This window comes from Campylobacter sp. 1569 (assembly GCF_024723675.1).
GTDB lineage: Bacteria > Campylobacterota > Campylobacteria > Campylobacterales > Campylobacteraceae > Campylobacter_D > Campylobacter_D jejuni_C.
Map to the genome: position 1 here is coordinate 1 of NZ_JANQDB010000006.1, position 55,637 is coordinate 55,637.

The window sequence follows — 55,637 nt, forward strand, 5'->3', positions numbered from 1 at the left end:
CGAAGGAGTCTTCTGATGAGTTTCCTTGTCTAACAACCAAAGATTTTATACTTTCTATACACAAAGAATTAGTCATAGCTATGGCATTTTCGTAAATTTCATAGAAATTTGACATTAAAAGCAAATCATAGGTTTTTACAAAAAAGTGAATTTTTTCTTGCTCAAAAAAACGATAAAAAGTTAAAAAGTTAATATCTTCATATAAATAGATATGAAGTCTTTTATCTTGTAAATCTTGGCTAAAATCATTTAAATGCAAAGCAATGTATATAAGTTCTATTTCAGGTTCTATAACACAAATACAATCTTTAAGTGGATTTTTCAATAATTCAAAAATTAACATACCATTGCCAATTCCAAAAAAGATTAAAAAAGGATGTCTTTTGTAATTTTGCTCATAAAAAGATAAATTATCTAAAGCATTTTGTATGCAAAATTGTTTTGTCTTGTGATCATAAATATCGTAGTTTTTTTCAAAAAGTTCAAATCTTTCGTTAGATTTTACTTGTAAGATTTTATCAGCTAAGCTTGTATTGATTTCTTTTAAGACTTGTAAATTTTTAGAAAAATTAAGTTCAAGTAACATTATAATTCCTTATTTATATTTTTTTAAGCAAAAGCACAAATCATTCCAAAAAATACTGCTCCTTTAGTGCTGTGCCAAACTTTATATCACAATTTGCTTTTTTACCAAGTATGATAGGTAAAAATTTAGGATGCAAACCAAGGCTTGGTCTTACACTTTTTACATTTTCTAGTGTAAAAATTTCACCTTTTTTGATGTCTTTGCTAGCATATAAGCTTCTTGCAAAATGGCGGTTTTTTAAGGTTTTTTCATTTATTGTTAAGCTAGCTTTACCTAGTGCTTGCTCGCTTAAGCGCACCATAGAGCACATTTGTTTAAACTCTTCATAATCAAGACTAAATTTAGCATCAGCACTATTTAAAGTTTTATCTAATATAAAATGTTTTTCTATAACTCTTGCGCCAAGAGCTACGGCTAAAGTAGGTGCTAAAAATCCCTCGCTATGATCACTTAAACCTACAATAGTATTAAATTTTTCTTGTAAAGTTTTTATGACATTTAGATTTAAATCACAAATTTGTGAGGGATAAGCTGAAGTGCATTTTAGCAAAATCAAATTTGGATTGTTTTCTTCTTGAAAAATTTTAGCAATCATTTCAAGTTCTTCTTCATAGGCTATGCCTGTAGAAACTAAAGTAGGTTTATTTTCTTTTGCTACATAACGCACAAAATCATAATCATTTACTTCAAAAGAAGCAATTTTATAAGCTGGTGGATTAAATTGTCTTAAAAAATTTACATCTTCTTTAGAAAAAGGACTAGAAAAGCAAATTAAACCTTCGTTTTTGGCGCATTCAAAAAGCTTCTCATGCCATTCATAAGGTGTTTTAGCTTCTTCATATAGTTCATATAGTTTGCGTCCATGCCATAAACCACCTTCAATAATAAAATCTTTTTTATTAGAATTTAGTGTTAGGCTATCTGGGGTGTAGGTTTGAATTTTTATAGCATCAGCTCCTGCTTGTTTGGCTGCTTGTATAGTTTTTAAAGCTACTTCAAGGCTATTTGCATGATTAGCTGAAAGCTCGGCAATGATAAAAACTTTTTCATTTATATTAAAATTTTTTATAAACATCAAAGGCCTTTTTTAATTTAAATAAAAATTTACTATATTTTATATTTTAATTATTAATTATGATTAAAGGTTTATGTTAGTAAAATAAATTTATTATAAGTTTCTAAGGAAAAAGCTATGACTAAAACACTTGAATATTCAATTTATCATTTTTGTGAGCATATTTTAAAACTTAAAATTGCACCAACAAGTGTAATTAGAGGTGAGCTTTATGGGGCTTCTATACCTTTATATTTTAAAGATGAAGAATATAGTTTTTATTTGTTCTTCCAAAAAAAAGCTTTAAATGAAATTGCATTATTTTTATTACATGAAGAATTAAAAGAAGACGGTTTGGCAGATTTGGTAAAAGAAGTGGCTAATCAAATCATAGGTTATGCTAAAAAACTACTTAATGATACTAATGGTAAAGATGAGTATCGTTTGGGTGTTCCTGAATATTTAGGACGTATTGATGGGTTTTCAAAAATCAAGCTCAAAGAAAAATTTACCTATGAGATGAAAAATGCTCGTTTTAGAATAGGTTATAAAAAATTATGATAGAAGATCATTTAGGGTTATTGCAATCTTATGAAGATATTTTAGATATTAGCGTTGACTTTGTTAGTGAACTTGGTACGACTAATATGAGTGTAAAAGATCTTTTAAAATTAGAAGTAGGTTCTGTGATAGATCTTGAAAAGCCAGCAGGTGAAAGTGTGGAACTTTACTTAAACAAAAGAATTTTTGGTAAGGGCGAGGTAATGGTGTATGAGAAAAACCTTGCTATAAGGATTAATGAGATTTTAGATTCAAAATCAGTGTTGCAGTATTTTAAAAAAGAATTGCAATGAAATTTATTTGGATTTTGCTACTTGCTTTGCCTCTTTTTGGGGCAAAAATTCTTGATTATAATATCTATCCAAGAGAAGATAGGGTAGATATCACTTTTTCATTTGATGTTCCTTATAAAGAAGGTATTAGTCAAAAGAGAAAAGGCGATATTATTATTTTTACATTAAATGCCCAAAGTGCTAAAGAAGAGAACAAGACGTTAAATTCTAATATTGTTAAAAAAATAAAAATTTTTTCAGAAGATAAAAAAACTTTCATAGCTTTAAGTATCGGTGATAAAATACAAATTAATGCAGATGCAATTGGCGAATATGGATTAAGATTACGCGCGCAAAAAGAGGGTGTAAATTTAACTACCAAAAAAAGCTTAGATGAAAAAAACGAGGAAATAAAAATGCAAGAGTATGATTTTACAAATTATATTTTAGTTGTAAGTGTTTTGGTGCTTTTGCTTGTTGGACTTTGGTTTTTAAAAATATATTTAAGACAAAAACATCCTTTGGATAGAAATTTTAATTTAATCTTTCAAAGACCACTTGATAGACACAATCAACTTGTAGTTTTTGAGTATGCTTTGAAGCGTTATACTATGATCATAGGAAATTCTAATGTAGTATTAGAAACAAGTGAAGCTTTGATAAAAGACGAAGAGCAAAATAAAACACCGCAAAAGCCAAAAGAGAAAGACTTTGATTCTTATTTTGAAGAAAACAAACAAAGATTACAAAATTTACTTTTAAAACAAAACAATTAATTTTTTTGATTAAAAGCTAAAATGATAAGTTTTGGTTTTGAAATCTTTTTAATCTCTTCTTTTGAAAAATAAATTTGCTTTTTATCTGAGTAAATATACAAAGTGTGATTTTTTAGCATAAAATCAAGATTTATATCGGTATCTTTTGCAAGTTTCTTTGCCAATGCTAGAATAAAATTAAGCCAAGATAATATATGATTGTTTGGTAATAATTCTTTAATATGTTCAATAACTAAAGGATTAATGCTTTTTCCATTAGCCTTTAAAAGTGTAGATATGAGTAAAATTTCCTTGTGTGAAAAGCCAAAATGCAAGCCATTTAAAGCCATATAAGCACTATGCTCATTAGCAAAATAAAAATTAACTCTTTCTCCAATATGTGCTAGTTTTGCTGCATTTAAAAGATCTTTTTTGAAACTAATATCAACTTTATGAATAGGTAAAAGTGTATCAAATAATTTATTTGCAAAATACGCACTTTTATCATTATAATCTATATTAAAACGATCTTGTAAAGATTTTAAACTTGGATTAAAATTAGGTGGAAATTTAGCATTAAATTTTGAAAAATCAATAGTGTCGTTTTTTATCTTGGCGTATTTTTGAAAAAGATTGGACAAAAACACACCCTCTCTTACACCCACTGCTGAGGTGATAATGTTTTTAGCTTTTAGTTTTTTTGCTAAGGCTAGAAAGATCACACAACCTTCTTTTATGGTGTCAAAACGATCTTTTTTGATATTAAAATCAACTAAATTTTTAGCATTTTGAATTTTTTCTATATGATTTTTTTCTTCTTCAAAATCATATATAAAGTTATGGATCATTTTGAAAGGATAGGAATTTTTTTTCATTATAGAATTTGACAATGCTCTTAAACTTCCACCTATAGCAATGATATTTTCATTTTGAAAATGCTTTGGGATTTGTGTTAGTGTTTCTTGTATAAACTGATTTAATGCGTTAAATTTTTTAGTATCATAAAAAATTTCTTTTAATCTTACTGTGCCAAGATCAAGTGAAATGCAATCCACAATTTTACCTTCTTTAATCAAGCAAAGTTCAGTTGATCCGCCACCTATATCTATAGTGGTTGCATTTTGAATATTTGATAGTAAATTTAACGCAGCGAGACCACCTAGAAATGATTCTGTTTTTCCATTAATGCATTTTATATTTAAACCTACATTTTTTGATATTCTAGTAATAAATTCTTTTGCATTAGGTGCATCTCTTAGCGCAGAAGTTCCAACAGCAATAATTTTTCTACATTTTTCTTTTAAAGCTTTTTCTTTAAAGTAGGATAAAGCTTTTTCAGCTTTAAGCATGGCTTCTTCTTGAAGAATTTTATTATTGTTATAAGCATTTTCTCCAAGTCTTACTTTCTTTTTGTGTTCACTGCAAATAAAAAAACCATATCTTGATGTTCTTTCAAAAATCACCATACGAACAGAGTTAGAACCAAGATCAATTACTGCTGTTTTTTTAGCCATCAAATATCTTTATTTTTATGTTTTAAGCGAAGTTCGTCAATGCTTTCTACATTGTCAGGATCAGGTATGATACAATCTACTGGACAAGCTACTATACAAGCTGGCTCTGAAAATTCATTCACACATTCAGTGCAAAGATCAGGATCTATAACATAAATTGGATCATTATCATAAATTGCTTCATCCGGACATTCTTCTCTGCATGCATCACAGGATATACATTCTCTAGTGATTAATAGTGACATATTTTTCCTTTTATTGAGTAATAAAGCTAACTTTATACTATATAAAAACTTATATGTAATTTAAAGTAATAAAGAAAAATAAAATCTAATTTTTAGAATGAATTAATCATTCTAAAAATTTTTTAGTTAGTTTTTTTAGGAAAACAAAAGCGATATCCCCTACGACGTACAGTCTCTATAGTGGAGATATTAAGCGGTTTATCCATTTTCTGTCTTATTTGATTGATTGCAACTTCTATAACATTTGGAGTTACAAGTTCAGGTTCTTCCCAAATAGCATCTAAAAGTTGTTCTTTTGATACGATTTGATCAGAATGTCTAGCTAAATGAGTTAAAACTTCAAAAGGCTTTCCTTTTAATTCTATATCTTTTCCTTGGTAAGTGATTTTTTCTTCATCAGGATCAATCACCAAATCATCAATTTTAATCACATTAGTTCCACCAAATCTAAGTCTAGCTTCAATTCTTGCCATTAAAATTTCAAAGTCTAAAGGTTTTTTTATATAATCATCTGCTCCAGCTTTTAAAGCTTTGATTTCATTTTCTTTGTCTGCTTTTGCGCATATTGCTACTATAGCAGTTCGCGGGGATTTTTGTTTGATAGCATTGATCAAATCACTTGCATCATTATTACCAATAATCCAATTTGATAATACTAAATCATAATGTCTAATACCTATAAAATACTCAGCGTCTTTAAAATTTTCTGAAGTATCACTTTGGTAGCCAAACTCGTTTAAAGTGTTTGATAAAGTTTTATTAAGTGATGCTTCATCTTCTACAACTAAAATACGCATTTTATTCCTTTGAAGATAGTTTTAGTGCAAAAGTATAACACAAATTAAGCAAATATTCAAAATTCTTTAAAAAAATTTTAATATTTTTTACTTAGACTGGCTCCAACGCATGCATTTTTGATAATATCAGGTTTATAGCAAGTGATATTTATAAATTTAAGCTTTTTATTATGTTTTTTAATATCTTTGCATATGTATTTTAGAGATTTTTCTATAGTTTTAAATTTTTTCTTTTTATAAATTTTTTCTATTCTAGTACATAATTTTGCATAATCTAAAAATTTCTTACTTTTAGCTTCTAATTCTATTAAGACTTTTTGCTCTTGAATTCTTTCAAAATCTAAAAGTCCTATAATGCATTTAAATTCCAAGTTAACTTTTATATGACTTTGCATTCTTGTTTTCCAATTAGTCTTAAAATATTTGGTATATGCTTATAAACTACTATAAAAGCAATGATAAATATCGGTGCATGCGTATTGATTACAGGCATATCATAATGAAATACAAAAGAAGTTATAATTAAAACAACCAAGGCTCCAAGCGAAGCTAAGCTTGAAATTTTAAACACTTTTCCTATAACAAACCAAGCTAAAATTGCAGACATGATTTCAAAAGGTAAAAATACTGCTAAAACTCCAGCTCCAGTAGCTACTCCCTTACCACCTTCAAATTTTAAATAAGGAGAAAAGCAGTGTCCAAATACTGCTAAAACAGCCATAGTCCATAAGATATTTTCATCATAAGCTAAAAATTTTGCCACTAATATAGGTATAATTCCTTTTAGTGCATCTAAAATAATAGTCGCAACAGCAAGTGTTTTGGCAAGTTTAGGGTCGCTTTCTTTTACCACTCTTAAAACATTAGTAGCACCTATGCTTTTACTACCTGCATTTTTAATATTTGTTTTGGCAAAAATTTGAGCTAGTAAAAGCCCAAATGGTATAGCACCTATGAGATAAGCTAAAAGATAGATTATTAAATTTTCCATTTATTTTTTTATCCTGATTTTATAAAACTTTATAAAATGATAGCAAAAAACCCTGAAATAAATATTTAAGATATATCTTATCCTATAATAATTTTTATTGTCAAATAGAAATTTTTTATTTTGTTTAAAGAAAATTATAGATATATTTTCAATAAGTTTATTTTAAATAGGCTTTATTTTATCTTATTTAGGAGTGGATAATGAAAAAAATTTCATTATTAGTTGCATCATCATTATTAGTTGCATCAACTGCTTTTGCTAATGATAAAGCTTTGCTTGATGAAGCAAAAGCTGCAGGTTTAGCGCCTTTACCAAAGGATCAAGCAGGCGTTGAAAAATTGTTAAAAGAAATGGATGTTAAGGCTAGTAAATTCTCTAAAGAAAAAGCTAATCTTGGTAAGAAATTATATTTTGAACCAAGACTTTCTAAAAGTGGCTTGATTTCTTGTAATACCTGTCATAATTTAGGTATGGGCGGTACCGATGGTATAGCAGCTGCTGTAGGACATAAATGGACAGCTAATCCTCATCATTTAAATTCTCCAACAGTTTATAACTCAGTTTTAAATTCGACTCAATTTTGGGATGGTAGAGCAGGTACTTTAGCAGATCAAGCAAAAGGGCCAATCGAAGCAGAGCCTGAAATGGCAACACCTGCTAAATTAGCAGTAGAAAAAATAGCTTCCATGCCAGAATATGTAAAAGAATTTAAAAAAGTGTATGGTAGTAGTGGAGTAACTTTTGATAATATTGCAGATGCTATTGCCACATTTGAAAGAACGCTTTTAACTCCATCTAAATTTGATAAATTCTTAGAAGGTGATACAAAAGCATTGAGTAAAAAAGAAAAAGAAGGTCTAAAAACTTTCATTGATAAAGGTTGTACAGCTTGTCATACAGGAGTAAATTTAGGTGGTAGCATGCAAGCTTTCCAAGTAGCAGCTAAATACAAATTTGCAAATGTAGGGGATTTTAAAGGTGATGCAAATGGTTTGGTTAAAACTCCAACCTTAAGAAATATTGCTGAAACGGCTCCATATTTCCACAATGGTGCTATTTGGTCTTTGCAAGAAGCAATCAAAGAAATGGGTAGTGTACAACTTGGTATAGAAATTTCTGATAAAGAAGCAGCTTCTATAGAAACTTTCTTACATGCTCTAACAGGTAAAAAGCCTAATATTACTTACCCTCAACTTCCAAAAGCAACTGAAAAAACTCCAAAGCCAGAGCTTTAATTTAAATCTTAAGACGCTTTTTTGCGTCTTAAGCTTACTTTATATAAAATCAAGATATAATTACTGCTTTTAGCCATTAAAGCTTTCTAAATTTATGTTTATGCATAATGCTTTATGGTGCTACCAAAATATTTTAAGAAAGGATAGCTGTATGTATGCTATTATAAAACACAGTGGAAAACAATACAGAGTAAGCCAAGGTGATGAGCTTAAACTAGATCGTTTTGAAGCTGAAACAAAATCAAGCGTAGAAGTAAGTGAAGTTCTTGCTGTATGCGATAAAGAATTAAAGGTAGGTGCGCCGTTTGTTGCGGGTGCAAAAGTTGTTTTAGAAGTGATTGCTCATGGAAAAGACAAAAAAGTTGTGATTTACAAAAAAAGACGTAGAAAAGACTCAAAGTTAAAACGCGGTTTTAGAAGACAATTTACTCGCGTTAGAGTAGTAGATATTAAAGCTTAAGGAGTAAAGAATGGCACACAAGAAAGGTCAAGGTTCAACTCAGAATAATCGTGATTCTATAGGTCGTCGTCTAGGTGTTAAAAAATTTGGTGGAGAATTTGTTCGTGCTGGTAACATCATCATTCGCCAAAGAGGAACAGCAACTCATGCGGGTAATAATGTAGGCATAGGAAAAGATCATACAATTTTTGCTTTAATTGATGGTTTTGTAAAATTTGAAAGAAAAGATAAAAATAGAAAAAAAGTTTCTGTTTACCCTGCATAATTTTAAGGCTACTTTGTAGCCTTTTTCTTCTTTTTAATCTTAATATATTAAAAAAAATATAATATCATTTTAAAAAATTTATACTTTGGTGATTGTATGTTTATAGATAATGTAAAATTAGTTTTAAGTTCAGGTAATGGTGGTAAAGGTGCTGTGAGTTTTCGCCGTGAAAAACATGTTCCACTTGGTGGACCTGATGGTGGTGATGGTGGAAATGGCGGTGATGTATATTTTATATGTGATAACAATACTCATACGCTAGCACACTTTAAAGGTAAAAAAGAACTTAAAGCACAAAATGGCCAGCCGGGTCTAGGTCGTAATAAAAATGGCAAAAGAGGGGAGAGTTTAGAATTAGTTGTCCCTCAAGGCACTCAAGTAATTGACGCACAAAGTGGGGAAGTTTTACTTGATATGCTAGTAGAAGGCCAAAAAGAACTCTTTTTAAAAGGCGGTAAAGGTGGTCTTGGCAATACTCATTTTAAAAACTCTACTAATCAACGCCCAGATTATGCTCAACCAGGTGTAGCAGGAAAAACCTTAAGCGTGCGCTTAGAATTAAAACTCATAGCAGATGTTGGACTTGTAGGCTTTCCAAATGTAGGAAAATCCACTCTTATAAGTGTAGTGTCTAATGCAAGACCTGAAATAGCTAATTATGAATTTACCACTTTAACTCCAAAACTTGGTATGGTTGAAGTAGATGATTATAATTCTTTTGTGATGGCAGATATCCCAGGTATTATAGAAGGTGCAAGTGATGGTAGAGGTTTGGGGCTTGAGTTTTTAAGACACATAGAAAGAACTTCTTTTTTACTTTTTGTGCTTGATCCATTAAGAGAAATGAGTTTAAAAGAGCAATTTTGTATTTTAAGAAAAGAATTGGAAAAATTTTCAAGCAAGCTTTATGCAAGAAATTTTGGCTTAATGCTTTCAAAAAGTGATAGTGTAAATTTAGGCGAAGAATTTGCACAAAAAATGGAAGATGATTATAATGAGCTAAAAGCTTATTTGCAAAGTCAAAATAATCCACAAAGTTTTTTTGTTAAAGTATCAAGCCTTGAAAAAATAGGTTTAAAAGAGCTTAAATTTATGCTTTTAGAAGAAGTTAAAAAAATTAGAAGTCAAAATAATTTTTGATGGGTAAAAATTTAACTATAGATTTTATTCAAGAATATATCAAGTCTAGTTTTAAAGGCTTGGTGTATAAATTTACTTATAAAGAACATAGCTTTTTTTATAATCCCGATAGGGTTTTAAAAAACGGAGTTTATTTTTGCACTATTAAAGAAAATGATGGCATAAATGATAAAGCTTCGAATTTAAATAGAGAAGGTGTGTTTCGTCTAAGTTGCTCTCTTTGTGATCAAGATTACCAAAATCTTTTTGGTCAAAAACCTAAAAAGGCTTTAAAGGGTGAGGTTGTTAGTTTAAATTATGATTTTTCTATGCTTGATTTTATCATGCCTCATCCAATTTATGCTTATATGGGATATATTTGTATTAATAATCCATCAAGAAAAAATTTTGAAATTTTTAAAGATTATCTTGATCTTTCATATCAAAAAGCTATAAAAACTTATAAAAAAAGGATAGTAGCATCATGAAAAATATCATTTTTATGGGAACTCCCTCTTATGCAACTTGTATTTTAAAAGAGCTTGTCGATAAAGGATTTAATATCCAAGCTTTATTTACTCAACCTGATAAACCTGTGGGTAGAAAACAAATTTTAACCCCAAGTGATACTAAAAAATTTGTTTTAGAAAATAATTTAAATATAGAAATTTTTACTCCAAAAAGCTTAAAAGATGAAAATATAATCAATGGAATAAAAAGCTTGAAACCTGATTTTATAGTTGTTGCTGCTTATGGGAAGATTTTACCAAAAGAAATTTTAGATATTGCTCCTTGTATCAATTTGCATGCCTCCTTGCTTCCTAAATATCGTGGTGCTTCACCTATACAAAGTGCTATTTTAAATGGGGATAAAATAAGCGGGGTTTGCACTATGCTTATGGAAGAAGGGCTTGATAGTGGTGCAATTTTAGAAAGCATAGAATGTGATATCGCAGGTAAAAATTCAGCTGAGGTTTTTACTATGCTTTCCAATTTAGCAGCTAAGCTTACTATTTCTACGCTTTTGAATTTTGAAAAAATTGTCCCAAAAAAGCAAGATGAAAGTTTGGTTACACATTGTAAAAAAATTAAAAAAGAAGATGGGTTGATTGCTTTAGATAATGCAAGTGAAATTTATCAAAAATTTCTAGCTTTTACACCTTGGCCCGGAGTTTTTTTAGAAAATGGTTTGAAATTTTTAGATATAGAATTAGTTGATAGTGAAAAAACTCAAAAATCAGGTGTGATTTTACAAATAGAAAAGGAAAGCTTTTTGCTTTCATGTGCAAAAGGTATTTTAAGGATTAAAACTTTACAAGAAAGTGGAAAAAAAGCTTTAGATGCTAAGACTTATTTAAATGGAAAAAGGTTAAAACTTGGAGATAGTTTATTTTGATGAGCTTGAATCAACTCAAGTTTATTTAAGTGAAAAAATTCGTAGTGGAGAGATTACTAGCAATACAGCCATTTGTGCTTTTATCCAAAGTGCCGGTATAGGTAGTAGGGATAATACTTGGCAAAGTAAGCAAGGAAATTTACATGTATCTTTTTGTATAAAAACTCAAGAATTAGCACAAGATCTTCCTTTAGCTTCTGCTAGTATATATTTTGCATTTTTAATGAAAGAAGTATTGCAAAGACAAAATTCAAAAGTATGGATTAAATGGCCTAATGATTTTTACATAGAAGATAAAAAAATAGGCGGATTGATGAGTTCTAAAATCAATGATTTTTTGGTTGTAGGAATGGGGGTTAATCTTAAATATGCTCCATTTAATGCTGAAATTTTAGACATAGAAGTGGATATAACAAAACTTTTAAATGAGTATTTTTCTTATGTAGGTGAGAAAATTTTATGGAAGAATATTTTTAGCAAGTATATGCTAGAATTTGAAAAATCAAGAAATTTTTTTATACATAATGAAGGTAAGATTTTATCTTTAAAAGATGCTTTGTTGTATAAAGATGGTTCTATATTGTTAGATAATAAAAGGATATATAGTTTAAGATGAGTGAGATAATAACTATTGCAAATCAAAAAGGTGGGGTAGGTAAAACTACTACGGCTATCAATCTAGCGGCTTCTTTAGCAGTAGCTGAAAAAAAGGTTCTTTTGATAGATATTGACCCACAAGCTAATGCTACAACAGGACTTGGTTTTAATAGAAGTAATTATGAGTATAATATTTACCATGTTTTTATAGGCAGGAAAAAACTTTCTGAAATCATTTTAAAAACTGAACTTCCACAATTATACTTAGCCCCATCGAATATTTCTTTGGTTGGAATTGAGCAAGAAGTAGTAAAAGAAAGTGGAGAATATAGAACGATTTTAAGGGAAAAAATCAAAGAAATTGCTAAAGATTATGATTTTATCATCATTGACTCACCTCCTGCACTTGGAAGTATTACAGTAAATGCTTTTGCAGCAAGTGATAGTGTTATTATTCCTATACAATGTGAGTTTTATGCGCTTGAAGGTGTTGCGATGGTTTTAAACACTATTAAATTTGTGAAAAAAACTATCAATCCAAAATTAAAAATAAAAGGCTTTTTACCAACTATGTATAGCTCACAAAATAATCTTTCAAAAGATACTGTAGAGGATTTAAAGAAAAATTTTAAACAAAAACTATTTAGAACAGGTGATAATGAAGATGATTTCATTATCATACCAAGAAATGTAAAACTTGCTGAAAGCCCAAGTTATGGAAAACCTATTATACTTTATGATATAAAATCCCCAGGCTCAGTGGCGTATCAAAATTTAGCATATTCTATATTAGGATAAAAAATGGCAAAAAAAAGTGCATTAGGAAGAGGTTTAAGTAGTATTTTGGCTGATATTGATGAGGTTTATGAAAAAGAACTAGGTTCCAATGAAGGCAGAATAGAAGAAATTGATATAGATCTAATTAGTCCAAACCCTTATCAACCAAGAAAAAATTTTGATGAACAAGCTTTAGAAGAACTTGCAGGTTCTATTAAAGAGTATGGTTTGATTCAGCCTGTTGTGGTTTTTAAAAAAGATGAATTTGATTATATTTTAATAGCGGGTGAGAGAAGATTTAGAGCATGTAAGCTTTTAGAAAAAGAACAGATTAAAGCTGTAGTTTTAAATGTAGATGATATAAAATTACGTGAACTTGCTTTGATAGAAAATATCCAAAGAGAAAATTTAAATCCCATAGAATTAGCACATTCTTATAAAGAATTACTAGAAATTCATGATATCACTCAAGAAAAACTAGCAGATCTTATTCATAAATCAAGACCACAGATTGCTAATACTTTAAGACTTTTAAATTTAAATGAGCAAACACAACATTTTATTATAGAAGGTAAAATTTCACAAGGACATGCAAAAGTTTTAGTAGGACTTGAAAAAGAAGAAGAAAAAATGATAGTTGATACCATCATAGGTCAAAAACTTAATGTAAGAGATACAGAAAAGTTAATTAAAAATTTTAAAAAAACAAACCAATTGGAAAAAAATATAAATTCAAATAAACAATATCAATCTATAATAAATTTAAAAGAAAAAATTGAATCTTTAGGTTTGAAAGTAAATATAAAAGATTTAAAAATTACTATTAATTTTGCAAACGAAAGTGAAGTTAGAGAATTTCTAAAGGTATTCAATTAAATATGCTTTTAGGTATGTTTTGCTATAATTTCGCGTTAATTTAGATTTATTTAGGAGTATTAATGTTTAATGATGTACATTTTTCCATCATGATAGCCACTGGTGTCATTTTTTTGCTTATGATAGCAATTTTAAATTCTATACTCTATAAACCTTTGATTAAATTTATGGATTCTAGGGATTTAACCATAAAAAATGACGAAGAAAAAATGAAAAAAAATTCTGATGATGTTTCAAATGTAGAAAGTGAGTTGGAAAAAATTCATATTCAAACAAGAGATGAAATTAACCAAATTAAAGTAAAAGCAATAGAAGAAGCTAAATTAAAACAAGAAAAAGAATTATCAACAAAAAAAAGAGAATTGGAAGATCAAATGCTTGTTTTTCTTAAAAGTCTAAGAGAAAAAGAAAAAGAATTAAAAGAAGAAATGCGTTTAAAAATGCCAGAATTTAAACAAAGCTTTAAAAATAGCTTGAGTAAAATTTAAGGAAAGTTAATGTTGAAAAAAATTATATTATTATCAGTACTTCCATTTTTTGCTTTTGCAGCAGGCAATGGAAGTGGTGAATACGATATTATTCCAAGAGCAGTCAATTTTGTTTTATTTGCTGCTATTTTGTATTATTTTATTGCAACTCCTTTAAAAAATTTTTATAATGGAAGAATTGTAAAAATTGCTTCTAAAATGAATGAAATTCAAGAAAAGCTTATTGCGAGTAAAAATCATAAATTAGAAATGATGAAAAAACTAGACTTAGCTAAACAAGAAGCAATCAATGCGGTAGCTCTTGCAAAAAAAGAAGCGGAGATTATCACAGATAAAATAGAAGCTGAAACGAAAATGGAAATCAAGGCTTTAGAAAAAACTTACGAAGAACATAAAGAATATGAAATAAGAAGAATGGAAAAAGAAGTTGTACAAGCGGTTTTAGAAGAAATTTTCGATGATCAAAATTTACAACTTCAGCAAAAAGAAATTCTAAATATCATGATGAAAAAGGTGTCTTGATGGAAAGTGTGATTGCAAAAACCTATGCAAAGGCGATATTAGAAAGAAATGATTTTGAAGATTTTTATTCTAATTTATTAGAGTTAAGTTCGGCTTTTACATCTAATAAATTTATAGATGTTTTAAATTCTTATGAGATAAAACAAGGAAAAAAACTAGAATTTGTACTTTCCTTATTGGATAATCCAAGTGATGCTTTTAAGAACTTTATAAATTTAATTGTAGATAATAAAAGAGAGATGCTAATCCCAGAAATTACTAAAGAATTGAGCGAACAAAAAGCATTAAAAGAGAACACATTCTTGGGACAAGTTTATTCAAAAGAACAATTAAGTGAAGAAGAAATTAGAAATTTAGAAGAAAAACTTAGTACTAAGTTTAATGCAAAAATTAGATTAGATAGTAAAATAAGTGATAATGAAAGTGTGAAAATTAGCTTAGATGGTCTTGGATATGAAATTTCATTTTCAATGCAAAGCTTAAAAGCTAAGATGAGTGAATATATATTAAAAGCAATTTAAGGAGATTTGATGAAATTTAAAGCAGATGAAATTAGTTCTATTATAAAAGAAAGAATTGAAAAATTTGACTTTAATCTTGAAATAGAAGAAACTGGTAAAATTATTTCAGTTGCTGATGGTGTTGCTAAAGTTTATGGTCTTAAAAATGCCATGGCTGGAGAGATGGTTGAATTTGAAAATGGCGAAAAGGGAATGGTACTTAATCTTGAAGAATCAAGCGTAGGTATTGTTGTTTTAGGAAAAGGTCTTGGTCTTAAAGAAGGAAGCTCGGTTAAGAGACTAAAAAAACTTCTAAAGGTTCCAGTAGGCGATGCGTTGATAGGACGTGTTGTAAATGCTTTGGGTGAGCCAATTGATGCTAAAGGTGTGATTGAAGCAAGTGAATATCGTTTTGTGGAAGAAAAAGCAAAAGGTATTATGGCTAGAAAAAGTGTTCATGAGCCATTACACACAGGTATTAAAGCAATTGATGCTTTAGTTCCAATTGGTAGAGGACAAAGAGAGCTAATTATCGGTGATAGACAAACAGGTAAAACAACTGTTGCAATTGATACTATCATTAGTCAAAAAGGCAAAGATGTTATTTGTATCTATGTGGCCATTGGTCAAAAACAAAGCACAGTTGCTCAAGTAGTTAAAAAGCTTGAAGAGTATGGTGCAATGGATTATAGTATAGTAGTAAATGCAGGTGCTTCTGATCCTGCTGCATTGCAATATCTTGCTCCATATACTGGTGTAACTATGGGTGAGTATTTTAGAGATAACTCAAGACATGCATTGATTGTTTATGATGATTTAAGTAAACATGCTGTTGCATATCGCGAGATGTCTTTGATTTTACGCCGTCCTCCAGGTCGTGAAGCTTATCCAGGAGATGTATTTTATTTACATTCAAGATTACTCGAAAGAGCAAGTAAGTTAAGTGATGAACTTGGTGCAGGAAGCTTAACAGCATTGCCTATTATTGAAACTCAAGCAGGCGATGTTTCAGCTTATATTCCAACCAATGTTATTTCAATTACTGATGGCCAAATTTTCTTGGAAACAGATTTATTTAACTCAGGTATTCGTCCTGCGATTAATGTTGGTTTGTCTGTATCTCGCGTTGGTGGTGCTGCACAAATTAAAGCAACAAAACAAGTTTCAGGTACATTAAGACTTGATTTAGCTCAATATAGAGAGTTGCAAGCTTTTGCGCAATTTGCAAGTGACTTAGATGAAGCAAGTAGAAAACAACTTGAACGTGGACAGAGAATGGTTGAAGTTTTAAAGCAACCTCCATATTCTCCACTTTCAGCTGAAAATCAAGTGGTGATGATTTATGCGGGAACTAAAGGGTATTTAGATGATATAGCAGTTTCAAAAATTGGAGAATTTGAAGCAGCTTTGTATCCATTTATTGAAGCTAAATATCCAGAAATTTTTGAGCAAATTAGAACCAAAAAGGCTTTAGATAAAGATTTAGAGGAAAAATTAGCTAAAGCATTGAGTGAGTTTAAAGCAAACCATATATAAGGTTTTTAAATGTCTAATTTAAAAGAAATTAAAAGAAAAATAAAAAGTGTTCATAATACACAAAAGACAACCAATGCTATGAAACTTGTCTCTACTGCCAAATTAAGAAAGGCAGAAGAGGCAGCTAAAAAATCAAAGGTTTTTGCTCAAAAAATCGATGAAGTTTTGTCAGAAATTGCATTCAAGATTAATCAATATGAAGGACTTGATGACAAACTTCCGTTTTTTAGAAAAAAAGATAATATAGAAAAAATGGATATTATTTTTGTCACAGCTGATAAGGGTTTATGTGGTGGTTTTAACATTAAAACCATTAAAACGGTAAATGAAATGCTTGAAGATTGTAAAGCAAAAAAAATCAAAGTAAGACTAAGAGCTATTGGTAAAACAGGTATAGAGTATTTTAACTTCCAAAATATTGAGATTTTAGAAAAGTATTTAGATACAAGCTCTAGCCCTGATTATGAAAAAGCATGTGCTATTATTCAGAGTGCAGTAGATGATTTTGCAAATAAAATAACAGATAAGGTTGTAATCATTCATAATGGCTATAAAAATATGATTTCTCAGGAAATTCGTATTAATAATTTATTGCCTGTGGATGCTATTGCAAGCAAGGAAGAGCAGGAATCTCAATCGTTAATGGATTTAGAGCCAGAAGATGAAGAAATCTTGAATGATTTGTTAAAAACTTATTTTGAATATAATATGTATTTTTCTTTGGTTGATTCTTTGGCAGCTGAACATAGTGCAAGAATGCAAGCTATGGATAATGCAACAAATAATGCAAAAGCAAGAGTTAAACAACTTAATTTAGCTTATAATAAAGCAAGACAAGAATCTATTACCACCGAATTGATAGAGATTATCAGCGGTGTTGAGTCAATGAAATAAATTTAGGAGTGATGATGCAAGGTTTTATTTCTCAAGTTTTAGGACCAGTGGTTGATGTTGAATTTAAAGAATATCTTCCGCAAATTAATGAAGCTATTATTGTTAATTATGAATTAGAAGGAAAAGAGTGTAAGCTAGTTCTTGAAGTAGCTGCACATTTGGGTGATAATAAAGTAAGAACTATTGCTATGGATATGACTGATGGTCTTGTTAGAGGTTTAGCAGTAGAAGCAACTGGTAATCCAATTAGTGTTCCAGTAGGCGAAAAAGTTCTTGGAAGAATTTTTAATGTAACAGGTGATTTAATTGATGAGGGTGAAGAGATTAATTTTGATAAACATTGGTCAATTCATAGAGATCCTCCTCCATTTGAAGAGCAAAGCACAAAAAGTGAAATTTTTGAAACAGGTATTAAGGTAGTTGATTTATTAGCTCCTTATGCTAAAGGTGGTAAAGTTGGTCTTTTTGGTGGTGCAGGTGTTGGTAAAACCGTTATTATTATGGAATTAATTCACAATGTTGCATTTAAACACAGTGGATATTCAGTTTTCGCAGGTGTTGGTGAAAGAACTCGTGAGGGTAATGACCTTTATAATGAAATGAAAGAAAGTAACGTTTTAGATAAAGTTGCATTGTGCTATGGTCAAATGAATGAACCACCAGGGGCAAGAAATCGTATTGCTTTAACAGGTCTTACTATGGCTGAGTATTTTAGAGACGAAATGGGACTTGATGTTTTAATGTTTATTGATAATATCTTTAGATTCTCTCAATCAGGTTCAGAAATGTCAGCACTTTTAGGAAGAATTCCTTCAGCTGTTGGTTATCAGCCAACTTTGGCTAGTGAAATGGGTAAATTCCAAGAAAGAATTACTTCAACTAAAAAAGGTTCTATTACTTCAGTTCAGGCAGTTTATGTACCAGCAGATGACTTAACAGACCCTGCTCCCGCGACTGTTTTTGCACACTTAGATGCAACTACGGTTTTAAATAGATCAATTGCTGAAAAAGGTATTTATCCAGCTGTTGATCCGCTTGATTCTACTTCAAGAATGCTTGATCCACAAATTATAGGTGAAGAGCATTATAAAGTAGCGCGTGGCGTGCAATCAGTACTTCAAAAATACAAAGATTTGCAAGATATTATTGCTATTTTAGGTATGGATGAGTTAAGTGAAGAAGATAAATTAATTGTTGAAAGAGCAAGAAAAATTGAAAAATTCCTATCTCAACCATTCTTCGTTGCTGAAGTATTTACAGGAAGTCCTGGTAAATACATTAGTTTAGAAGATACGATAGCAGGCTTTAAAGGTATTTTAGAAGGAAAATACGACCATTTACCAGAAAATGCTTTCTATATGGTAGGTGGAATTGATGAAGTTATTGAAAAAGCAGAAAAACTTAAGGCTTAATAATGGATAATTTAATACATATAGAGGTGGTAACACCTCTTGGTATGATTTACAATGATAATGTAAAATCTATTGTTCTTCCTGGAAGTGAAGGTGAATTTGGTGTTTTAAAAGGACATGCATCTTTAATCTCTTCTTTAAAGGCAGGAATTATAGACATAGAAAAATCAGATTCAACTCATGAGTTAGTTGCTATTGATTCAGGCCATGCAAAGGTATCTGAAACTAAAGTAAGTGTTTTAGCAAAAGGTGCTGTTTGGGTTGGTGGAAATAGTGATAGTGAAATAGCAAAAAGATTGGAAGAAGCAAAAGATTTGATTAAATCTATGAGTAGTGATAGTGTTGCTTTGGCTTCTACTTTTGCTAAGATGGATAATAACGTAAGGCAAAAATAGTGGATTTTCAAGCAATTTTTCATTTTTTTGAAAATACAAGTTTAATCACTTATATCGTATTAGCTTGGCTTTCAGTGTATTTTATACTTAGTTTTAGTATTTTATTTTCAAGATTAATACTTATTAATAAATGGACTCAAAACGAAAGTCAAGCTTTGGAAGCTTTAATGAGAGGGGAAAAAGATTTAAGTCAAAGTGCGTCAATTTTGAAAAAGTGCATGGAAATTGATGAAACTAAAATGAATATTTATAAAAATTCTGTAGAAAAAAAAGCTACAATAGGATTAACTTGGCTTAGCATCATAGCTTCAACTTCTCCTTTTATAGGACTTTTTGGTACCGTGATTTCTATTCTTGAAACTTTTGGTGGCTTAGAAATGCAAAATTCCTTAAGTATTATTGCTCCTAAAATTAGTGAAGCTTTGGTGGCTACTGGATGTGGGATTTTAGTTGCGATTCCTGCATATAGCTTTCATTTGATTATCAAGCGCAAAGCTTATGAGTTGATTAATATCTTAGATAGCGAGATTAAAGTATTGATAAGTTCTGCAAAGGTCTAATTTATGTTTATGGAAGAAAAACCTGAGTTAAATATTACACCTTTAGTGGATATTATGCTTGTATTGCTTGCTATTTTAATGGTGACTGCACCAAGTATTACATATGAGGAAAAGGTGCAGCTTCCTCAAGGTTCACAAAAAACTTCAAGTGCTCCAAATATTAAAAGTTTAATTATAACAATTAACGCAAAGAAAGAAATTTTTATAGGAAAAGATAAATTTAATTTTGTAAGTTTTGCAGATAATATGAATGCTTTAAAACTTCAGTATAATACCCAAGAAACAGTTTTCATTAGAGCGGATAAAAATTTAAAATATGATGATGTAATGAGTGTTTTAAGAACAATGAAACATTTAGGTTTCCAAAAAGTTGCTTTGCAAACTGAGTAGAAAATGGAAGAAAATTCTATACACAATTTTAAATCCTTTATTTATGCAACTTTAGTTTATTTTTTTGTTGTTTTCTTAGTTTTTTTTAAATTAATTGAATATAAACCAAAAGCTATCGAATATACTGATGATCCTAATAGTTTTATTAATGTAGAGCTTGGTGATAGTATAAATCAAAATCAAATTAATATGATGCAAGAATTGCAAAAAGAAAATTTGCAAAGTTTGTTTGAAGAAAATCTTTTGCAAAAATACACCACAAACAAAAGCGTCAATACGCAAAATATAGAACAACAGGCAAGTGTTTTTAATGAGTTATTTGGAAAAATAGAAGATTATCAAGAAGAAAAAACTACAAAAGTGCAATCTTCTATGCCATCAAAAAAACCTACTTTTACCCAAAGAGAAAAAATCAATGATTTTTCCAAGCAACTTAATGAAAATTTGCAAATTAATCAGGAATTAGGACAATCTGTTATAGAGCAAAAAATAGGTGTTTATGATCAGTTTTTAGGTGCTGTTAGAAAATACCTTGAAGATAGATGGAGAATTTATAATCCTAGCGGTAATTTAAGTATAGAAGTAGAATTTGTAATTGATAACAATGGTTATTTTTATTTGCTAAGTGCCACTAGTGCGCATAGTGATAATTTTGATAAAAAGGCAAAAGAATTTTTGCAAAATTTAGAGGGAAAATATATAACTTTACCTCCAAATGGTAAAATAAGAAAAATCAAAATGCAACTTAGTGATATAATTGAGTTTAAAATGGAGAAACAATGAAAAAAATACTAGTATTTTTATTTTTTTGTTCAGTATTATTTGGACAAGATGCAACAATATCTGTTGTAAATAAAGGTATGCAATTGCCTAAAATTTATATTAAAGACCAGTCTAAACTAAATGATTTAGATCTTAAAAAAAGTTTTTACAACATGCTTGTTAATGATGTAAAAGTGAGTTCAAATTTTGAGATAACTCAAGATGAAAAACAAGGTGATTATATTTTTTCTTATATATTAAATAAAAATGGCAAACTTTTAGATATTGATGTTGAAATTTTAGCCGCAAATGAAACTAAAACAAGATTTTATGAGCAAATTCTTTCTATTGAAGAGTATCCATTTTTAGCACATAGAAGTATTGCTCAAATGAATAGAAAATTAGGCTTTGCACCAGTTGATTGGATGGATCATAAAATTTTAATAGCTAGAACTCAAGGTAATAAGCAAAGTGATATTTTGTTAGCAGATTATACTTTAACTTATCAAAAAGTGTTAATTTCAAAAGGCTTAAATTTATTTCCTAAATGGGCAAATAAAGAACAAAATGCATTTTATTTTACTGCTTATGAAGATGAAATTCCAACGCTTTACAAGTATAACATGAAAAATAAAAATATTACAAAAATCATTGCTAGCAAAGGTATGATGGTTGCTTCTGATGTGAGTGATGATGGTAAAAAAATTTTACTAACCATGGCACCAAAAGATCAACCTGATGTATATTTATATGATGTAGATTCAAAAAATTTGACACAAATTACAAACTATATGGGTATTGATGTAAATGGTAATTTTGTAGATGATGAGAAAAAAATTGTATTTGTATCTGATCGTTTGGGTTATCCAAATATTTTTATGCAAAATTTAGAGTCCAATTTAACAGAACAAGTTGTTTTTCATGGTAAAAACAATTCTTCAGTTTCTACTTATAAACATTATATGGTTTATTCTAGTAGAGAAGCAAATCAAAGTGGAGTTTTTAATCTTTATTTAATGTCAACTCAAAGTGATTATATAAGACAACTTACTGCAAATGGTAAAAATCTTTTTCCAAGATTTTCTAGCGATGGAGAAAGTGTTGTATTTATTAAATATTTAGGTTCGCAAAGTGCATTGGGTGTTATTAGAATTAATGCAAATAAAGCCTTTCACTATGGTTTAAAAGTAGGTAAAATTCAATCAATTGATTGGTAAAATATCAAAATAGCATTTTTTTTGTTATAATTAAATATGATTTTTAAATAAATAAAAAAGGGGAAAAGCAATGAAAAAAATCATTTTTGCTTCAATTACTGCGTTTGCTGTTATTGTAAGTGGTTGTGCTACAAAAAATACTAGTGTAAGTAGCTCAAGTAGTGTAGATGGTTCAAAAGGTAGTGGTGGTTCTGATAGATTTGAAAATCTTGAATCTTTAAATTCTGTAGCAAATGTATATTTTGATTTTGATAAATTTAATGTTAGAAAAGATATGCAAAAAGTTATTGCAAATAATGCTGAAATTTTCAATAAAGAAGCTGCGAATGCTGCAATCGTAGTTGAAGGAAACTGCGATGAGTGGGGAACTGATGAGTATAATCAAGCTTTAGGTTTGAAAAGAGCTAAAGCAGTAAAAGAATCTTTAGTAGCTCAAGGTGTTAGCGCAGATAGAATTAGCGTAAAAAGCTATGGAGAAACTAATCCTGTATGTACTGAAAGAACTAAAGCTTGCGATGCTCAAAATCGTCGTGCAGAATTTAAAATTGCAAAATAAAGCTTTAAATAAATGAAATTAAACTTATTATCAGTAGCTCTTTTAGGAGCTACTTTCTTACACGCTGAAATTTCAGCATTTGATGCAGGAAAAGTAGATACAAAAACACCTTATGGTTTAACTCAAAATGAAAAGTTGCAATATGAAAATCAAGAACGCTTGAAAGCTTTAAATGAATATTATACAAATTTGACAAGTAAAATAAATACAGCTGTAGAAAACATAGAAGGCTTACAAAGTGTAACTGAGGGTTTAAATGCTCAGTATTCAAAAGCTAACACAAAATTACTTTCACTGGAAGAAAACTATCAAAATTTTGATGCAAATATTACCCAAGAAATTCAAAATTTAAGAGCTTATGTTGAAGAAAATAGACAAATTCAAGAAAAAAATCACCAAGAAATTCAAAAGGTTTTAGGTGAAATTACAACTTTAATCAATAAGATCAATGATGATTATATCTCAAAAGAAGATATGAATCAAACTATAACTTTTTTTCAATCTGAAATAGCTAGAGTGCAAAATCAGGCAAAAGTTATTTCTGCTGTCCCTATTGTAAAGGATGATAATAAAACACAAGAAGTCATTCAGGATGTAAATGAAACTCAAGAAGAAGTGACTGAAAAAAAAGATGATAGTTGGAAAAAATTACAATCTAGTGAAATTTTGAAAAAGGCAATTGATGAAACCAATAAAAATCAATTTGAAGATGCAAAAGAAAAATTTGAACATCTAATTAGTATTCATTATAAACCTGCTAGATCTACTTTTTGGCTTGGGGAGATAAGATATAAACAGCAAGATTATGTAGGTGCTTTGGGATTTTATAAAAAAAGTTCTGCCATAAGCACTAAAGGTGATTATGTACCAAAATTGCTTTATCACACAGCTATTAGCTTAGATAAGGTTGGAGATCCAAAAAGTGCAAATAAATTTTATAAGGCTTTAAAAACGGCTTATCCTGATAGTCCTGAGGCAAAAGTTTCACCAGATAGAAAATAACAAAGGAGATAAAATGGCTATAGAAAAAAATAGTGTAGTTTCAATGTTTTATGAGTTAAAAGATGCAAATACTAATGAAGTTTTAGAATCAAATATTTATGCTGAACCTATTTCTTTTATTTTGGGTAAGGGTCAAATTTTAGAAGGATTAGAAGAAGAAATTCAAAAGCTTAATGCCCCATGTAATGCTGATATTGTGATAAAAAAAGAAAATGCTTTGGGTGAATATGACGCAAATGCTTTGCAAACTTTACCAAAAGAGCAGTTTGCAGGGATTGATTTACAAGTTGGTATGGAGCTTTTTGGCGAAGGTGAAGATGGCAATACCGTAAGAGTAATTGTTAGAGAAATTACTGAAAATGAAGTTACTATTGATTACAATCATGCTTATGCAGGAAAAGACTTGTTGTTTTCAATCAATATCGTAGATGTTAGAGCTGCAAGTGAAGATGAAATTTTAACAGGAATTATTGCAGGTAGTAGAAGTTGTGGATGTGGTGGTGGAGGACATCATCACGATCATCACGGACATGGTGGTGGCGGATGTTGTGGAGGCCACGGACATGGCGGCGGTGGTTGCTGCGGTGGTCATTAATGAATAGCGCATTTATTTTCCCAGGTCAAGGCTCTCAAAGTGTTGGCATGGGTTTGAGTTTTTATGATAATTCTAAAAAAGCAAAAGAATTACTAGACAATGCTAGCGATTTTTGTAAAATTGATTTTAAAAATTTGCTTTTTAAGGAAAATGAAAATTTAAATAAAAGCGAATTTACGCAAATGGCCATAGTATTAAACTCGCTAATGGCCTATGAAGCCTTAAAAGAGCAAGTTAATATAGAAGCTAAGTATAGCTTGGGTCATTCATTAGGAGAATTTAGCGCTTTAGCAACCCAAGATGCATTTGACTTTTTAGATGTAATAGCACTTGTTAATAAACGCGGTCAGTTTATGCAAGAAGATTGCTCTAAAATCGAAGCTGGTATGATGGTGATTTTAGGACTTGAAGATAAAGTGGTAGAAGAACTTTGTCAAAAGGCATTAAGTGAACAAAAAAGTATTTTTGCGGCTAATTATAATTGTGATGGGCAAATTGTAGTAGCAGGTTTAAAGCCTGATTTGGCTTCTTATGAGAGTGAGTTTAAAAATGCAGGAGCTAAAAGAGCTATGCTTTTGAACATGAGTGTTGCAAGCCATTGTCCATTATTAAAAAATGCATCTTTGAAACTTACAAAAGAATTAGAACCTATTTTAAAAGAGAGTTTTAAAAGCGTAGTATCAAATGTTAATGCAAAAGTGTATAATGATAAAAATCAAGCTCTAACGCTTTTAAGCGAGCAACTCATCAAGCCTGTTCTTTATAAACAAAGCATTAAAGCAATAGATGAAGAAGTGGATTTTTATATAGAATTTGGTGCAAGTGTGTTAAAGGGTTTAAATAAAAAAATCACTCAAAAAGAAACTTATACTTTAAGTAAAATAGAAGACATTGATGAAATTTTAAAGGTAATTAAATGAAAATAGCTATTTTAGGAGCTATGCCTGAAGAGGTTACTCCTTTACTAGAAACATTAAAAGAGTATCAAACAATCGAATATGCAAATAATACTTATTATCTTGCAAAATATAAAAATCATGAATTAATTATCGCTTATTCTAAGATAGGGAAGGTAAATTCTACTCTTAGTGCGGCTATTATGATAGAAAAATTTAAAGCTGAGCTTTTACTCTTTACAGGTGTAGCAGGAGCTTTTAATCCTAGTTTAGAGATAGGGGATTTAATCTATGCTACAAAATTAGCTCAATATGATTTAGATATCACAGCTTTTGGGCATCCGCTTGGCTATGTTCCTGGCAATGAAATTTTTATAAAAACAGATGATAGGCTAAATAATCTTGCCATAGAAGCTGCTAAAGAACTTGGTGTTAAATTACAATCAGGTATTATCGCTACGGGTGATGAGTTCATTTGCGATGAAAATAAAAAAGCAAAAATTAGAGAAATTTTTAATGCAGATGCTTGTGAAATGGAAGGAGCTAGTGTAGCTTTGGTGTGTGATGCTTTAAAAATTCCATGTTTGATTTTAAGATCAATGAGTGATAAAGCAGGTGAAAAGGCTGAATTTGACTTTGATGAATTTGTGGAAAAATCAGCTAAAATTTCAGCTAATTTTGTCTTAAAAATTTGTGAGAAATTATGATAAATCTTAGTAAAAGACTAATCAGAGAAGTTGCAAAAGCAAACGCTAAATTTTCCTTAATAGGAGATAATGATAAGGTTTTATTAGGACTTAGTGGCGGGAAAGATTCTCTTGCTTTAGCCCATCTTTTAAAGCGTATGCAAGCACATGCACCTTTTAAATTTGAACTTAAAGCAGTAACTTTAAGCTATGGTATGGGTGAAGATTATACCAAACTTCATAATCACTGCAAAGAACATGGTATTGACCATGAAGTGATTGATTCTAATATTTATGAAATTTCAGGTGATACTATTAGAAAAAATTCAAGCTTTTGTAGCTATTTTTCAAGAATGAGACGCGGAGCTTTATATACTTATGCTTTGGAAAATGGTTTTAATAAACTAGCTATAGCTCATCATTTAGACGATGCAGTGGAAAGTTTTTTTATGAATTTTATTTATAATGGTGCTCTTAGAAGTTTAGCTCCAAAATATAAAAGTAAAAGAGGTGTAGAGGTTATTCGACCTTTGATTTTTGTAAGAGAAAGACAACTAAGAGAAAATGCTATTAATAATGAATTAGAAGTTATTGGTAATGAATTTTGTCCTGGTATGAAATTAAGTGAAAAAAATGTAAAATTTCCTCATGCTAGAGAAGAAGCTAAACAGCTTTTAGCAAATTTAGAAAAAGAAAATCCAAAATTATTTACAAGCTTAAAAACTGCATTTGAAAATATCCACACGGATAGTTTTTTCATGGTTAAGGATAATGACTAAACTTTTGGTTGTTGTTGATTATCAAAATGATTTTATCGATGGTAGCTTAGGTTTTGAAAAAGCTACCAAGATAAAAGATAATATTCTTACTCTTTTAAAAAATCATCAAGGTGATATCGTTTTTACTTTTGATACGCATGATGAGAATTATTTAAAAACCCAAGAAGGAAAAAATTTACCTATTTATCATTGCATTAAAGATACTTTGGGTTGGCAAATGCCAAGTGATTTTGATATGTATTTAAAAAATGCAAAAAAAATCTTTTATAAGAATGCTTTTGGTAGTTTAGAATTGGCTAATTTTTTAAAACAAAATCATTATGAAAGTATAGAATTTTGTGGTTTGGTTTCGCATATTTGTGTATTTAGTAATATTATTTTAGCTCAAAGCGCTAGTATCAACTCAAAAATCATATTGTATAAAAATGCAACAGCAAGCTTTAGTAAGTCTTTGGAAAATAGTGCTTATGAAATTTTGCAAGCTTATGGCGTAGAACTTTTATAAAATGCAAGGTTTTATCTTACACACTCAGAGTGTAAAAGATGAGGACTTAATCGTTTATCTTTTAAGTGCTAAAAAAGTTATTAAAAGTTATAGATTTTATGGAATGAGACATTCTAATATTTTAAGTGGATATAAGATTGATTTTGAGCTTGAGGAAAGTTCAAGGTTTTTACCACGTTTAAAAGATGTTTTGCATATTGGTTTTTCTTGGATTTTAGATAGAGAGAGAATGTTTTTTTGGCAAGAATTTATCAGACTTTTTTATTGGCATTTAAAAGATGTTGAGGAAATTGATAGTTTTTATTTTGAGCTTTTAGAAGATTGTGCTAAACGTTTTGAAAAACAAGATTGCAAGCGTGTTATAGTAGATGCTTATTTAAAAATTTTAAATTTTGAAGGACGTTTACATAAAAGCTTTGTATGTTTTTATTGCGATGAGTATATACAAAAAAACGTTGTATTAGTAAGAGCTTTTTTACCTGCACATAAAAAATGTGCTTTTGGTTATGAGTTTAAAGCTGAAGATCTTGCAAAGTTTTATGAAAATTTTAATTCATCGCATTTTAGCGATGAATATATTGATAATTTATATAAAATCATTAAAGAGGGTTTTTAAGGGTAATATCATACATCATAATAGCCTCTTGTCTTAATTTTGCGATGATATTTGCACTATCAATATGTGTATTTTTTATAATAGCTTCCTTGCTATTTTTAATATCTTCCAGTAAATTTCCAAGTTGTTTTTGAGAGCTTTGTAAGCAAGTACTTATACATTTTGGTTGTGTTTGTTGTAAAACTTGCTCGAAATTTAAACTTTGATTGTTAAGCTTTGAAGCATGTGCTGCTAAATTGTTTGCACTTGTTCTAATGCCACCTAATGCTTTGTAAATCCCTTTTGAATTGATATGAGCTGCCATGAACCTTCCTTGTTTTATGGTATCTCTTCATTCATATTGCTTAGAAATTTACAAGCAAAAATCATTCCTTATTGAAAAATTCTTGAATATATTTTCGCATAATATCTGCATCATTAATACGATTAACACAATCTCTAAAATTAGAAGCATCGTCATAGCCTTTAGAATATTCATGCAAGTGTTTTCTAAATATGCTTATACCTTGTTCTTTATAGTGTTTTAGCATTTCTTCAAAATGTGCAAAAATGATTTTATTTTTCATAGCTTTTTCTATTTTTTTGCCAGTTTTTATCTCATAAAATATCCAAGGTTTTCCTATGCTTGCACGCCCTATCATCAAAGCATCACATTTTGTTATTTCAAATACTTCTTTAGCATTATCTGCACTAATATCACCATTTGCTACTAAAGGAATTTTGATATTTTCTTTGGCTAAAGCTATGGCTTCATAATCAGCATTTCCACTATACATTTGTTTTCTAGTGCGACCATGCATACTGATAAAATTTACTCCAGCATTTTCACACGCTTTAGCGATGGCAATAGGATCTTTTTTTTCAAATCCCAATCTTACTTTGACACTAGTTAATTTTTTATTGCTTGTTTTTTTGATAAGTTCTAAAATTCTTTGCAATTTATCAAGATCTTGTAAAAGAGCACTACCTGCGCATTGTTTTATAACTTTATTTACAGGACAACCGCAATTAAAATCAATCCCATCTATAAAATCAAAACGATTTAAAATTTCTACTGCTTTTTGAATCACACTTTCATCTGAGCCTGCAATTTGAACTATGTAAGGATTTTCAAGTTCAGCTTTTTCTAGCATTTTAAGAGTTTTTGAGCTCTCATACACTAAGGCATTAGAACTTATCATTTCACTAATGGTTACATCAGCCCCAAATTGCTTGACTAAATTTCTTAAAGGCAAGTCTGAAAAACCTGCCATAGGGGCTAAAAATAAAGGCTTTTTGCTAAAATCTATCATTGTATTAATTTTTCAAGTTCTATTTTTTTATTATGTTCTCTTAAAAAGAGCAAGAGTCTAAAGTCTTTATGCTCATTTTGATCATTTCCTAATTCATTAAGTAATTCATCATACATACCAAATTCTGCTAAAGTATAAAGATAAGCCCTTAAAGCTTGAGAATAACTATCTTTTAACTTTTTAAATAAAGCAATTAATACTTGAGGCTCTATTTTTTTACAAAGTATTTTAGCACAACGTAAATATGACTTATCATCTAAGGTATTCATACTAAGTAAAACTTCGATTTCGGCATGATTTAATTCTAAGTTTTCTTTTTCAAATCTATTTAAAAGCAATAAAATATCATCTTGATTTTTTTGTATTTTTAGTATTTTAATTTGACTATAGGGTGCATTTTCTAACACCATTTTATAAGCAAAAATTTCTAGTTCATCTGCTAAGGTATCTTTGTTTTTGATAAAAGAAAAAGCATAATTGTTATCATTTTGAAAGTGATTTTTTTCATTTAAAATAAAAAATTCATTATTTGGATCTAGCTTGTATTTTTTTAATTCCACAAATTCTTTTTTATCTAAGTTCTTAAAAATATCAATAATTTCATCTATTTTAGGATTTTGAATTTTTTCTTTAAAACAAAGGGCTTGAGTGTTTTTTGCTATATTTTGAAATTCTTGAGTTTTAAATTTAACCTTGCTTATTTTTTTTAAAAAAATATCAATAATAAAATTTTCATAATTTTTACTATCTTTAATTAGATTTTTGTATTGTAAATGTTTTAAAAAGCCATAAAAACTCATATGTGCTAAAGCTAGTATCATTAAAAATAAAGCAGGCAAAACAACCCATAAGCTAACAGGCAAATTTAATTCAAAAGTGGAAATTGCAAAAGTGTAATTTCCTAAATTTAGATTATAAACTAAGGCTGCAACAATTAAAAGATAAACTAAACTTGCAAAGAAAAATAATCTTATCTTCATAGCTCTTTCCTTTTTTCTAGAGTTTCACGGCAATTGATACAGTATTTTGCGTGAGGTTTTACCTTAAGTCTTTCAGGGTGAATATCATCTTCGCAATACTCGCAAATACCATAAGTATTGTTATCTATTTTACTTAATGAATGTTTAATTTCTTCTAGTTCGGCTTTTAAATTTTCATTGATTTTAAAATCAATATGAGAACTATTATCGATTTGCTGCAAATCAACTTCATCTCTAGGTTCGCTATCTTGTAGATTATGGATATTGTTTATATTGCCCTGAAGCTCTTGTAAAATTTCTTTTTGTCTTTGAAGTAATATATTTTTAAATTCCTCAAGATTTAATTCTTGCATAAATGCTCCTATTTGTGATATGGGTGATTTGTATTAATGCAAAATGCACGATAAATTTGTTCTAAAAGCATGGTTTTGGCAAATTTATGCACTAAAGTCATTTTGCTAAGGGCTATACTTGTATGCATTTGTGTAATAAATTCTTGCTCAAACCCATAAGCACCGCCTATAAAAAATGAAATTTCATTTTTATCTAGTAATAATTTTGCAAATTCTACACTCGTAAGCTCTTTACCTTTTTCATCTAAGGCTATGCAAAAACCTTTTTTATAAGGATTTAGTGCATTTGTATAAGATTTTTTTGCTTCTATGATATTAGTGTTTTGTGCTTGATTGATTTTATTATTAAAAATACAAATATCATTAAAACTGCAAAATTTTTTGATGAGCTTGGTGTAGTGCTCATCTATTTTGCTAAATTCATTGTTATTGTTTTTTTGAATGCTTAAAAGATTGATTTGCATTTTTTAGTTTTTAGAAAAAAATCTTAAAAAGTCTGCTATAAATTTTTTATGTTCACTTCTTTCTACAATCGCATCGATTAATCCATGTTCAAGTAAAAATTCGGCCTTTTGAAAACCTTCTGGTAAATCAGCTCCTATAGTTTGTTTAATTACCCTAGCCCCTGCAAAACCTACTAAAGCGCCAGGTTCGGCTAAGATGATATCTCCAAGCCAAGCAAAAGATGCGCTTACTCCACCCATGGTTGGATCCGTTAATACTGAAATATAAGGAAGTTTTTCTTCTGCTAGTAGCTTTAATGCTGCACTTGTTTTGCTCATTTGCATTAAAGAATAAGTACTTTCTTGCATTCTAGCTCCACCGCTTGCACTAACTATAACAACAGGTGTTTTTTTCTCAATTGCTCTTTCAATCGCTCTAAGAATTTTTTCACCTTCTACTGAGCCCAAACTTCCTCCCATGAAAGAAAAATCAAAAACAACTAATTGAGTTTTAATGCCATCTATATTACACTCGCCACTTATTATGGCGCTTTTTCTCCCTGTTTTTTCTTCGTTTTCTGCTAATCTTTTTTTATATGATTTACTATCTACAAATTTAAGCGGGTCGATTGCATGTAAATCTTTATCCATTTCTATAAATGTGCCTTCATCGCTAAGTAACTCGATGCGTTTTAAAGGGTTTAATCTCATGTGAAAATTACATTTAGGACAAACATTATAACAAGTTTCTATTTCTTTATAATACATTAACGCATGACAAGAATTACATTTAACCCAGTGGTTTGGAGCTTCACTTGGAGTAGCTTGTTTGCGTCTTATACTAGAAAAAATATCTAAAAAATTCATTATCTCTACCTAAAATAAAATTTCAAAATTATAGCAAGATTTTATTACTTTTAGAATCTTGCGCCTAACATAAATTCAAATTTACTTATGTCGTCTTTTGAGTTAGTATTAAATGGTTTAGCAAAAACTAAATTTAAAGCACCCAGTGGGGTTAGCCACTCAAAACCAACGCCTGTACTCCATCTTTGAATTTGACTTAAAGAGTTTTGTCCTATGGCACCATAGTCAAAAAATACACTTCCTCTTAGTTTGATTCTATCAAAGATTGGAAAGCTAAGTTCTACAGAGTTTGCAAAGGCAACTGTACCACCTGTCTCATCGCCCCATTCGTTTTTAGGACTCACGCTTCTTCTATCAAAACCTCTAATGGTTCCTATACCCCCAAGATAGAGTTTTTCGTTAATTGGTAAATAGCCTTGGTCCCATACTTTATAAAAACTTGCTTTATAACGATAAATCAAATCCCAGCCTATAAATTCTTCTAAGCCTTGATAATAATTAAATTTAGTGGTAGAGCTTATAAATTCTTGATCCCCACCTAAGCCTGCATATTCAAGTGAGGTTGAGGCGATAAAACCTGATCTTGGTAAATAATAATCATCTGTATTGTTAAATACTATTGAAGGAGTAATAGAGCTTTTGTAAGTTTTTCCAAGTTTATATCCTTGAGCGATTAAGCGATCACTTAAATGATAAATATCACTTTGTTCAAGATTATAAGTTAAATCTATGCTTGTATATCTTCCTAAAGTTTTACCAACGCTTATATCAAAACCATAATTTCTCTCATCATAGCTATCCCACTCTAAACGGTCTGAATATAATGATCCTCCAAGAGAATAATCGCTATCATTTACTCTAGGATTTCTTAAAGATACTCTACCTGAAAGTGTATCATCGCCTTTGTCTATACTTACACTTCCTTTCATACCAGAACCTAAAATATTTGCATCAGATAATGAAGCACTAAGTAAAATTCCATCACTAGTTCCATAACCAATACCACCTGAAATAGCTCCGGTTGAAGCTTCCTTGACTTCTACTATTAAATCAATATGTGTATCATCCACTCTTTGTTCTTTAATGTCTACATTTTCAAAATATGCAGTTCTTCTTAGAGCATTTCTTGAGTCCATTAAATCAGTTCTATTATAAAGATTACCTTCGGTTAAATAAAGCTCTCTACGAATAACCCTATCAACTGTCTTGGTATTGCCTGAAACGATGACATCTCTTATATATACTTTTTCATTCGGTATAACTTTAAAAATAATCATAGCTTCATGATTTTCTTTATCTTTTTGTATATCAGGTATAACTTGTACAAAAGCATAACCTAAATCTGCTGTTTTGGTTTCTATAGTTTTTATATCTTCTCTTAGTTTTTCTATATTGACTATTTTTCCAACACTTAATTTTAAATCATTTGCCAAAGCTTCATTTTCTTCATCGCTAAAAATTGGATTAAAAATTTTAATCTCTTTGACTTTATAAACCTCGCCTTCATTGATAAAATAAGTCAAATCAGCTTGATAAGTATCTGTGTAAGTATTTAAAAAAGCAGGAGATACGCTCACATCAAGATAGCCTTCTTTTAAATATACATCTGAAATTCTTGAGCTATCATTTGCTAGATCAAAAATTTTAAGCTTACCATCATTAAAACCCCACATCCAACCCAAAGCTTCTCTTTGTTTATTTGCTATTGCAGGTTCAATATCTGAATAACTTAAATTTTTTGCACCGCTTAAATGCACTTTTTCTATGATGATATTTTCCCCACGATTTACCACAAAAGTAAGTTTTAATGAGCTTGAATTACTTAATTTTTCATCTTTGATTTCTACAACAGTATCATAAAAACCTTTGGCTTGATAAAAAAGCTTGATTTTTTCGGCCGCATCTTTAGCTGAATTTTCATCATACAAAATTCCAGGTTTTAAACCAACAAGGCTTTCTATTTGTTTTCTATCGTTACTCGCTATACCTTGAATATCTATTTTTCCAATAGATGGTTTTTCTACCATTTTAAAAGTTAGCACTCCATTTTTTTCTTCTACTGCGATATCTTTAAAATAATTTCTATCAAAAAGATTTTTAATCGCTATATCTATACTAGTAGGATCAATTTTTTGTCCTATTTTTAATTTAGAAATCGCAATAGCACTTTCTTTAGAAAGTTGCGATAAGCCTTCAAATTTTATATCTTTAATCGTAGTTGCACATAAAGAACTTGAGAGTGCAAAGAAAACAAACCATTTTTTCATCATTTTACCTAAATTTTTATATACAAAATCGTTATAATACCAAAATATTTTTAACTAATGCTTTTTAAGGAAAATTTATGAAAGTAGGTATAGTTGGACTTGGCTTAATAGGCGGATCTTTGGGTCTTAGTTTAAGAGAGAATAAATTAATAGATTTAGTTTGCGGGTACGATATAAATAAGGAATTTGAACAAATCGCACTAGAGCGAAAATTAATAGATAAAATTGTTTCTTTTGAAGAGTTAAAAAAATGTGATGTAATTTTTTTAGCTATCCCTGTAAGAGCTATTGTAAAAATTTTAAAAGAATTTCAAGGCATTTCCAAAGATTGCACTATCATTGAGCTTGGAAGTACAAAAGAAGAAATTATTAAAAATTTACCATCTGATTTACAAAGTCAATTTATCGCAGCTCATCCTATGGCAGGAACGGAAAATAGCGGTCCAAGTGCAGCTATAAAAGATTTATATAAAAATGCAGTTTGTGTTTTGTGTGATGTGCAAAATGCTGATCATATTCACCAAAAAAGAGCCATAGAAATTTTTTCAGATTTAGGAATGAAACTTGTATTTATGGATAGTATTGCGCATGATCATCATGCTTCCATCATTTCACATTTACCGCATGTGATTAGTTTTTCTTTGGCAAATTTTGTAATGAAAGAAGAAAATAAAAAAAACATAGCCCACCTAGGTGGTCCTTCTTTTAAAGATATGTGCAGGATTGCTAAATCAAACCCTCAAATGTGGAGTGGTATTTTTGAGCAAAATAAACAAAATTTATTAAATTCTATTGATTTGTTTCAAAAAGAATTGCAAGAATGTAAAAAAATGATAGAAAAATGTGATATAAATGAGCTTGAAACTTGGATTAAAAGTGCAAATAAATTAAGAGAAATTTTATAAAATTTTTTATAATTTACTCTTAATTTGCTAAAGAATAATATATTTTTAAAAAAATAGATTGAAAGTGAAAATATGGTTTTTGCACGTAAAAGATCAAATAAAAAGTGGATTTTGGCAGTTTTTTTAATACTTTTAGCCTTTGTGGTGTTTGTTTTAAATACAAAGTTATTTGAAAAAAATCCTCCGCTGATTCAAACAAAATCAGATATTATTTATAGTAATTTAACAGATCCTATATCCATAGAAGTAAGCGATGAAAGTGCTTTAAAAGATATAAAAGTTACTTTATTTAAGGCAAATGAGTTAAATGGTGAAATACTTGTTAATGAGCATGTTAAGGGCAACAAAAAAAGCATTCATTTTGATTTAAAATTACCAAAACTAGCTTATAAAGAAAAAGTCGATTCTTATAAACTTGTAATAGAAGCAAGTGATAGTAGTTTTTGGAATTTCTTTTTAGGAAATCAAGCACTTAAAGAAGTAAAAGTTGTCATTGATACCAAAAAACCGCTTGTAGAAATTTTAGACAATTCTTATCAAATTGAACAAGGTGGAGTAGGTAGTGTGGTATTTAAAGCAAGTGATGAGAATTTGCAAGAAGTTTATATCACAACCGATAAAGATAAAATTTTTAAAGCAACTCCTTATGTGAAAGAAGGATATTATGCTGCTTTGATTCCTTGGGAAGCAACTGATGAGCACTTTAGAGCTTATGTAGTGGCAGTAGATAAAGCAGGTAATGTAAACAAACAAAGAATTAGATATTATTTTACTAATAAAAAATACCGTGTATCTAATATAAAAGTAAGTGATAGATTTTTAGATGGTAAGATTGAATTTTTAGCACAAAAATATGCTCCAAAAGATAGAGAGTTAAGCAGGCTTGAAAAATTTAAATTTGTTAATGAAGATTTAAGAGCTTCTAATGAAGTTATCATTCATGATATTACAAGTAAAGTTCCTGATACTATGATTAATAATTTTAAAGTTAATCTTTTCAAACCTTTAAAAAATGGCCAAAAAGTAGCTGATTATGCTGATCATAGATTTTATTCTTATAATAATCAAGCATTTAGTAGTTCTTATCATATGGGGCTTGATTTAGCAAGTGTAAAAGAAGCGCCTATCATTAGCAATAATGATGGTGAAGTGGTATTTGTACAAGAAAATGGAATTTATGGATTAAATATTATTATTTATCATGGCTTTGGTATTTATACTCTTTATGGACACTGCACTAATGTGGATGTAAATGTAGGAGATAGAGTTAGAGCAGGTGATGTTATAGGTACCACAGGTACTACAGGCTTAGCACTTGGAGATCATGTGCATTTTGGTGTTTTAGTGCAAGGAGTTGAAGTGCGTCCTGAGCAATGGCAAGATGCAAAATGGATAAAAGAAAATATCTATAATGTATTAGAATCAAGTAAAAAAAGAATTTTGAGTGAATAAAGATGAATCAAACAACAATAGCAAAAGAAGTTAAAGGTGTTGGCATAGGTTTGCACAAGGGTGAGCCTATTAGTATAAAATTAGAGCCATTAGAAGCTGGCAGTGGTATAGTGTTTTATAGAAGTGATTTAGGAATTTCTTATGAAGCAAAGCCTGAAAATGTCATCGATACACAAATGGCTACTGTAATAGGCGATCATAGGGGTTATGTTTCTACTATAGAACATTTAATGAGTGCGATTAATGCTTATGGTATTGATAATGTGCGTATAGTTTTAGACGCAAACGAAGCTCCTGTAATGGATGGTAGTAGTATAGGTTTTTGTATGATGCTTGAGGAAGCAGGTATAAAAGAGCTTGACGTGGCTAAAAAAATTTTAGTGATTAAAAAAAGTGTAGAAGTAAAAGAAGGCAATAAATTTGTGCGTTTAAGTCCTACGGATATGCCTATTATAAACTATACAATCGAATTTGATAATCCTATTATAGGTAAGCAAAATTATTGTTTTGAATTTAGTAAACAAAACTACATAGAGCAAATAGCAAGAGCAAGAACCTTTGGATTTTTAAAGGATGTTCAAGCTTTAAGAGCTATGAATTTAGGTCTTGGTGGAAGTTTAGAAAATGCTGTTGTGATTGATGATAATCGTATTTTAAACCCTGAAGGTTTGCGTTTTAAAGATGAATTTGTGCGCCATAAAATTTTAGATGCTATTGGGGATTTAACTTTGCTTGGATGTAGAGTTTTTGGAGATTATACTTCTTATGCAGGTTCGCACAAACTTAATCATCTTTTAACCAAAGAACTTTTAAAAGATCCTAGTGCTTATGAAGTGGTAAGTTTAGAAAAAAGTGCATATAAAGTTTATGAAAAGGTTTTTGCATAAAAAAGATTACTTTACTTTTAAATGCCATAGCAAAACCTTTAATGCTTGGTGTTTATGAAAATGATGTATTGATAAAAACCATTGAGAATGATTTAAAAGTTAGTGAAGTTTTGCCAAAAATACTACAAGATTTACTTTCACAATATGAGTTTGAAAAGCTTATTTATGTGCATGGTCCAGGCTCTTACATGGGTATAAAGATTTCTTATGTTTCTTTTAAAACCCTAGCTATAGTTAAAAACATTCCTTTAAAAGCTATTAGTGCTTTTGAATTAAATAACAACACTCCTATAGCAGCTAATAAACATTTATGTTTTGTAAAAAAAGATGATGATGAAATTATTTTAGAAAAGATGCAAGCGGGAAGTTTTTTTATGCCCCAAAGTTTAAAAGGTTTAAATTTCAGTAAAGAAAATACACCTTTTTATGTTTTAGATGCGATTAATTAAGGTAAAAAATGAAGATTTTAGTTCCTGCTACAAGTGCAAATTTAGGTCCTGGTTTTGATTGTTTGGGTTTGAGTTTAAAATATTTTAATCAAACTATAGTTGAAAAATCTAAATTTTTTAGCATTAGCATACACGGAGAAGGTGAAAATAATATCTATCTTAAAAAAAATAATACCTTTGTTAATATTTTTTATGAAATTTATCAAAGACTTAGTGGTAAAAAAGATAATTTCCGTTTTGTTTTTCAAAATAATATCCCTTTAGCTAGAGGTATGGGAAGCTCTTCTGCTGTAATAGTTGGGGCTATTGCTTGTGCTTATGAATTAAGTGGGTTTAAAGCGGATAAAAATACCATTTTAAATGAAGCTTTAAAATATGAAAATCATCCAGATAACATAGCTCCAGCAGCACTTGGAGGTTTTGTGTGTGCATTAACTCATAATGAAAAAGTTTTAGCTATAAAAAAAGAAGTGGATAAAGACTTACAAGCTGTTATAACCATACCAAATGTAGCGATGAATACTCAAAAATCAAGAGCAGTTTTAGCTAAAAAAATCAACCTAGAAGATGGTGTTTTTAATCTTTGTCATGCTTCATTTTTAACCGCTTGTTTTTTAGAGAAAAAATATGATTTATTGAAATATGCAAGTTTGGATAAACTTCATCAAAACCAAAGAATGAAACTTTTGCCAGAACTTTTTGAAGTACAAAAACTAGCTTTAGATAATAATGCTCTCATGAGTACGCTTTCAGGCTCAGGCTCGAGCTTTTTTACTCTAGCTTATAAAGATGATGCCAAAAAAATCAAAGAAAAAATCAAAAATAAATTTGCTAAATTTAGGGTTGAGCTTTTAGAATTTGATGATGAGGGCTTTAAAATTTGCTAAAAATTCCAAAAAAAAGATATAATTTTGAAAAATCATATACCCATTAGAATGTGCATTGTTTGCAAAGGTCGTTATGAAAAGCAAAGTTTGCATCAATTCCAAATAAAAAATTCTCAAATTATCACTAAAGTGGAATTTGGCAGGAGTTTGTATATTTGTAATTCATGTTTTGATAAAGATGAAAAAACATTGCAAAGGGCTTTTATGAGAGTTTGCAAAGGCAATTTTCATGGTAATATAAATCAGCAGGATTTAAAGGAGATATTTTTTAATGGCAGATGTAAAGATTAGCGAGATCGCTCAAGAGTTAGGATATACAAGTAAAGAAATTATAGAAAAAGCCAATGAGATGGGCTTAGAAGATATCAAATCCCCTAACAAAAAAGTATCTTCTGAAATCGCAGAAGCGATTTATCAATACGTTCAATCAGGTGAAATACTAGATGTGGTAAAAAAAGTAGCCAAACCTAAAAAAGAAAGCGCAGCAAAAAAAACTACTAAAAAAGAAGAAAATAAAAAAGAAGAGAAAAAAACCACCACTAAAAAAGAAAGCAAAAGCCCTGCTAAAGCAGTAAGTGAAAAAAAAGATGAAATAAAAAAAGAAGATAAACAACCTGAAAATCCCATAAAAAATGAGGCATTAGAAGAAAAAAAAGAAGAAATTAAACTCGATGAAAAGCTAGGTTCTAATTTAAATTTAGCTAAAAGAAGAGGCTTGGTTATCGTTAAAAAGAAAAAAGAAGAAAGCAAAGAAGCTCAAATAAATAAAGAAGAAAAAGTTAGTACACAAACTACTCAAGGTCTAAGCCTTAGTATGATTTTTTCAAATTCAGATGAGAATTTAAAAAGAAAGAAAAAAGAAAAGAAAAATCATCCTGTAGCAAGCAAAAAAGAAAACACTACCAAAATGGATCTTTTAGGAGATAAAGACTTTGCTGATATTTCTTTAGAAGATGACGATATGGTAGTTTTACCTGATTTTAGTGTAAAAGAAAACAAACCAGCACAACCAGCAAACAAAAAACAACCAAATATCTTAAAGCAATCTTTAAATAATTCTATCAATCCATTTGGCGAGGGTGGTATACAAAGAAGAAGTCGTAAAAAACCACCTAAAAAGGTAGAGAAAAAAGAAAGCGAAGCAGTAACAAGTGTAAGCATACCTAAAGAAATTCGTGTGTATGAATTTGCTGAAAAACTTGGTAAAAACACCGGAGAAGTTATCTCTAAGCTTTTCATGCTTGGTATGATGACGACTAAAAATGACTTTTTAGATGAGGATGCTATAGAAATTCTTGCTGCTGAATTTGGAGTGGAGATTAATATCATTGATGAGGCTGATGAGTTTGATTATGTAAAAGATTATGATGAAAATCAAACAGAAGAAAATCTAAGTCAAAGAGCTCCGGTTATCACTATCATGGGGCATGTAGATCATGGTAAGACTTCTTTGCTTGATTATATAAGAAAATCACGCATTGCAAGTGGCGAAGCAGGCGGGATCACTCAGCATGTTGGTGCTTACATGGTGGAAAAAAATGGTAGAAAAATCACTTTTATTGATACTCCAGGCCATGAGGCATTTACTGCTATGCGTGCAAGGGGAGCTAGTATAACGGATATTGTTATTATCGTAGTAGCTGCAGATGATGGGGTAAAACCACAAACTAAAGAAGCGATCAATCATGCAAAAGCAGCTAATGTGCCTATCATCATTGCTATTAATAAAATGGATAAAGAAAACGCAAATCCTGACATGGTAAAAACCCAACTAGCAGAAATGGACATCATGCCAGTAGAATGGGGTGGAAGCCATGAGTTTGTGCCAGTTTCAGCTAAAAAGGGTGATGGCATAGAGGATTTACTTGAAATTGTATTATTACAAGCTGATATTTTAGAGCTTAAAGCAAATCCAAAAGCCCATGCTAAAGCAAGTATTATAGAATCTTCAGTGCAAAAAGGTAGAGGTCCTGTGGCTACTATCATCGTACAAAATGGTACTTTAAGAGTGGGAAATACAGTCGTAGCAGGGGAAGCTTATGGTAAAGTGCGTGCTATGAGTGATGATCAAGGCAAAGCTTTAAAAGAAATAGGTCCAGGTGAGTGCGGGGTGATCATAGGTCTTAGTGAAGTAGCTGACGCAGGAGAAACGCTAATAGCCGTAGATAGCGATAAACAAGCAAGAGAATACGCTAATAAACGCCATGAATACAATCGTCAAAAAGAACTAAGCAAATCCACTAAAGTAAGCATAGATGAGCTTGGTGCAAAAATCAAAGAAGGCAATTTAAAAGCCCTTCCTGTGATCTTAAAAGCAGATGTGCAAGGTTCACTTGAAGCGATTAAGGCTAGTTTAGAAAAACTTAAAAACGATGAGATTAAGGTTAATATCATCCATAGTGGGGTAGGTGGTATCACTCAAAGTGATATAGAGCTTGCAAGTGCTAGTGAAAATTCTATTGTTTTGGGCTTTAATATACGCCCAACTGGTGAGATCAAAGAGCGTGCCAAAGATAAAGGTGTAGAGATAAAAACTTATAATGTTATTTATAATTTGCTTGATGATGTAAAAGCCTTACTAGGTGGTATGATGAGTCCTATCATCTCTGAAGAACAACTTGGTCAAGCTGAAATTCGTCAAGTGATCAATGTGCCAAAACTAGGACAAATCGCAGGTTGTATGGTAACAGAAGGCACGATCAATCGTGGTGCGAAAATCAGGCTCATTAGAGATGGGGTTGTGGTATTTGAAGGTAATGTAAGCTCACTCAAACGCTTTAAAGATGATGTAAGAGAAGTTGCAAAAGGCTATGAATGCGGTGTAGGTATAGAAGGTTGTAATGATATGAGAGTGGGCGATTATATAGAAAGTTACAAAGAAGTTGAGGAACAAGTAAGCCTATGAACCCAGCTGAAATCAAAAAGCTACGCACAGAAAGCATTTTAAAAGAGCTTATACCAGAAGCTTTGGCAAATTTAGACAACGAAGCTTTAAAAAATTTGTGTGTAGTAGATGTGGAGTGTAAAAAAGGCAGATACGATGCTTTTGTGTATTTAGATAAAATGTTTTTTAATATCCAAGAGCAAGAAATCATACTCAATCAACTTAAAAAAGCCGCCCGTGCTTTGCAAAATTACTGCATGAGCGAGCAAGGGTGGTATAGATGTCCGAATTTTCACTTTAAATTTGATGATAGATTAGAGTATCAAAACCATATGGATGCTTTATTTGAAAAAATCAAAAAGGAACAAAATGAATCTTGAAGCACTTTGTAAAGAAGCAGGGCTTAGCTTTTATGATGATGAGCTAGTAAGTGAAAATGGTAGAAAGGTTTATAGAATTTATGTGCAAAAAGAAGGTGGGGTAAATCTTGATGATTGTGCTAGACTTAGTGAGATTTTATCGCCTATTTTTGATGTAGAGCCACCTGTGGGCGGGGAGTATTTTTTAGAAGTATCAAGCTGTGGGCTTGAGAGAAAACTTAGCAAAATTGAGCATTTTGCAAAAAGCATTAATGAACTTGTAAAAATCACAACTAGTGAAAAAGAAAAAATCGAAGCAAAAATCATCGCTGTAGATGATGAAAATATCACTTTAGAAAATTTAGAAACTCAAGAAAAAACTACTATAAATTTTAGCGATATAAGAAAAGCTAAAACCTTCATACAATGGTAAAAATTTAGAATTCTAAATTTTTACTTATTTTTTATATAGTTAAATTTAAATACAAAAACAAAAAGGCGTATAATGCTTGAAAATAAATATGATTATAATATAAGCAAAAAAGATAAAAATGGTAATGTGTATTATCATTTTCCAAAAGATGAAGATGAATTTAAAGAAGCAGTTGTAAAAAATGGTGGCATGAGTGTGTATGTTTATCAAGATGATAAATTAATAGATGAATTTCATACAAAAAGTCAAGGCTATAAATGGACTTCACCTATTTTTACCTATTTAAGAACTATGAACAAAAATGGGGAGAGATTTTATAGATATTATAAAAATTGCAAATTTTTTGCAATTGTGGATTAAAAAGAATTATAATATAAAAGCCAAAGCGTTTTGTTTAAGGAATGATAATGACAGTGAAAGAATTGGGTTTAAAATTAGAAAATATGTATAAAAATGCACCAAATGGAAATAAAGTTACTTATATCCATTATTTCGGTATTAAATTTGCAGAAGAAATTAAAAAAAATAGTCCTAGTGAAATTGTTAAATACGCAAATATACCTGAAAGTTATAAGATTGAAATAGCAAAGGCTGTTTCTTTGGCAGATGTATTAAATGAAAATAATATAATTCATTATAATTATAATAATTATGAAATTAAAGAAAATCAAAATCCATCTTTAAATCAAATTCTTTATGGGCCTCCAGGGACAGGAAAAACTTATCATACTATAGATAAAGCTTTGGAGATTTTAGGTGAAAATTTAGAAGATAGAGATGATAAAAAAGCAAAATTTGATGAGTATGTAAAAAATGGACAAATAGTTTTTACTACTTTTCATCAAAGCTATGGATATGAAGAATTTGTAGAAGGTATAAAACCTATAATAAATAACGATGAAAATTCTCAAGAATTAAAATATGAGATAAAAAATGGTGTTTTTAAAGAATTGTGTGATAAATCTTTGAAAAACTATATTTCATCAATACAAAATGAGAATGAAACTGACTTAGATAAATTAATTTTTGAATTTGCTAATTATATTAATCAAAATTTTCTAGACAAAGGAAATGAATTTCCTTTAGAAAATAAAGTTAATGTTAAAAAAATCCTTTTAAATTCCAAAGATGAATATCGTTCTTTTTTATTGGGCGGCTCAATTAAAAGTCCTCAAAGATTGACTATTGATGTTATAAAAAGAGATTATTTAGATTTTATAAATGGAAGAATTTTATCTTTTAAAGATATTAAGCCAAAATATGACAGTCAAAGTGATTACCATGGTAATGCAACTTATTATTTTATGTTTTATAAAAAATTAAAAGAATTTGAAAGTTTGCAAAATGAAAAATTTAAAATAAAAAAAGATAACTTAAAACCTTACATAATCATCATAGATGAGATTAATCGTGGTAATGTAAGTAAGATTTTTGGTGAACTTATAACCTTGATAGAACCTAGCAAAAGAATAGATGAAAGCGAGGGATTAAAAGTTACTTTGCCTTATAGCGGTGAAAAATTTGGAGTACCTAAAAATGTTTATATCATCGGCACTATGAATACAGCTGATAGAAGTATAACTTCACTTGATACAGCTTTGCGAAGACGCTTTGAATTTATCGAGATGATGCCTAAACCTAATGTTTTGTCTGATAATTGCGAAGGTGTAAATTTACAAAAATTACTAGAAGCTATCAATACGCGTATAGAATATTTGCTAGATAGAGAAAAGATTATAGGACATGCATTTTTTATGGGTATTAAAGACCTAAATGATTTAAAAAATGTTTTTCAAAATAAAATCATCCCGCTATTGCAAGAGTATTTTTACAATGATTATGCTTTAATAAAAGCAGTTTTAAATGATAATGGTATGATTTCTGAAGATAAAAAAGATGATAAATATCTTCAAAAAATAAAGAATTTATATAATGTTGATAATGAGAGAAATATTTATAGTATTGCTCCATTTAATAATGGAATTTGGGATAAAATAGAAATATATCAAGCAATTTATGATGATAAAATAGCAAATAAAACAAAAAACGAAAATGAATAACACCTTTTCTATCATCGAATATCAAGCTTTTTCTAAAGAAGATTTAAAAGAAATTTTCAAAGAAAAAGCTGAAATATTTTATAAAGAGCTAGAAGACTTCGCAAAAAACAATGAAAGTTTTCTAGGCTTTAAAAGTAAAAACGCCTTAAAAGCTAAAAATTATGTCGGCATTATACAGACTAAAAGCGGTGTTTTAGAAATCTTGCCAAAATGCATGGATTTGGAAAAATTAGAAGAAGATAAACCATCAAGTGAATGCAAAGAAAAATCAAAAGAAGATACTAATTCAAAATACGATAAAGAAAAATTAAAAAAATACTACGAATTAGAAAATATCTCTAAAAATGATGATTTTTATAAAAAAGATTGTGAGATTAATCCTAGTATTCTTTTGATCAACATGCTAAAAACCTTAAAAAATTCTCCCTTTAAAAAGTCTCAAATTTCATCTTTGCAAATTGCCAAAATGCCTTTGTTTGAAGTATTTATCACGATGTTTTTAGATGAATTTGATAGTGTGTATAAAAAAGGTTTGATGAGATCTTATGTAAGTAGTGAGGAAAATAGAACTTTTTTAAAAGGAAAATTACTTTTTAATGAGCATATAAAATCAAATTTAATACACAAAGAAAGATTTTTCACAAGTAGTGATGAATTTGTTTTAGACATAGCGCCAAATCGTTTGATAAAATCAACATTAAATTTTTTAAAATCCAAAACAAGCTCGAATAAATTTAAAATCATCAAAGCTATGCAAATGCTTGATGAAGTAGAATTTTCTAAAAATTATGAAAAAGATTTTAGCTTTAAAATTTCAAGACATTTTGATTATTATGAAAATATACTTTCTTGGTGTAAGGTATTTTTGCAAAATCAAAGCTTTGCTCCATATAAAGGTAAAAACGAAGCCTTTGCCTTGCTTTTTCCTATGGAAAAGCTTTTTGAAAACTATGTAGCTTATATGTTTAAACTTGCTAATCCTAGTAAAAATATAAAAACCCAAAGTAGTGGAAAGTATTTAATCTCAAAAAATGATGAAAAATGTTTTATGTTAAAGCCTGATTTATATATAGAAAATAAAATGATCTTAGATACCAAATGGAAAATTCCAGATGATAGTGAAGATGAGAAAAAGCATGGCATATCGCAAGGCGATTTATACCAAATGTTTGCTTATGCAAATAAATACGAGATAAAGGAAATTTATCTTATTTATCCTCTATGTGAGAGAACTTTTGACTTAAGAGAGAAGTTAAAAACTAAAGATATTAAGTTTTTAGCACAAGGTTTTTTAAAAGCTTGCGATGAACATGTAAAGCTTAAGGTGTTTTTTGCACCTTTACCTTTTTAGGAAGTAATATGAATCACGAATTTTATATGAATTTAGCTATAGATAAAGCTTGGAAATATCAGCTTTTAACCTACCCAAATCCAGCCGTAGGTTGTGTGATTTTAGATAAAAATGGCAAAATTTTAAGCATAGAAGCGCACAAAGAAGCAGGTAAGGCTCATGCAGAGCTTGAAGCAGTAAGCAAAGCCTTAAAAGTGCTTAATCCAAATTTAGATTTGCCACAAAATGCAAATGATTTGCATGAGTTTATCTGTAAAAATCATCAAGGCTTGCTAAAAGGTGCTAGTGCTTATGTGAGTTTAGAACCTTGCAATCATCAGGGTAAAACCCCACCTTGTGCGAAACTTTTTAGCACACTTGGTTTTAGTGAAGTTTTTATCGCTACTAAAGATGAGCACAAGCTCGCAAGTGGTGGAGCAGAGTTTTTAAAAGATCAAGGCATAAAAGTTCACATGGGAATTTGTGAGCAAAGAGCCAAAGAGCTTTTAAAACCTTTTTTAAAATGGCAAAAATCAAGCTTTAAATTTTTTAAACTAGCCCTTTCTTTAAACGGCTCTGCTTATGGTAAAATCGTAAGTTCTAAAGCAAGTAGAACCTATGCCCATGCATTACGCTCAAAGCTTGATTTACTTGTAGTAGGTGGAGAAACTATAAGACATGATAGGCCTATTTTAGATGCAAGGCTAGCTCAAACTAAAGCGCCAAATTTATGCATACTAAGCCGTCAAAATTTAGAAAGTTTTGATCCAAACATTCCTTTATTTAGCGTGCCCAAAAGAGAAATTTTTACAAGCATTCCTAGTGAAGCAAAGTTTATTATGTATGAGGGCGGGGAGAATTTTTTAAAAGCCTTTAAAGATGAGCTAGATATGCTATTGATTTTTTCAAACTCGAATTTAAATACCTTTGAAAATATTAAGTTAGATTTAAAGCTAAAGCCTTTATACAAAGGCTTTTTAGAAAATGATACTTATGGGTTTTATGAGATTATTAAATCTTAGTAGATTTTTTGTGAGCTTACTTGTGTGAAAAATCGTGCTAAAGTGTTAGCAAAAAAGCTAGCACTTTGCTCTTCTAATCGTTTTAAAAACTTATCTATAGCATCTTCTTTTTGCCAGATAGGGTTTTGCACTTTGGCTAGTTTTTCTAACTCTTTTTTGGCTTGCTCGTAATTGCCTATTTTATCAATGAGTTTTAATTTTAAAGCCTCATTTGCTAAAAACACTTTCGCATCAGCCCATGAGCTTGTTTGGTTTAAGTCTAGCTTGCGATTTTTAGCGACAAATTGTGTGAAAAGTTCATAGCTTTGATTAGCTAAATTTTGTAAAAAGTCTTTTTCATCTTCGCTCCATTTACGCATGAAAGTTCCTGCTTCTTTATAGCTTCCTGCTTTGATAGTTTGCTCATTTATGCCAAGTTTTTGTGCAAGCTCACTTATTTCAAAGCCTTGCATGATCACCCCAATAGATCCTACAAAGCTAGCAGGATTAGCGATGATCATATCAGCTCCCACTGCACTTAGGTAGCTTCCACTTGCTATAGTTCCACCTGCATACACTACCACAGGCTTTTTAGCTTTAAGATCTTGTATAGCTAAGGCTATTTCCATGCTTGGTGCAAAAGCTCCACCAGGGCTATCTATAAAAAGCAAAACCCCTTTTATAGCTTTATCATCTTTGGCTTTGTAAATTTGTTCTAAAAGATTACTCGCATCGCTAATTTCACCTTTAAGATTAATTTGTGCTAAGTTTGCATTAGAAAGTTTGGCATTATCTCCACTTGGAGTAAGGATTAAAAACACGATAAACAAAAACACAAAGGTTTTAAAATAAGTGTTGATATAAGAAATGATTTTTCCAATTCCTTTAAAAAATGATTTTATAATTTGCATTCTTTCCCTTCTATAAAAAGTTTTAACACTTCTTTGCTTTGTAAGATAAATTGCAAAGGAAGTTGTTTTAAATTTGTACTATTTGGTAAAGCAAAAAGACTAAAATCAGCTATTTTGCCTTTTTGAATTTGACCTAGGTTTAAATTTAAAGCTTTTGCGGCTTTATTTGTCGCCATTAAAAGCAATATTTTAGCAAAATTTTCTAACTCAAAATCATCATGTATAAGTAAATTTGCTTTCATTTCATCAAGCATACTTAAAGAAGTGTTTGAGCTTAAGCCATCGGTTCCTAGATGGATATTAACACCATTTTTTAAAGCAGATTTTAATTTAAAAGTATTTTTACTCAAAAGTCTGTTTGAAAAAGCACAATGCGTGATCGAGTGTAAATTTTTATCTAATAAATCCCATTCTTTAAAATACACACAATGAGTAAATAAAGTCCTTTGGTCTTTAAAAAGTTCTAAAAAACTTTGTGGAGTGTAAAATGGCATAGGATTTTTGCTAAATTTAGCCAAGCTCTTTTTAAAACCACCATTTTTAAACCTTAGCCAGTTGTTTTCATGATTACTTTCAAGAAAATGTGTGCTTAGTAAATGATCATTTTCTCTAGCAAGTTTTATAGTAAATTTGGCAAGTTCTGGGTGGGTTGAGTAGGGCGCATGTACTGAAATAGCAGGGATAAATTTAGAAGTTTTAAAACTCATGCTTTTTTCATAGCGAGTTAAAAATTCTTCTTTTTTAGCTTGGATAAAATTTGCATTTGAACCTAAAATTTCATTAAAAAATACCACTCTAGCTTGTGAATTGACACAAGGGTTTAAATCACTCCCAAAGCTTGAAATTTCACCTATGGTAGCAGTGCCACTTTTTAGCATTTTATGGATATTTTGCGAGATTAATTTTTCTTTGGCTTTTTCGTTTAATTGCTCGCGGTTATTAAAAATACTATCAAGCCATTTTAAAAAGTCTCCAAATACTAAATTTCCATTATTTGCACTAAATTCTAAATGCGTGTGCGGGTTGATAAAAGCAGGTAAAAGTAAAGTATCTTTTGGAGTTGGTATAAGCTTAGCTTGTGGGTGGGATTTTTGTAAATTTTCTAAGCTATCAATTTCTAAAATATTATCATCAAAAAGAACTGCTTTGTCTTCTAAAATATTAAAATCATCATCGCAAGTTAAGATGATTTTAGGTGCTATTATAAACATTTTACCTCCTTTAAAAAGGGAAATTGTAGCTAAAATTTAGCTTTAAAATGCTATAATATAGTAAATTTTACTAAATAAAGGTTAGATTATGAAAGTTATGGTGATACAAGGACCAAACATCAATATGCTTGGTGTGAGAGAAACTCATATTTATGGCAATATGAAAATGGAAGATATCCATGAGCAAATGAAACAAGCCGCAAAACAAGCTAATGTAGAGATTGAGTTTTTTCAAAGCAATTTTGAAGGTGAGTTAGTTGATAAAATTCAAGAATGCTTAGGTAGTGTAGATGGAGTGATTATTAATGCAGCTGCTTATGCACACACTTCTATAGCAATCCGCGATGCGATTGCAGCGATTAATATGCCTGTGATTGAAGTGCATATTAGTAACACTTATAGAAGAGAAGAATTCAGACAAAAAAGCATGATAGCGCCAGTTTGCGCAGGTAGTGTGGTAGGTTTTGGTCCTTTTGGTTATCATATGGCTTTAATGGGACTTTTCCAAATTTTTGATCAAATCAATGCATATAAAGCAGCTCAAGCAAAAGCACAACAAGCAAATCAATGAATTTTATCTTAAAAAACGAAAATGCACTTTTTTATGAGTGTGGCTATTCTTGCGATAATGCTTTGTTTTTAAAACTTGAAGATGAAGCTTTTTTCATCACTGATGTAAGATATAGCTTTGAAGCTAGCGAAATGATAAAAAATGCTAAGGTAGTTTTAGCACAAGATCTTTTTGCTAGTGCTAGAGAGCTTTTAGAAAAAGCAGAAATTGATAAAATATGTTTTGACCCAAAAGACTTTAGCTATTTTGAATTTAAAGAACTTAGTAAAAGTGCAAATATCGTTTTTGAAGAAAAATTAGACTTGAGTAAAAACAAACGCATTATAAAAAACGCTAAAGAATTGCAACTTCTGCAAAAGGCTGTAAATTTTGGTAAAGAATGTTTTGAAGAATTTGCTAATTTTATCAGCCAAGAAGGTTATGGAAAAAGCGAAAAGGAATTACATTTTAAAGCATGTGAAATTTTTCAAAAAAAAGGCGCTTTAGGACTTTCTTTTTCACCTATTGTAGCTATTAACGAAAATGCGGCTAAGGCACACGCTTTACCTAGTGATAAATGTTTAGAATATGGAGATTTGTTATTAGTTGATGCGGGTGTGGTTTATCAAAGGTATTGTTCTGATCGTACAAGAACGGCTTGTTTTGATGAGAGTGGTATAGTTTTTGATAAAAATAAGCCAAATTTTAAAGATAAAGAAATTATGCAAATTTATGAAGTGGTCAAGCAAGCTCAGCTTCAAGCTATAGAAAGAGCACGCGTTGGTATGATGGCAAGTGAGCTTGATTTTATCGCAAGAGAAGTGATTAAAAATGCAGGTTTTGAAAAAGAATTTATTCACAGCTTAGGGCATGGAGTGGGGCTTGATATACATGAGTTGCCAAACATTAGCCCAAGAAGTGATTATGAACTAAAAGAAGGTATGGTATTTACCATTGAACCTGGAATTTATATCAAAGATAAACTTGGTATTAGAATAGAAGACATGGTCTATCTTGATAAAGAAAAGGCAGTGGTGTTATAATTTGCTGATTAAAGGAGCTAGAAGGTTAGAAAAAATTCGTTTTTTTCCTTTTTATTCAAAGGCAGATAAAAAAGGAAAATACATAGCCATTATAGGACTTGGAAGCAATATAGAAGATGAAAAAAAACGCTTTCGGAGTTTATTTAGGCTTTTAATGCAAGATAAACGCTTGCAAGTATTGCAAACATCGCCATTTTTGATTAATAAAGCTTTTGGCTTTGAAGAGCAAAAAGACTTTACTAATGCAGTGATGGTTGTAAGCACAAGTTTGCACGCAAGAGCATTTTTAAAAGTTTTGTTTTTTTATGAGTTTAAATTCAAAAGAAAAAGAACTTTTAAAAATGCTCCTAGAACGCTTGATTTGGATTTGTTGTATTTTTCAAAAAAAGCGCGTAAAGATGAGTATTGCACAGTGCCTCATGTGGGGGTAAATGATAGAATTAGCGTAACTTTGCCTTTGGGCTTGTTAAGATAAGGAAAAATATGGGACAATTGATTCATACTTTTACAGTTGAAAGCACAGATGAGATTATACCTAAGGTTAAGCAAGATTATGGCGATAAGGCTTTGATAGTAACTAATAAGCAAATTCGTCCAAAAACCATCAATCAAAAGCCTTTATACGAGGTTATAGTAGCGATTGAAGAAGCTGATTATGAAGAACATTTAAAGCAAAACAATTTACCTATGCCACCAAAGAAAAAACCAAACACAGCAAGTTTTCCTGAGGCTAAAATTCAAGCTCCAAAATTTGAAGATGAAAAAAAAGAAGAAGATGTAGTGCTTGATTTTTCTTCAAAAGCTAAGCAAAAACCTATTAATCCTTATTTAAATACAAGTAAAAAAGATGATAATTTTTTAAATTTAAAAAATAAACTTTCTCAGGTTAGTTCAGAAATTAGCAAAGTTTCAAATTATCAAGATTTTTCTATGCCAAATCCAAATTATGATAAAAAAATTGAAGCCTTTGAAAAGCAAATGAATAAGCTTAATGATAAAATGAATTTGCTTGTGGATATGATGTGGGATGATAAGGCAGATTTACGTAAAGAACTAGCTATACCACCTGAGTTTGCAAGTATTTATAAGCAAGCTAAGGCAAGTGGCATGCAAGAAGCGCATTTAGAAGCGATTATGAAAGCGACTATTGAAAATATGCCAAGCACTATGAAAGCAAATCAAGAAGCAGTGCAAAGGTATTTTTACTCACTTTTGCGTAATATGCTTCCATGTCGTTTAGAAAGTGAAATTAAAAAGCAAAAAATCATGATGTTAGTAGGCCCAACAGGAGTGGGTAAAACTACTACTTTAGCTAAACTTGCTTTTCGCTATGCTTATGGAGATAGACGCTATAAAACCGGTATTATAACTCTTGATACTTATAGAATAGGCGCAGTAGAGCAACTTTTCCAATATGCTAAGATGATGAAGCTTCCTATTATTGATAGTATAGAGCCAAATGACTTAGATGATGCGATTAGAAGTTTAAATACTTGTGAGGTTATTTTAGTAGATACAACCGGAAATTCACAGTATGATAAAGCAAAACTTGAAAAAACAAAAGAATTTTTATCGCATTCTAATGCGCAAATTGATGTAAATTTGGTACTTTCAGCAAATACAAAATATGAAGATTTATTAGAAACTTATAATAATTTTTCATTTTTAAATATAGACACTTTAATCATTACCAAATTTGATGAAACAAAAGTATTTGGAAATGTATTTTCTTTACTTTATGAAACTAGCACTCCGATGAGCTTTTTTTCCATAGGTCAAGAAGTGCCTGATGATATAGAAGTGGCTAATAGTGACTTTTTAGTGCGTTGTGTGTTAGAAGGTTTTAGAAGGGATGAAAATGAGTAATCAAGCAGAAAAATTAAAAGATCTAGTAAAAAATGAAAACTCAAATGTAAAACATACTCATTTTATCGCAGTTACTAGCGGTAAAGGTGGGGTTGGAAAAAGTACTTTTAGTGCAAATTTGGGCAACATCCTAGCTAAAAATGGTTATAAAGTAGGGCTTTTTGATGCAGATATAGGGCTTGCAAATTTAGATGTGATTTTAAATGTGCGTGTGGAAAAAAACCTTTTACATGTTTTAAAAGGTGAATGCTCGCTAGAAGATATTTTAATAGAGGTAAAGCCAAATTTATGGCTTATCCCAGGTGAAAGTGGCGATGAAATTTTAAAATATAATGATAAAAACATTTATGAGAGATTTTTAAACCAAACAAGTATCTTAGATGATTTAGACTTTTTAATCATTGATACAGGAGCAGGTATAGGTGGTAATATAGGAAATTTCTTAGAAATGTCTGATGAGGTTATTGTCATCACTGTGCCTGATCCTGCTGCGATTACCGATGCTTATGCTACTATAAAAACCACTTCAAAAACTAAAGAGAATTTATTAATGGTGTTTAATGTTGTTAAAAATGAAAATGAGGCTATGAGAATTTTTGATAACATTAAAAAAGTAGCAGATATTAACATTAAGCATAATTTAAATTTAGAATTTTTAGGATTTTTAGGTCAAAGTAAAGATATTAGTTCTAGTATTAAAAAAAGAACTTTATTTAGTGATGATGACACTAATGCAAGTGATGAGCTAAAAACCATAGCTTCTAAGCTTTTATATAGGTTGGAACAAAAAGTGCTTAATAATGTGGGAGATAAAAGCATTATGAGTTTTTTCAAAAAGCTTTTGGATCGTTTTTAGATTGAGGGAAAAAGATGAGACCAGAGAATTTTGTTGCTTTTTTTACTGTTTGTGGTTTTTTTATAGGATTAATGTTTACCATAGTTAATATAGAAGATGCAGTAGAGATAGTTGTATATACTTGTTTGATTACTTTTGTATTTTATGTGTTAATCCATATAGTCATTATGATTTTTGTAGATGTTAATAAAATTAGCGGTAGAAGCTTTAATAAAGAAAAATACGAAAATGAAAATAATAGTTTTATAGCAGAATTAGCCGCAAGAGAAAAGAAAATGGATTACTTGCTTGAAAAACTTCAAGAAGAGCGTGAAGACCTTAAAAAGCTTGAAAGCTCTTCAAAAAGAAAAGTAAAACATGCAGCCGCATAATGCCTATGCTTCTACGCTAAAAAAAGAACAAGATGACTTAGTCATCTCTTATATGCCAGCATTAAGAGCTATGGCTTTTAGACTTAAAGAGCGTTTGCCTGCTAGTATTGATGTAAATGATTTAATTAGTATTGGTGTAGAAGAGATGATCAAACTCTCACGTCGCTATGATAAAGAACAAAATGATAATTTTTGGGGTTTTGCAAGAAAAAGAGTCAATGGGGCTATGCTTGATTATCTAAGAAGTCTTGATGTGATGAGCAGAAGCAATAGAAAAATCATCAAAGATATTGATGCTATTATAGATGAGTTTTATCAAGAAAATGAAAAAGAACCTGATGATGAGTATTTAGCGCAAAGACTAAATTTAGAAGTAGAAAAGGTAAAAGAAGCAAGAGCAGCTCATGCTATATCGCTTGTTATGCCTTTGGATGAACAGCTAAATTGCTTTAACGATAGCAATATCATAGAGCAAATAGAAAAAGAAGAATTAATAGAAAAAATCAACGTAGTTTTGGAAGAATTTAAAGAAAGAGAAAAGCTTGTAATACAGCTTTATTATTATGAAGAATTAAATTTAAAAGAAATCGCAGAGATTTTAGAGATTAGCGAGTCAAGAATTTCACAAATTCATAAGCGTTTGCTTAAGAAGATTAGAGAAAGGCTAGTTTAATGGCTGAGATACTTTCCCAAGAAGAAATTGATGCTCTTTTAGAAGTTGTTGATGATGATAGCGATGAGAGTACAGCTACATCAAAACTAGAAGAAATAGAAGATAAAAGAGATATAGTAGTATATGATTTTAAGCGTCCAAATAGGGTTTCTAAAGAACAGCTTCGTTCTATCAAAGGGATTCATGATAAATTAGCAAGAAATCTTGCTTCTCAAATTTCATCTATGATGAGAAGTATAGTTGAGATTAAACTACATTCAGTGGATCAAATGACTTATGGTGAGTTTTTGATGTCTTTACCTTCGCCAACAAGCTTTAACGTTTTTTCGATTAAACCTTTAGATGGAAACTGTGTTTTAGAGATTAATCCAAGTATTGCTTTCCCTATGATAGATAGACTTTTGGGTGGTCAAGGGGAAAGTTTTGACACCTTAAGAGAGCTTACAGAAATCGAACTTAATTTGCTTGATTCTATTTTGCGTATTATTATGCAAAGACTTAAAGAAAGCTGGATGAATGTTACAGAAATTTATCCAAGTGTTGAAGCAAAAGAATCAAGTCCAAATGTTGTGCAAATTGTTTCTCAAAATGAGATTGTTATCATGGTGGTAATGGAGATTATCATCGGAAATTCAAGCGGTATGGTAAATATTTGTTATCCTGTTGTGCATTTGGAAAGTATTTTGAGCCGTTTGGCAAATCGTGATATTATGATGGGTGAAACTTCAGCTAAAAAGTCAAGAAATAAAGAGCTTAAAACCTTGATCGGCCGTGCTGAGGTAATTTATGAAGCTATGCTTGGTAAAACTTTTATCAATGTGAATGAATTTTTAGATTTAAAACAAGGGGATATTTTAAAGCTTGATAGAAGTGCAGATGATAAAGCTATAGTAGCTATTGATAAAAAAGAAGTATTTTTAGCTCAAGTGGGGCTTCATAGATTTAGAAAGTCAATTAAAATCTTAGAACTTATCAAAACTGATAAAGATGAGATTAAAGAAATGCTTGAAAAATATGAAGATGAAAGAAGAGCAAAAGCAAATTCGTATGATGATAATGAAGAACTAGAAGAGGAAGACGATGATCAATGATTTTTTAGGCATATTCGTCAATGAATGTGTAAGTACAATAGAAGGTTTAACAGGAAAAAGTGCTGAATTTAGCGAGTATTATGAGTATGATGTAAATTCTCAAGATTCTATGACTCCACCATTAGTTAGCGCTACTTTTAGCGTTAATAATGAAATGAAAATCAAAATCCTAGCAAGTGCGGTTTTAATGAGTGCAATTGGTGAGTGGATGATGGGAGAAGAAGAAATCTCCAAAAACAGTGAGCTAAATGAAGATGAAATGGACGCTGCTAAAGAAGCTATACAAAATATCATTTCAGCATTTTCTACAACCTTAGGCGCACAAAAAGAAATTCCAAAAATGGAGTTTAGTCTAGAAAATTGTGAATTTGTTGCAGATAGCTTAGAACTTGGTGGTTTTCATAA

Annotated in this window: 67 protein-coding genes and 3 pseudogenes (1 of these 70 running past the window's edge); 54 read left to right on the plus strand and 16 right to left on the minus strand. The window is 30.0% G+C overall.

Features of this window, described 5'->3' with window-relative positions:
- Positions 1–586: pseudogene (locus CAMP5060_RS04045) on the minus strand (hypothetical protein); the annotation flags it as partial.
- 40 nt (positions 587–626) lie between these two features.
- Positions 627–1,661 (minus strand): pseudaminic acid synthase, encoded by a 1,035-nt coding sequence (pseI, locus tag CAMP5060_RS04050; RefSeq protein ID WP_337217953.1) that lies wholly within the window; start codon positions 1,659–1,661, stop codon positions 627–629.
- Between the two features lie 117 nt (positions 1,662–1,778).
- Here pseI and CAMP5060_RS04055 point away from each other — a divergent pair, with 117 nt between their 5' ends.
- From CAMP5060_RS04055 to CAMP5060_RS04065, 3 genes are read left to right on the plus strand one after another with little or no spacing between them, the layout of a single operon-like run.
- A complete protein-coding gene (locus CAMP5060_RS04055) occupies positions 1,779–2,201 on the plus strand; it encodes a hypothetical protein (protein ID WP_087699344.1) in 423 nt (140 codons plus the stop codon).
- A complete protein-coding gene (gene fliN / locus CAMP5060_RS04060; RefSeq protein ID WP_087699346.1) occupies positions 2,198–2,494 on the plus strand; it encodes a flagellar motor switch protein FliN in 297 nt (98 codons plus the stop codon). The genes CAMP5060_RS04055 and fliN overlap by 4 nt, the downstream gene beginning before the upstream one ends.
- On the plus strand, positions 2,491–3,249 hold the full coding sequence (locus CAMP5060_RS04065; protein ID WP_087699348.1) for a hypothetical protein: 759 nt from the start codon (positions 2,491–2,493) through the stop codon (positions 3,247–3,249). Before fliN ends, CAMP5060_RS04065 begins: the two co-directional genes overlap by 4 nt.
- Here the strand turns inward: CAMP5060_RS04065 and CAMP5060_RS04070 are convergent.
- The 5 genes from CAMP5060_RS04070 to plsY form a co-directional block, all read right to left on the minus strand.
- Positions 3,246–4,742, minus strand: a complete 1,497-nt coding sequence (locus tag CAMP5060_RS04070; RefSeq protein ID WP_087699350.1) for a Ppx/GppA phosphatase family protein — start codon at positions 4,740–4,742, stop codon at positions 3,246–3,248. The genes CAMP5060_RS04065 and CAMP5060_RS04070 overlap by 4 nt on opposite strands.
- Positions 4,742–4,987: a YfhL family 4Fe-4S dicluster ferredoxin gene (locus CAMP5060_RS04075; RefSeq protein ID WP_012660922.1), complete on the minus strand. Its 246-nt coding sequence runs from the start codon at positions 4,985–4,987 to the stop codon at positions 4,742–4,744. The genes CAMP5060_RS04070 and CAMP5060_RS04075 overlap by 1 nt, the downstream gene beginning before the upstream one ends.
- A gap of 122 nt (positions 4,988–5,109) precedes the next feature.
- A complete protein-coding gene (gene hsrA / locus CAMP5060_RS04080) occupies positions 5,110–5,784 on the minus strand; it encodes a homeostatic response regulator transcription factor HsrA (protein ID WP_087699351.1) in 675 nt (224 codons plus the stop codon).
- A 77-nt stretch (positions 5,785–5,861) separates the two neighbouring features.
- Complete coding sequence (locus CAMP5060_RS04085; RefSeq protein ID WP_214135607.1) at positions 5,862–6,179, minus strand: dihydroneopterin aldolase; 318 nt, start codon at positions 6,177–6,179, stop codon at positions 5,862–5,864.
- The gene (plsY, locus tag CAMP5060_RS04090) at positions 6,164–6,775 is read right to left on the minus strand and encodes a glycerol-3-phosphate 1-O-acyltransferase PlsY (protein WP_087699355.1); all 612 of its coding nucleotides are present in this window, start codon (positions 6,773–6,775) and stop codon (positions 6,164–6,166) included. Before plsY ends, CAMP5060_RS04085 begins: the two co-directional genes overlap by 16 nt.
- A 200-nt stretch (positions 6,776–6,975) precedes the next feature.
- Here plsY and CAMP5060_RS04095 point away from each other — a divergent pair, with 200 nt between their 5' ends.
- The 28 genes from CAMP5060_RS04095 (at position 6,976) to recO (ending at position 27,811) form a co-directional block, all read left to right on the plus strand.
- Positions 6,976–8,010: a cytochrome-c peroxidase gene (locus tag CAMP5060_RS04095; RefSeq protein ID WP_337217954.1), complete on the plus strand. Its 1,035-nt coding sequence runs from the start codon at positions 6,976–6,978 to the stop codon at positions 8,008–8,010.
- A 151-nt stretch (positions 8,011–8,161) separates the two neighbouring features.
- The gene (gene rplU / locus CAMP5060_RS04100) at positions 8,162–8,470 is read left to right on the plus strand and encodes a 50S ribosomal protein L21 (protein WP_257941900.1); all 309 of its coding nucleotides are present in this window, start codon (positions 8,162–8,164) and stop codon (positions 8,468–8,470) included.
- A gap of 10 nt (positions 8,471–8,480) precedes the next feature.
- Positions 8,481–8,735 (plus strand): 50S ribosomal protein L27, encoded by a 255-nt coding sequence (rpmA, locus tag CAMP5060_RS04105; protein ID WP_039649045.1) that lies wholly within the window; start codon positions 8,481–8,483, stop codon positions 8,733–8,735.
- Positions 8,736–8,831: 96 nt separating this feature from the next.
- A complete protein-coding gene (obgE, locus tag CAMP5060_RS04110) occupies positions 8,832–9,875 on the plus strand; it encodes a GTPase ObgE (protein ID WP_337217955.1) in 1,044 nt (347 codons plus the stop codon).
- Complete coding sequence (locus CAMP5060_RS04115) at positions 9,875–10,342, plus strand: DUF6194 family protein (protein WP_337217956.1); 468 nt, start codon at positions 9,875–9,877, stop codon at positions 10,340–10,342. The genes obgE and CAMP5060_RS04115 overlap by 1 nt, the downstream gene beginning before the upstream one ends.
- Positions 10,339–11,250 (plus strand): methionyl-tRNA formyltransferase, encoded by a 912-nt coding sequence (gene fmt / locus CAMP5060_RS04120; RefSeq protein ID WP_337217957.1) that lies wholly within the window; start codon positions 10,339–10,341, stop codon positions 11,248–11,250. The genes CAMP5060_RS04115 and fmt overlap by 4 nt, the downstream gene beginning before the upstream one ends.
- Entirely contained in the window at positions 11,231–11,866 is a 636-nt protein-coding gene (locus CAMP5060_RS04125) for a biotin--[acetyl-CoA-carboxylase] ligase (protein ID WP_337217958.1), read from the plus strand. Before fmt ends, CAMP5060_RS04125 begins: the two co-directional genes overlap by 20 nt.
- Positions 11,863–12,645 (plus strand): ParA family protein, encoded by a 783-nt coding sequence (locus tag CAMP5060_RS04130; protein ID WP_087699369.1) that lies wholly within the window; start codon positions 11,863–11,865, stop codon positions 12,643–12,645. The genes CAMP5060_RS04125 and CAMP5060_RS04130 overlap by 4 nt, the downstream gene beginning before the upstream one ends.
- 3 nt (positions 12,646–12,648) lie before the next feature.
- Positions 12,649–13,500, plus strand: coding sequence for a ParB/RepB/Spo0J family partition protein (locus tag CAMP5060_RS04135; RefSeq protein ID WP_087699371.1), 852 nt, complete (start codon positions 12,649–12,651; stop codon positions 13,498–13,500).
- A 62-nt stretch (positions 13,501–13,562) separates the two neighbouring features.
- Positions 13,563–13,988 carry a FoF1 ATP synthase subunit B' gene (locus CAMP5060_RS04140; RefSeq protein WP_087699373.1) on the plus strand — a complete coding sequence of 142 codons (426 nt, stop codon included), beginning with the start codon at positions 13,563–13,565 and terminating at the stop codon, positions 13,986–13,988.
- Positions 13,989–13,997: 9 nt separating this feature from the next.
- Positions 13,998–14,510, plus strand: a complete 513-nt coding sequence (locus CAMP5060_RS04145) for a F0F1 ATP synthase subunit B (RefSeq protein WP_261545026.1) — start codon at positions 13,998–14,000, stop codon at positions 14,508–14,510.
- Positions 14,510–15,031, plus strand: a complete 522-nt coding sequence (locus tag CAMP5060_RS04150; RefSeq protein WP_087699377.1) for a F0F1 ATP synthase subunit delta — start codon at positions 14,510–14,512, stop codon at positions 15,029–15,031. Before CAMP5060_RS04145 ends, CAMP5060_RS04150 begins: the two co-directional genes overlap by 1 nt.
- 9 nt (positions 15,032–15,040) lie before the next feature.
- On the plus strand, positions 15,041–16,546 hold the full coding sequence (gene atpA / locus CAMP5060_RS04155) for a F0F1 ATP synthase subunit alpha (RefSeq protein ID WP_087699379.1): 1,506 nt from the start codon (positions 15,041–15,043) through the stop codon (positions 16,544–16,546).
- A 9-nt stretch (positions 16,547–16,555) separates the two neighbouring features.
- Positions 16,556–17,440 carry an ATP synthase F1 subunit gamma gene (atpG, locus tag CAMP5060_RS04160; protein WP_087699381.1) on the plus strand — a complete coding sequence of 295 codons (885 nt, stop codon included), beginning with the start codon at positions 16,556–16,558 and terminating at the stop codon, positions 17,438–17,440.
- Positions 17,441–17,454: 14 nt separating this feature from the next.
- The gene (gene atpD, locus CAMP5060_RS04165) at positions 17,455–18,852 is read left to right on the plus strand and encodes a F0F1 ATP synthase subunit beta (protein WP_039617358.1); all 1,398 of its coding nucleotides are present in this window, start codon (positions 17,455–17,457) and stop codon (positions 18,850–18,852) included.
- A gap of 2 nt (positions 18,853–18,854) precedes the next feature.
- The gene (atpC, locus tag CAMP5060_RS04170) at positions 18,855–19,247 is read left to right on the plus strand and encodes an ATP synthase F1 subunit epsilon (RefSeq protein WP_039625212.1); all 393 of its coding nucleotides are present in this window, start codon (positions 18,855–18,857) and stop codon (positions 19,245–19,247) included.
- On the plus strand, positions 19,247–19,807 hold the full coding sequence (locus tag CAMP5060_RS04175) for a MotA/TolQ/ExbB proton channel family protein (protein WP_214099815.1): 561 nt from the start codon (positions 19,247–19,249) through the stop codon (positions 19,805–19,807). The genes atpC and CAMP5060_RS04175 overlap by 1 nt, the downstream gene beginning before the upstream one ends.
- Before the next feature lie 3 nt (positions 19,808–19,810).
- Positions 19,811–20,197: an ExbD/TolR family protein gene (locus tag CAMP5060_RS04180; RefSeq protein ID WP_214099816.1), complete on the plus strand. Its 387-nt coding sequence runs from the start codon at positions 19,811–19,813 to the stop codon at positions 20,195–20,197.
- Positions 20,198–20,200: 3 nt separating this feature from the next.
- Positions 20,201–20,980, plus strand: coding sequence for a TonB C-terminal domain-containing protein (locus CAMP5060_RS04185; RefSeq protein ID WP_087699389.1), 780 nt, complete (start codon positions 20,201–20,203; stop codon positions 20,978–20,980).
- Complete coding sequence (gene tolB, locus CAMP5060_RS04190; RefSeq protein WP_214099818.1) at positions 20,977–22,176, plus strand: Tol-Pal system protein TolB; 1,200 nt, start codon at positions 20,977–20,979, stop codon at positions 22,174–22,176. Before CAMP5060_RS04185 ends, tolB begins: the two co-directional genes overlap by 4 nt.
- A gap of 70 nt (positions 22,177–22,246) precedes the next feature.
- Complete coding sequence (pal, locus tag CAMP5060_RS04195) at positions 22,247–22,732, plus strand: peptidoglycan-associated lipoprotein Pal (protein ID WP_087699394.1); 486 nt, start codon at positions 22,247–22,249, stop codon at positions 22,730–22,732.
- Between the two features lie 12 nt (positions 22,733–22,744).
- Positions 22,745–23,734, plus strand: a complete 990-nt coding sequence (locus CAMP5060_RS04200; protein WP_337217959.1) for a tetratricopeptide repeat protein — start codon at positions 22,745–22,747, stop codon at positions 23,732–23,734.
- 13 nt (positions 23,735–23,747) lie between these two features.
- A complete protein-coding gene (locus CAMP5060_RS04205; RefSeq protein WP_214126061.1) occupies positions 23,748–24,329 on the plus strand; it encodes an FKBP-type peptidyl-prolyl cis-trans isomerase in 582 nt (193 codons plus the stop codon).
- Positions 24,329–25,249: an ACP S-malonyltransferase gene (gene fabD, locus CAMP5060_RS04210; RefSeq protein ID WP_214126059.1), complete on the plus strand. Its 921-nt coding sequence runs from the start codon at positions 24,329–24,331 to the stop codon at positions 25,247–25,249. The genes CAMP5060_RS04205 and fabD overlap by 1 nt, the downstream gene beginning before the upstream one ends.
- Complete coding sequence (locus tag CAMP5060_RS04215) at positions 25,246–25,932, plus strand: 5'-methylthioadenosine/adenosylhomocysteine nucleosidase (RefSeq protein ID WP_214126058.1); 687 nt, start codon at positions 25,246–25,248, stop codon at positions 25,930–25,932. Before fabD ends, CAMP5060_RS04215 begins: the two co-directional genes overlap by 4 nt.
- Entirely contained in the window at positions 25,929–26,690 is a 762-nt protein-coding gene (locus CAMP5060_RS04220) for an ATP-binding protein (protein ID WP_039627820.1), read from the plus strand. Before CAMP5060_RS04215 ends, CAMP5060_RS04220 begins: the two co-directional genes overlap by 4 nt.
- On the plus strand, positions 26,683–27,195 hold the full coding sequence (locus CAMP5060_RS04225) for a cysteine hydrolase family protein (protein WP_087699403.1): 513 nt from the start codon (positions 26,683–26,685) through the stop codon (positions 27,193–27,195). The genes CAMP5060_RS04220 and CAMP5060_RS04225 overlap by 8 nt, the downstream gene beginning before the upstream one ends.
- Position 27,196: 1 nt before the next feature.
- On the plus strand, positions 27,197–27,811 hold the full coding sequence (gene recO / locus CAMP5060_RS04230) for a recombination protein RecO (protein ID WP_087699405.1): 615 nt from the start codon (positions 27,197–27,199) through the stop codon (positions 27,809–27,811).
- Here the strand turns inward: recO and CAMP5060_RS04235 are convergent.
- From CAMP5060_RS04235 to bamA, 7 genes are all read right to left on the minus strand, one after another.
- Positions 27,795–28,115, minus strand: a complete 321-nt coding sequence (locus CAMP5060_RS04235) for a hypothetical protein (protein ID WP_039617382.1) — start codon at positions 28,113–28,115, stop codon at positions 27,795–27,797. The two genes, recO and CAMP5060_RS04235, sit on opposite strands and share 17 nt — an antisense overlap.
- Before the next feature lie 61 nt (positions 28,116–28,176).
- Complete coding sequence (locus tag CAMP5060_RS04240) at positions 28,177–29,103, minus strand: tRNA dihydrouridine synthase (protein WP_087699408.1); 927 nt, start codon at positions 29,101–29,103, stop codon at positions 28,177–28,179.
- A complete protein-coding gene (locus tag CAMP5060_RS04245) occupies positions 29,100–30,083 on the minus strand; it encodes a hypothetical protein (protein ID WP_087699410.1) in 984 nt (327 codons plus the stop codon). Before CAMP5060_RS04245 ends, CAMP5060_RS04240 begins: the two co-directional genes overlap by 4 nt.
- Positions 30,080–30,436 carry an RNA polymerase-binding protein DksA gene (gene dksA, locus CAMP5060_RS04250; protein WP_087699412.1) on the minus strand — a complete coding sequence of 119 codons (357 nt, stop codon included), beginning with the start codon at positions 30,434–30,436 and terminating at the stop codon, positions 30,080–30,082. The genes CAMP5060_RS04245 and dksA overlap by 4 nt, the downstream gene beginning before the upstream one ends.
- Before the next feature lie 8 nt (positions 30,437–30,444).
- Positions 30,445–30,900, minus strand: coding sequence for a 23S rRNA (pseudouridine(1915)-N(3))-methyltransferase RlmH (locus CAMP5060_RS04255; RefSeq protein WP_087699415.1), 456 nt, complete (start codon positions 30,898–30,900; stop codon positions 30,445–30,447).
- A 3-nt stretch (positions 30,901–30,903) separates the two neighbouring features.
- A complete protein-coding gene (accD, locus tag CAMP5060_RS04260) occupies positions 30,904–31,746 on the minus strand; it encodes an acetyl-CoA carboxylase, carboxyltransferase subunit beta (RefSeq protein ID WP_087699416.1) in 843 nt (280 codons plus the stop codon).
- 50 nt (positions 31,747–31,796) lie between these two features.
- On the minus strand, positions 31,797–34,013 hold the full coding sequence (gene bamA, locus CAMP5060_RS04265; RefSeq protein ID WP_337217960.1) for an outer membrane protein assembly factor BamA: 2,217 nt from the start codon (positions 34,011–34,013) through the stop codon (positions 31,797–31,799).
- Between the two features lie 77 nt (positions 34,014–34,090).
- Here bamA and CAMP5060_RS04270 point away from each other — a divergent pair, with 77 nt between their 5' ends.
- The 14 genes and pseudogenes from CAMP5060_RS04270 (at position 34,091) to ribD (ending at position 46,681) form a co-directional block, all read left to right on the plus strand.
- Complete coding sequence (locus tag CAMP5060_RS04270) at positions 34,091–34,918, plus strand: prephenate dehydrogenase (protein ID WP_214099826.1); 828 nt, start codon at positions 34,091–34,093, stop codon at positions 34,916–34,918.
- 72 nt (positions 34,919–34,990) lie between these two features.
- On the plus strand, positions 34,991–36,370 hold the full coding sequence (locus CAMP5060_RS04275; protein ID WP_337217961.1) for a M23 family metallopeptidase: 1,380 nt from the start codon (positions 34,991–34,993) through the stop codon (positions 36,368–36,370).
- Between the two features lie 2 nt (positions 36,371–36,372).
- Positions 36,373–37,257, plus strand: a complete 885-nt coding sequence (lpxC, locus tag CAMP5060_RS04280) for a UDP-3-O-acyl-N-acetylglucosamine deacetylase (protein WP_214099828.1) — start codon at positions 36,373–36,375, stop codon at positions 37,255–37,257.
- Positions 37,258–37,298: 41 nt separating this feature from the next.
- Positions 37,299–37,706, plus strand: a complete 408-nt coding sequence (locus tag CAMP5060_RS04285) for a tRNA threonylcarbamoyladenosine biosynthesis protein TsaB (protein WP_214099829.1) — start codon at positions 37,299–37,301, stop codon at positions 37,704–37,706.
- Between the two features lie 8 nt (positions 37,707–37,714).
- Positions 37,715–38,593, plus strand: coding sequence for a homoserine kinase (gene thrB / locus CAMP5060_RS04290; protein ID WP_214099830.1), 879 nt, complete (start codon positions 37,715–37,717; stop codon positions 38,591–38,593).
- A gap of 24 nt (positions 38,594–38,617) precedes the next feature.
- Complete coding sequence (locus tag CAMP5060_RS04295; protein ID WP_214099831.1) at positions 38,618–38,884, plus strand: DUF448 domain-containing protein; 267 nt, start codon at positions 38,618–38,620, stop codon at positions 38,882–38,884.
- Positions 38,865–41,498, plus strand: a complete 2,634-nt coding sequence (infB, locus tag CAMP5060_RS04300; RefSeq protein WP_337217962.1) for a translation initiation factor IF-2 — start codon at positions 38,865–38,867, stop codon at positions 41,496–41,498. The genes CAMP5060_RS04295 and infB overlap by 20 nt, the downstream gene beginning before the upstream one ends.
- Positions 41,495–41,857 carry a 30S ribosome-binding factor RbfA gene (gene rbfA / locus CAMP5060_RS04305; protein ID WP_039625256.1) on the plus strand — a complete coding sequence of 121 codons (363 nt, stop codon included), beginning with the start codon at positions 41,495–41,497 and terminating at the stop codon, positions 41,855–41,857. The genes infB and rbfA overlap by 4 nt, the downstream gene beginning before the upstream one ends.
- Complete coding sequence (rimP, locus tag CAMP5060_RS04310) at positions 41,847–42,269, plus strand: ribosome maturation factor RimP (protein WP_337217963.1); 423 nt, start codon at positions 41,847–41,849, stop codon at positions 42,267–42,269. Before rbfA ends, rimP begins: the two co-directional genes overlap by 11 nt.
- A gap of 72 nt (positions 42,270–42,341) precedes the next feature.
- A complete protein-coding gene (locus CAMP5060_RS04315) occupies positions 42,342–42,629 on the plus strand; it encodes a hypothetical protein (protein WP_337217964.1) in 288 nt (95 codons plus the stop codon).
- Positions 42,630–42,712: 83 nt separating this feature from the next.
- Positions 42,713–42,826: pseudogene (locus tag CAMP5060_RS08310) on the plus strand (HTH-like domain-containing protein); the annotation flags it as partial.
- 123 nt (positions 42,827–42,949) lie between these two features.
- Positions 42,950–44,329: pseudogene (locus CAMP5060_RS04320) on the plus strand (McrB family protein); the annotation flags it as partial.
- Positions 44,322–45,680, plus strand: coding sequence for an McrC family protein (locus CAMP5060_RS04325; protein WP_337217965.1), 1,359 nt, complete (start codon positions 44,322–44,324; stop codon positions 45,678–45,680). The pseudogene CAMP5060_RS04320 and the gene CAMP5060_RS04325, both read left to right, overlap by 8 nt.
- A gap of 8 nt (positions 45,681–45,688) precedes the next feature.
- A complete protein-coding gene (ribD, locus tag CAMP5060_RS04330) occupies positions 45,689–46,681 on the plus strand; it encodes a bifunctional diaminohydroxyphosphoribosylaminopyrimidine deaminase/5-amino-6-(5-phosphoribosylamino)uracil reductase RibD (RefSeq protein WP_214135629.1) in 993 nt (330 codons plus the stop codon).
- On the opposite strand, the gene sppA is transcribed toward ribD, so the two are convergent.
- A complete protein-coding gene (sppA, locus tag CAMP5060_RS04335) occupies positions 46,678–47,571 on the minus strand; it encodes a signal peptide peptidase SppA (protein ID WP_337217966.1) in 894 nt (297 codons plus the stop codon). The genes ribD and sppA overlap by 4 nt on opposite strands.
- The gene (mqnF, locus tag CAMP5060_RS04340) at positions 47,559–48,782 is read right to left on the minus strand and encodes an aminofutalosine deaminase family hydrolase (RefSeq protein ID WP_337217967.1); all 1,224 of its coding nucleotides are present in this window, start codon (positions 48,780–48,782) and stop codon (positions 47,559–47,561) included. Before mqnF ends, sppA begins: the two co-directional genes overlap by 13 nt.
- An 88-nt stretch (positions 48,783–48,870) precedes the next feature.
- Here mqnF and aroQ point away from each other — a divergent pair, with 88 nt between their 5' ends.
- The 9 genes in view from aroQ to fliY are tightly spaced (at most 14 nt apart) and all read left to right on the plus strand, a layout consistent with a single transcriptional unit that may run on beyond the window.
- On the plus strand, positions 48,871–49,353 hold the full coding sequence (aroQ, locus tag CAMP5060_RS04345; protein WP_039625266.1) for a type II 3-dehydroquinate dehydratase: 483 nt from the start codon (positions 48,871–48,873) through the stop codon (positions 49,351–49,353).
- A complete protein-coding gene (locus CAMP5060_RS04350; RefSeq protein WP_337217968.1) occupies positions 49,350–50,375 on the plus strand; it encodes a M24 family metallopeptidase in 1,026 nt (341 codons plus the stop codon). Before aroQ ends, CAMP5060_RS04350 begins: the two co-directional genes overlap by 4 nt.
- Before the next feature lies 1 nt (position 50,376).
- Positions 50,377–50,850 (plus strand): 2-amino-4-hydroxy-6-hydroxymethyldihydropteridine diphosphokinase, encoded by a 474-nt coding sequence (gene folK / locus CAMP5060_RS04355; protein WP_337217969.1) that lies wholly within the window; start codon positions 50,377–50,379, stop codon positions 50,848–50,850.
- An 8-nt stretch (positions 50,851–50,858) separates the two neighbouring features.
- Complete coding sequence (gene flhF / locus CAMP5060_RS04360; RefSeq protein ID WP_039617425.1) at positions 50,859–52,241, plus strand: flagellar biosynthesis protein FlhF; 1,383 nt, start codon at positions 50,859–50,861, stop codon at positions 52,239–52,241.
- On the plus strand, positions 52,234–53,097 hold the full coding sequence (locus CAMP5060_RS04365; protein WP_337217970.1) for a P-loop NTPase: 864 nt from the start codon (positions 52,234–52,236) through the stop codon (positions 53,095–53,097). Before flhF ends, CAMP5060_RS04365 begins: the two co-directional genes overlap by 8 nt.
- 14 nt (positions 53,098–53,111) lie before the next feature.
- Positions 53,112–53,468, plus strand: a complete 357-nt coding sequence (locus CAMP5060_RS04370) for a hypothetical protein (RefSeq protein WP_039617428.1) — start codon at positions 53,112–53,114, stop codon at positions 53,466–53,468.
- A complete protein-coding gene (locus CAMP5060_RS04375; protein WP_337217971.1) occupies positions 53,455–54,141 on the plus strand; it encodes an RNA polymerase sigma factor FliA in 687 nt (228 codons plus the stop codon). The genes CAMP5060_RS04370 and CAMP5060_RS04375 overlap by 14 nt, the downstream gene beginning before the upstream one ends.
- Complete coding sequence (gene fliM, locus CAMP5060_RS04380; RefSeq protein WP_039617431.1) at positions 54,141–55,232, plus strand: flagellar motor switch protein FliM; 1,092 nt, start codon at positions 54,141–54,143, stop codon at positions 55,230–55,232. The genes CAMP5060_RS04375 and fliM overlap by 1 nt, the downstream gene beginning before the upstream one ends.
- Positions 55,222–55,637, plus strand: the 5' portion of a protein-coding gene (gene fliY, locus CAMP5060_RS04385) for a flagellar motor switch protein FliY (RefSeq protein WP_039617433.1). It continues 424 nt past the right edge of the window; 416 of the gene's 840 nt are visible here — the first part of the coding sequence; it begins with the start codon at positions 55,222–55,224; its stop codon lies off the right edge, out of view. Before fliM ends, fliY begins: the two co-directional genes overlap by 11 nt.

Bases quoted from the DNA above. Each gene is read 5' to 3' on its own strand.
- pseI (WP_337217953.1), bottom strand. From the start codon at position 1,661: ATGTTTATAAAAAATTTTAATATAAATGAAAAAGTTTTTATCATTGCC.
- CAMP5060_RS04055 (WP_087699344.1), top strand. From the start codon at position 1,779: ATGACTAAAACACTTGAATATTCAATTTATCATTTTTGTGAGCATATT.
- fliN (WP_087699346.1), top strand. From the start codon at position 2,198: ATGATAGAAGATCATTTAGGGTTATTGCAATCTTATGAAGATATTTTA.
- CAMP5060_RS04065 (WP_087699348.1), top strand. From the start codon at position 2,491: ATGAAATTTATTTGGATTTTGCTACTTGCTTTGCCTCTTTTTGGGGCA.
- CAMP5060_RS04070 (WP_087699350.1), bottom strand. From the start codon at position 4,742: ATGGCTAAAAAAACAGCAGTAATTGATCTTGGTTCTAACTCTGTTCGT.
- CAMP5060_RS04075 (WP_012660922.1), bottom strand. From the start codon at position 4,987: ATGTCACTATTAATCACTAGAGAATGTATATCCTGTGATGCATGCAGA.
- hsrA (WP_087699351.1), bottom strand. From the start codon at position 5,784: ATGCGTATTTTAGTTGTAGAAGATGAAGCATCACTTAATAAAACTTTA.
- CAMP5060_RS04085 (WP_214135607.1), bottom strand. From the start codon at position 6,179: ATGCAAAGTCATATAAAAGTTAACTTGGAATTTAAATGCATTATAGGA.
- plsY (WP_087699355.1), bottom strand. From the start codon at position 6,775: ATGGAAAATTTAATAATCTATCTTTTAGCTTATCTCATAGGTGCTATA.
- CAMP5060_RS04095 (WP_337217954.1), top strand. From the start codon at position 6,976: ATGAAAAAAATTTCATTATTAGTTGCATCATCATTATTAGTTGCATCA.
- rplU (WP_257941900.1), top strand. From the start codon at position 8,162: ATGTATGCTATTATAAAACACAGTGGAAAACAATACAGAGTAAGCCAA.
- rpmA (WP_039649045.1), top strand. From the start codon at position 8,481: ATGGCACACAAGAAAGGTCAAGGTTCAACTCAGAATAATCGTGATTCT.
- obgE (WP_337217955.1), top strand. From the start codon at position 8,832: ATGTTTATAGATAATGTAAAATTAGTTTTAAGTTCAGGTAATGGTGGT.
- CAMP5060_RS04115 (WP_337217956.1), top strand. From the start codon at position 9,875: ATGGGTAAAAATTTAACTATAGATTTTATTCAAGAATATATCAAGTCT.
- fmt (WP_337217957.1), top strand. From the start codon at position 10,339: ATGAAAAATATCATTTTTATGGGAACTCCCTCTTATGCAACTTGTATT.
- CAMP5060_RS04130 (WP_087699369.1), top strand. From the start codon at position 11,863: ATGAGTGAGATAATAACTATTGCAAATCAAAAAGGTGGGGTAGGTAAA.
- CAMP5060_RS04135 (WP_087699371.1), top strand. From the start codon at position 12,649: ATGGCAAAAAAAAGTGCATTAGGAAGAGGTTTAAGTAGTATTTTGGCT.
- CAMP5060_RS04140 (WP_087699373.1), top strand. From the start codon at position 13,563: ATGTTTAATGATGTACATTTTTCCATCATGATAGCCACTGGTGTCATT.
- CAMP5060_RS04145 (WP_261545026.1), top strand. From the start codon at position 13,998: ATGTTGAAAAAAATTATATTATTATCAGTACTTCCATTTTTTGCTTTT.
- CAMP5060_RS04150 (WP_087699377.1), top strand. From the start codon at position 14,510: ATGGAAAGTGTGATTGCAAAAACCTATGCAAAGGCGATATTAGAAAGA.
- atpA (WP_087699379.1), top strand. From the start codon at position 15,041: ATGAAATTTAAAGCAGATGAAATTAGTTCTATTATAAAAGAAAGAATT.
- atpG (WP_087699381.1), top strand. From the start codon at position 16,556: ATGTCTAATTTAAAAGAAATTAAAAGAAAAATAAAAAGTGTTCATAAT.
- atpD (WP_039617358.1), top strand. From the start codon at position 17,455: ATGCAAGGTTTTATTTCTCAAGTTTTAGGACCAGTGGTTGATGTTGAA.
- atpC (WP_039625212.1), top strand. From the start codon at position 18,855: ATGGATAATTTAATACATATAGAGGTGGTAACACCTCTTGGTATGATT.
- CAMP5060_RS04180 (WP_214099816.1), top strand. From the start codon at position 19,811: ATGTTTATGGAAGAAAAACCTGAGTTAAATATTACACCTTTAGTGGAT.
- CAMP5060_RS04185 (WP_087699389.1), top strand. From the start codon at position 20,201: ATGGAAGAAAATTCTATACACAATTTTAAATCCTTTATTTATGCAACT.
- tolB (WP_214099818.1), top strand. From the start codon at position 20,977: ATGAAAAAAATACTAGTATTTTTATTTTTTTGTTCAGTATTATTTGGA.
- pal (WP_087699394.1), top strand. From the start codon at position 22,247: ATGAAAAAAATCATTTTTGCTTCAATTACTGCGTTTGCTGTTATTGTA.
- CAMP5060_RS04200 (WP_337217959.1), top strand. From the start codon at position 22,745: ATGAAATTAAACTTATTATCAGTAGCTCTTTTAGGAGCTACTTTCTTA.
- CAMP5060_RS04205 (WP_214126061.1), top strand. From the start codon at position 23,748: ATGGCTATAGAAAAAAATAGTGTAGTTTCAATGTTTTATGAGTTAAAA.
- fabD (WP_214126059.1), top strand. From the start codon at position 24,329: ATGAATAGCGCATTTATTTTCCCAGGTCAAGGCTCTCAAAGTGTTGGC.
- CAMP5060_RS04215 (WP_214126058.1), top strand. From the start codon at position 25,246: ATGAAAATAGCTATTTTAGGAGCTATGCCTGAAGAGGTTACTCCTTTA.
- CAMP5060_RS04220 (WP_039627820.1), top strand. From the start codon at position 25,929: ATGATAAATCTTAGTAAAAGACTAATCAGAGAAGTTGCAAAAGCAAAC.
- CAMP5060_RS04225 (WP_087699403.1), top strand. From the start codon at position 26,683: ATGACTAAACTTTTGGTTGTTGTTGATTATCAAAATGATTTTATCGAT.
- recO (WP_087699405.1), top strand. From the start codon at position 27,197: ATGCAAGGTTTTATCTTACACACTCAGAGTGTAAAAGATGAGGACTTA.
- CAMP5060_RS04235 (WP_039617382.1), bottom strand. From the start codon at position 28,115: ATGGCAGCTCATATCAATTCAAAAGGGATTTACAAAGCATTAGGTGGC.
- CAMP5060_RS04240 (WP_087699408.1), bottom strand. From the start codon at position 29,103: ATGATAGATTTTAGCAAAAAGCCTTTATTTTTAGCCCCTATGGCAGGT.
- CAMP5060_RS04245 (WP_087699410.1), bottom strand. From the start codon at position 30,083: ATGAAGATAAGATTATTTTTCTTTGCAAGTTTAGTTTATCTTTTAATT.
- dksA (WP_087699412.1), bottom strand. From the start codon at position 30,436: ATGCAAGAATTAAATCTTGAGGAATTTAAAAATATATTACTTCAAAGA.
- CAMP5060_RS04255 (WP_087699415.1), bottom strand. From the start codon at position 30,900: ATGCAAATCAATCTTTTAAGCATTCAAAAAAACAATAACAATGAATTT.
- accD (WP_087699416.1), bottom strand. From the start codon at position 31,746: ATGAATTTTTTAGATATTTTTTCTAGTATAAGACGCAAACAAGCTACT.
- bamA (WP_337217960.1), bottom strand. From the start codon at position 34,013: ATGAAAAAATGGTTTGTTTTCTTTGCACTCTCAAGTTCTTTATGTGCA.
- CAMP5060_RS04270 (WP_214099826.1), top strand. From the start codon at position 34,091: ATGAAAGTAGGTATAGTTGGACTTGGCTTAATAGGCGGATCTTTGGGT.
- CAMP5060_RS04275 (WP_337217961.1), top strand. From the start codon at position 34,991: ATGGTTTTTGCACGTAAAAGATCAAATAAAAAGTGGATTTTGGCAGTT.
- lpxC (WP_214099828.1), top strand. From the start codon at position 36,373: ATGAATCAAACAACAATAGCAAAAGAAGTTAAAGGTGTTGGCATAGGT.
- CAMP5060_RS04285 (WP_214099829.1), top strand. From the start codon at position 37,299: ATGCTTGGTGTTTATGAAAATGATGTATTGATAAAAACCATTGAGAAT.
- thrB (WP_214099830.1), top strand. From the start codon at position 37,715: ATGAAGATTTTAGTTCCTGCTACAAGTGCAAATTTAGGTCCTGGTTTT.
- infB (WP_337217962.1), top strand. From the start codon at position 38,865: ATGGCAGATGTAAAGATTAGCGAGATCGCTCAAGAGTTAGGATATACA.
- rbfA (WP_039625256.1), top strand. From the start codon at position 41,495: ATGAACCCAGCTGAAATCAAAAAGCTACGCACAGAAAGCATTTTAAAA.
- rimP (WP_337217963.1), top strand. From the start codon at position 41,847: ATGAATCTTGAAGCACTTTGTAAAGAAGCAGGGCTTAGCTTTTATGAT.
- CAMP5060_RS04315 (WP_337217964.1), top strand. From the start codon at position 42,342: ATGCTTGAAAATAAATATGATTATAATATAAGCAAAAAAGATAAAAAT.
- CAMP5060_RS04325 (WP_337217965.1), top strand. From the start codon at position 44,322: ATGAATAACACCTTTTCTATCATCGAATATCAAGCTTTTTCTAAAGAA.
- ribD (WP_214135629.1), top strand. From the start codon at position 45,689: ATGAATCACGAATTTTATATGAATTTAGCTATAGATAAAGCTTGGAAA.
- sppA (WP_337217966.1), bottom strand. From the start codon at position 47,571: ATGCAAATTATAAAATCATTTTTTAAAGGAATTGGAAAAATCATTTCT.
- mqnF (WP_337217967.1), bottom strand. From the start codon at position 48,782: ATGTTTATAATAGCACCTAAAATCATCTTAACTTGCGATGATGATTTT.
- aroQ (WP_039625266.1), top strand. From the start codon at position 48,871: ATGAAAGTTATGGTGATACAAGGACCAAACATCAATATGCTTGGTGTG.
- CAMP5060_RS04350 (WP_337217968.1), top strand. From the start codon at position 49,350: ATGAATTTTATCTTAAAAAACGAAAATGCACTTTTTTATGAGTGTGGC.
- flhF (WP_039617425.1), top strand. From the start codon at position 50,859: ATGGGACAATTGATTCATACTTTTACAGTTGAAAGCACAGATGAGATT.
- CAMP5060_RS04365 (WP_337217970.1), top strand. From the start codon at position 52,234: ATGAGTAATCAAGCAGAAAAATTAAAAGATCTAGTAAAAAATGAAAAC.
- CAMP5060_RS04370 (WP_039617428.1), top strand. From the start codon at position 53,112: ATGAGACCAGAGAATTTTGTTGCTTTTTTTACTGTTTGTGGTTTTTTT.
- CAMP5060_RS04375 (WP_337217971.1), top strand. From the start codon at position 53,455: ATGCAGCCGCATAATGCCTATGCTTCTACGCTAAAAAAAGAACAAGAT.
- fliM (WP_039617431.1), top strand. From the start codon at position 54,141: ATGGCTGAGATACTTTCCCAAGAAGAAATTGATGCTCTTTTAGAAGTT.